The organism is Sinorhizobium sp. 8-89, assembly GCF_030124325.1.
Lineage (GTDB): Bacteria > Pseudomonadota > Alphaproteobacteria > Rhizobiales > Rhizobiaceae > Sinorhizobium.
Genome location: NZ_JASKLR010000008.1, coordinates 115,344 through 172,903 on the forward strand (window position 1 = coordinate 115,344; position 57,560 = coordinate 172,903).

Below are 57,560 nucleotides of genomic sequence, written 5' to 3' on the forward strand. Positions count from 1 at the left end.
CGGAAATTGGTCTCGCAGGCCGAGTAGCGGTCGATGACCGCCTGCGAGTCGATCTTGGACAGGAAATTCGCGAGATAGGCCCTCCGGTCCGTCTCACGGTTCCAGATCGCCGCCTCCATATAGGGGAAACCGATGAACTCCAGCATCTCGCGCATGCGGTCGTCGACGGCGATCATCAGAGCGGGCACGCCCGCCTGCATGCCGATGATGCAGCCGTGGAAGCGGCGACCGAAGCAGAGATCCCGCGAGGAAATCCAGCTTCGCCACTGGTTGGTATCGAAGAACACCAGGAGCTCGTGCTTTCTTTGCCACTTTTCGGAATGCTTGTATTCGGTTTGCCCGGTGATCCGCCCGCTTGCCCTGTCATAGACCGGGACGTCGTCGTCGCCCGGCAGGGCAAGATTGTAGGCAACCACCTCGTCCTGGATGACGTAGCTTGCGACGCTGTCGGGCTTGAGCAGCGCATGGGCATCCACGATCGTATCGGCGACGCTCCCGAGATAACCTCCGAAGGCGATCTTCTGGGCTGCGGCCAGTTCCGGATTGGCGAGAGAGGCGAGTGAGCGTTTCATCTCGCTGGGCGCAAAGAAAAGCGACGGGCAGCCCGTGGGCTTCACGAACTTCATGCCTTGTTCTCTTAAGAATTCGGCCGTGAAGTAGCCACGTGTGAGAAAGAAGCTTTCCTTCTTCTTGAGCACTTCCAGGAACTTGAGAGTGCCGGCCGGCAGTTTTTCCTTGAGCCCCTCCCTGCGCTGGATGCCGATACCCATGACCACCACAGGCATCTTCAGCTTGTCGAACACCTCCGCCTCGAGATCGGCGGAGTAGCCGGGCCGCAAGAGATTGGCCGAGGCGAACACGCAGATATCGAATTCCCGGTTGAGATGCTCGTAGATGTCGCCGGAGTCGCGGCTGTTGGCGAGATGCCAGAAGGGCACATAGGTAACGTCATGTCTGCGCAGGCTGTGGGCGGCGCCCTCGCCGATCAGGTAGTTGCCGGTGTTGGCGATTTTCCGCACCTGGTCGATCAGGTCCTTCTTGGTCCTGACCTCGTCGAAATAGGGCCTGTGACGAACCTCCGCCCCGGATACGCCGGCAACGGTTCGCTGCAGATAGGAAGGTATTCCGGTAAGCAAGATACGCATCGATACACCTGAGTTTTAGTTTCTTGCGAACAGCTAATGGCCGATGCCGATTTCGCGCAGCGCCGAACGGAAAGTGCGCTCGCGATCAGAATATCGGTCGACCAGTTCCGATGCGTTGAGCCCGGCGAGGTGATCGGCAACGAACTCGGCCCTGTTTTCGGCCTTGTCGAGATCGACGGCATCGATGGCTGGCAAGCCGGTATAGCCCAGCATTTCGCGCATCCGATCGTCCACCGCCACCATCAGGCTCGGGACCGCTGCCTGCATGGCGATGATGGAGCCGTGGAAGCGCCGACCGAAATTGAAGTCCATGGACGACGCCCAGGCGCGCCACTGGTTGGTGTCGAAGAAGGTGCGTATGTCGAATGGCGTTTTCAGCCGTTCCGTGCCCGAGTAGCTAAGTTCACCAAGCATCGTGCCGGAGGCGGAGTCGTAGACGCGACCGTCGCCATTTGCTTCCACTTTCATGTCGAAGTGGAGGAACTCGTCCTGGATTACGTACTGCGGGCGCGAATCCTCGGGTGCCAAGGTGATGGCATCGACGATCGCATCGTGATTGGCGCCGAGGTAGCCGGAGAAAATCGTCCGTGCCTTGCCGACCTTCACATGCGGCAGCTTCTTCAGCGACGCGCGCATATTGTGCGGCATGAAATAGATGGAAGGGCAGCCGGTCGGCTGGACGTAGGAAAAGCCTTGATCCTTGAGGAAGCCCGCCGTTTCAAATCCGCGCGTCAGGAAATAATGCTCACGCTCCTTCAGGACATCGAGGAGCCGCTTCGTTCCCTCCGGCAGGCTATTCTCGAGGTCACGGCGATTCTGAAGACCGATGCCGAGCATGACGATCGGCATCTTGAGCTTGCTCAGCACTTCCGCTTCGGCGTCTGCCGAGAGGCCCTTGCGCAGAAGATTGGCGCAGGTAAAGACGCAGATGTCGAAGTTATTGTTGAACTCCTCGAGACCAACGCCGTTCTTGCTGCAATTGTAGAGGTGCCAAAACGGCACCTGCTTGGCATGCGGCGCGATTGCGCGCAGCGCCCCCTCACCGATCAGGTAGTTTCCGGTATTGCTGATGTTGCGAAGCTCCTGAAGAAACTCGTCTTTCGTCTCGGGCTGTTTCTGCCGCTCCGAATAGGAAACGGACAACCCGTGCGCGCCATTGGCGAGGCGCGTGTAGTGACCAGGAATTCCCGTCACGAGGATTCGTGGACGCATGCGATAGACCCTTCTTCTTGAAATCGGCGGGAGCCTTCAGCCCACGGCCGCTACTTCGGGATTGGATGTTTCGCGCCCGCGAGAGACCGCGGCGCGCGAAAGCGACGAATTGTTGACCGAGCGGTCGCACCAATCGAGGAACTCCCCGAAGGAGGCGCCCCAAGAGCGGCGTGCCGCCGTTCTGAGGCAACCCTCCATGAGCGGCGCGAGCTTTTGGCGATTGCGGGCCACCTCCTCGATGACCTTCGCCATGTCGCGCACCACCTGCGGATCGGCTGCAGCATCGATCAGGATGCCGTCTTCTCCGTCCGTTATGAGCTCGTCGACGGCGCCCACCGCAGTGGCGATCGGGACGCAGCCGAGCTGCTGCGCTTCCGCGATCATCAAGGGCGCGCCTTCCCAGCGCGAGGGCATCACGAGGACGTCGGCCCAACCGAGTGCCTTGATCAAATCCTTGCTTGCAAAGACAGGTGGGCGCACGTCGACACCGAGTTCCTTGAGCCTGTCGGCCCACGACATGGTGGCGTCGGCGAGGATCTCCCCGCCGATTGCGCGCGCGTCGAAGGGGACGCGCGACGCACGCAGCTCCACGATTGCCGCAGCCAGCCGATCGATGCCCTTCTGCTGATCGAGCCGGCCCATATAGAGAACTCTGAGCCGATCGTCCTTGCGGTCGATCCGTCTTACCGACAGGACCTCGGCCAGGATCTTGGGGGGTACGGAAAAGCTCGCGCCGTTGGGCACGGCGAAGGTCTTCTCGAGAGGAACGCCGAAGCTGTGCAAGTATATCTTGAGCTGTTCGGAGCAGGTGAGAAACGCATCGTAGCAATGCTCGTGGGCAATCGCAGCAAAGGGCTGGCCCGCCGGCCTTTTGAAATGCGTATTGTCGACGACGTGAAGGTAGCAGGCCGTGCGTGTTCCTTCGGAGCGCAACCGCGCAATGAGCGGATGCACGGCCATTACATGGTTGTTGATGACGAGGTCGAAGCCGGAAAGCTGGCCTTTGAGCGCCGCCCAATCCACCTCGTGGCCCTCGGCTATGAAGTCCTGCCCAAGGAACGAGCCGGAGCCGCCCCAGGCGGGAATTCCCTGGTCCCAGAAGTGAATGTAATCGAAGCTTGCATCGAATTCGTCGATCAGGTCCATTCTGGACGTGCCGAGCACGAACAGGTGGGTCTCGTAGCCCGCCGCCTTCAGTTCGCGCGCGGCTGCATAGACGACCTTCTCGGCGCCCCCGAACGACGCATTCGGCACCAGCAGCGCTGCGGTTCGCTTGCCGTTCTCACTATGTCCGAGCGGCAGGACAGGCGAGCCTCCGATTTCATGGCGGAGCGCCTTGTGAAGTTCCCCATAAGGCACGAGCCGCGCCGGGCGCCAGGTCCAGCGCCTGCCGGCCGTCCGCCGCAAGGGACTGGCCGCGATTGCATTGACGCAATTTATCATCACCTGCTGAGGCGTGATGTGGGAGCGACGGGGCAGAGTTCGTGGGAAAGGGAAGCGCACCTTCAGGACCGCCGATGTGGGCCATACCTGCTGCTGGCCGATCGAGGCGAACCAGTCGAGCGCGTTGTTCTGGATCACGTCGCGCACGAGCGAGGTCGACAGGAAGATGAGATCGGCGTGCGCGACGTTCTGGGTCCCTGCCTCCAGGAAGATAGGCTCGATCTTGCGCTGCGCGGCATCGTTGCCGAGCTGGACGAAGATGACATTGACCTTCTCGCTCAGGCGCTCCAGGTGGGAAAGCACGTTCGGCAGCATGCGCGACCGCAAGAGAAGGTCGAGGGTTGCGCCGCTTCCAGCCACAAGGAATGGCGGGAAGTGCACGTTGTCCGGCTCCCCGATACTCGCCCAGAATGCCGGGATGATGTCGTCGAGACGAGGCCTCGCGGGCGCCTTGGTTGGATCCGTAAAGAACGAAATCGCTGCGTCTTCCGTTCGCGCGAAAAGGTAGCGCGGGCATTCTTCGTGCTCGAAGTCGACGAGCATCGGGCGCTGGAACAGGGCCCGATGCCGTTTTCTGAGGAAGCTGACCGAGGCGGCGCGGTCGCGGTTCGCCTCCTTGAAGCGGCTTTCGGCCCGGAGCCTATATTCGAAGGTCGTATCGTGGCACGGCGTTCCGACGAATCCGTGTTCGATACAGGAGAGCCAGAACTCCCAGTCCTCGAAACCGTTCTGCCGGTCGTCGTTGAAGCGGACGCCTGCTCTAAACACGTCGATCGAGATCATCGAGCCCGTATCGCAGATATTGTCCGTGATGCAGTGCACGAGCCGCGAGTAGCGGTTGCCGTAGTGCGCCCGCCAGCTCACCGAAAAAGTATCGATGTTGGTGTAGACCCAGCCGGAACCGCTCGAGCGAAGCTGCCGGTAGAGGGTTTCGACCGTGCCCGGCAAGACCCGGTTGTCGGCATCGAGAAAATAGACCGCGCGCGCCTCCGGCAGGTTTTCGAGCACGTAGTCGATGGCCCGGTTGCGAGCTCCGCCCGGCCCGGCATTCGCGCCGAAAAGCACATGAACGGCTGGATTGGCCGCCGCATAGAGGAGCAGCTGGTCGAATGTTTCATGCCGCGGGTCGCCATCGACCGAAACGACGATGGCGATCCTGCACTCGGAAAGTGCCGAGGCCAGGACCGACTCGATCGCCTCCAGAGCAAGCGCGGCGTGCCCGTAGAGCGGCATCGCGACCGCGACCAGATCCGGCATGTCCCTATTCGTTGACATGGGACGCTCCTGCGGACTGCTTCACCAGCCGGAAGCCAGACACTTTGAGCCAGGAGAAATCGACGGAATCCGACACCGCGCGGCTGAGGATCATAAGATCCATGGGCGCTCGCACCGGTTCGTCCAACTGAAAGTTGATGTTGATCGCCTTTTGGGCAGTCACCTCGCGCCACCCGCTGAAGAACGCCGAAGGCTTGGCCGCACCCTTGCGCGCGAGTTCCGCCACCTCGGAGCGCGCGTTCGAATTTGCCGGAGCGAGCAGGAAACTCACTGCCGCGGGCGCGCCCTGCGGATGGTCGATAACGGCGCTCGCCGAGAAAGATATCGTGCCAGGTTCCACGGCGCGGCCGATGGTGCCGGCTGAAATGCCACTCGGCAGCGGATGGCATACCACCGCGTGCTCGTGCTCTAGGAAGCGAACCGTCTGGAACTCCGGAACAATGGGCGTCACGGAAACATCGACGATCTGGCTCAACAGGTCGACCGCGAGGCGATAATCCTCAATGAAGTGGCCGTCGAGCAAGGCGGTGGGCGCGATCATGTTGGGCATGCGGGTCGGCCTGACGCCCGGCAACCCTGTAAACACCCGGAATGCCAGAGGCCGCAGGTCGAGATCGGGATGAGGCGCCTCCGACCGGGCCGTGTAGCGCTCGCTCGCGATAGGATAGCCGAGCGAAAGTCCAACCATCTCCCCGCCGGTTGTGGAGACGCGAAGCCGCAATGTCCTTGCTCCGCCTCCGCAAGCTCGCGGCAGCGCGAAGAAACTCCAGCCTGCGGCAAGCTGCGTGTATGGCACGGTCCACTCGGCCACGCCTTCGCCATTCTCTACATAGCCCAGCACGACCACCAACTCGCCGCCGTCCTTCGGAACGGAATGGAGGTGAAGCGCCACGCCGGCAACGCCATGGCTGGAGACCGGCAGGATCTGCTCGACGTAGCCGGTTGCAAGGAGCTGCCCGACCCCCTCGTCCTTTGGATCGACATAGGGGTCGTGCGCGAAGACCTCCGTAACCGGCTCCCAGTTGCGCGCCTGGAACGCATCTTCGAGGGCACGATAGTTCTCGAGCAGGCTTTCGCGCTCACGCCGGAGAATGGCAAGCTCGGATGTGATCGAAGAGGTGAACCGGGCAAGCCGCCCTATCCCGCCCTCCATCAGCGCATGAACGAGTGTCAAGCTCTCCGCCCGGTTGCTCGCATCAATCCTTTGAACGGGTATCTCGGGAACCGTTCCGAGCGCCTGGACAGCGGCAAGCCCCTCTCTCAGGTGGGACTCTCCCTCGGCCGAGAAGGCGAGCGCAATCAGCGGAAACGCATTTTGCAGGGGAGACTGGGAGCCTGTATCCGCCTGAAGAAAATGAACCAGATGTTCGATGCCGCTCCCTTCGACATTTGCCCGGTCCCGATCAGATGCCACGATCAGCCTTCGCTTCGCCGGCGATTGCCTAATACTAGAAGACATCAACTCTTGCACGCAGCGACCTCAGAATAATCGTATTATGCGGAAGATGAAATTTTCGTGACAAATGAATAACTTCACTCGTCGAACTCATCTCAGAAAACATATCGAGGTTTTCTGCAGCGCACAATAAGAATTTTACGAGATCTAGACTTTTATTATACTTCAAAAGTTGAAGCAATATTCAAGCAAACTGCGATTCCATCGAAAGCATCGTACTTTTGCCGATTGCCTTGCCGATCAATGCCAATTGACGCGCAAGGCAATCTTCCAGCCGGAACCGCTGTTCGACCGTCCTGCGTGCTGCGGCGCGCAACTCGTGGAAGCCGTCCGGCCGTGCCAGTACGTCGAGAATGGTTTCGGCGAGCGCATCCGTGTCAAAGAACGGGACCAGTAGACCATTCCGGCCCGAACGGATGATCTCCTGGACCGGGGCGGTATCCGATCCGATGACCAGAGCACCGCAAGCCATGGCCTCCACGACCGACCAGGACAGAACGAAGGGATAAGTGAGGTAAAGGTGAGCGGCTGAAATCTGAAAGAGCTGGCGCAGCACGGAATGGGGTACGACGCCGGGAAAAATCAACCTCTCGCGCGGGACGTCCAGCGATTGAAGAAGATGCTCCTTCCAGGAGCCCCCGCCGGGCGGCGGCGCACCGTAGCTCACGCCGTCGCCGCCGACGAAGACGAACAGCGCGTTCGGATGCCGCCGGACAACCTTGGCGGCTGCCTCCAACGCCTGCGGAAATCCGCGATAGGGCTCCATGTCGCGTGCGACGAATGTGACGATTGGCGGTGCGCCGGCCTTGAGCACGCGCCCGTCCGGAAGCTTCAGCGAAGCTGTCGGATCGGGGCGGAAGCGCCGTGTGTCGATCCCCTCGTGGCACACCGCGATGCGGTGCCGTACATCGGAAGGATAGAGGCTCCTCTGCCAATTGGTCGGGCTGATACCTCCATCCATCGCTTCGAGCGACAGGAGCTGCGCGGCGTTGCGAAGACGCAATCTCTTGCGGGTCTCCGAATCGGGCTGGTCCTCAGGGACAAAGCCGACATCCGCCCCTTCGGCCCGATAAAAGAATTCGCAGTACCCGAGTGCGGGCGTACGTGGCAGCACGTCCTTTACGAACATCATGCTGCCCCAGCCGATATGGCCGAGGACGATGTCGGGGACCTGGCCAAGGCGCGCCATAGCTTCGAAGGTCTCGGCGACCCGATGTCCGATTCGCACGTGATGGTCGGGAACGCCCAAATGTCGTGCGATCTGCGGATGCACGCGCGGACCGGGCTCCGCTCGATGTCGAACCACCCGAACCGAGGGGATTTTCTGATCCACCGTTTCAGTGACGAGGGTCACCTCGCTTCCCGCCTCAGCCAGATGGGAAGCCAGGGCGGCGAACTGGCCAAAACCACGACGGTGTACAAACGCTACATGCATGTTCTTGACCATTCGCCACTAGATCACGATGAATTTTAGGTCGGATCGACCTGAAATCACGAACGCGATCGATTCTAATGAGTTAGCGCGGGATGCAGGCGGAAAACCGCACACACTTTTCCTCATCCCGCGCTGGGTCATGCGTTGGAAGGCACGTCAGATGCCGTAGCGAGCGGCATTGCCCCAGACCAGTTCGAGCCGGTGCAGCGTCTGGAAGGCGGTCTCGAGGTTCCGCCGATCCTGCTCGCCATGGCTGAGGGCGCGCTCATAGGATTTTGCCGCTTCCCGCAGCGCAGTGCAGAGCTGCCTCCCCTTCTCCGATAGCCTGATGCGGGCCGACCGCTTGTCGCGCTGGGAGGCTATCCGGTCGATATAGTCCCCGTCGGCGAGCTGCTTGAGGTAGTAGGAGATGTTGGAACCGACATAATGGCCACGGTCGAGGAGCTCTCCCACCGAGAGTTCGGCCTCGCCGATGACCAGAAGAACCATCGCCTGCGCCGACCCAATGTCGTCGACGCCGAGCTTGGTCAATTCCGTGCGCAACAGCCCGGAAAATCGCCGGCTCGCCCGCTCCATGACACGCGCCAGCTCGAAATATGTGATCAGAGATCTGTCTCCGTCCTGATCGCGCCCGGGGTCCGGAGTATTCCTGGTGGTGTCACCCTCGGGCTCGACCACCACGGCATCTCCGAAGTCTGCGAACGGATAGAGAATCCTGTGATTCATTCCTCTCTCCATTAGGGAATTTACTTCATTATCCGGGAATTTACTTCAAAAATTGAAGCAAATTTCATGACGCCCCAGTCCCCGAATTGCATGTCTTGAGCAAGCGATCTTTATTGTGTCACACTGATCCCAGCAATACTGTGATTTGAGTGAATCTGAACCAGATCGCTCCTCAACCCCGCGGATGCTTATATGCAGAAAATCGCCCATGCGTGATACTGTTCGAAATAATATGATTAGCAAGGGTCAAATCGGCCCGGCATCGACGCAAAATGGAACAATCAACCCTAAGCTGCTGGTCTTGCGAGCACGACGTGTATTCGTAGTGACGCTTCTTTATGCAGCTCTGCTCAGCGCCTGCATCAACCTCCTGCAACTCACCATGCCTCTCTACATGATGCAGGTACATGACAGGGTGTTGAACAGTCAGAGCATGGATTCGCTCGTCATGTTGACCATCCTGGCCCTTGGCGCGCTCGTTGTTTTGGGGGTCCTCGACTATATCCGCGCCCTCACATTCCAAGCGATGGGCGGCGCCGTCGTGCGGTCGTTGAACCTGCCGGTCCTTACCGCCGCGGTGCAGGTATCCGCCGGCCAGGGGCTTACCCGGGCAGCACAATCGCTGCGGGACCTCACCGAGCTGCGCGGTTTCCTTACCTCGTCGGCGGTCAGCGCCCCTCTCGACGCCGCCTGGTCGCCCATCTTCCTGGGCGTTCTCTTTCTGCTGCACCCCCTCTTCGGGGTGATCGGTGCGGTTTCCGTAGCGGTGCTTGTCTGCTGCGGCCTCATAACCGATCTCCTGACGCGTCAGCTCATGAAAGAGGCAAGCCAGGCTAATATTGAGGCAGTGTCGAAAATAGGTGCGACATTACGTCACGCCGAGGCCATTGAGGCGATGGGCATGCTGCCGGCGCTCGCCAAACGGTGGCGCGCGGCGCAGCTGCACGCGCTTGGCGTGTTGGAAACCAGTGGAAGCAGAAGCCGGGCGATGGCCTCCATAACGCGCAGCCTGAGGTTTTCCATACAGGTGGCGTCGCTCGGCGCCGGTGCACTTCTGGTGATGAAGCAGGAAATCTCGCCCGGCGCGATGATGGCGACGACCATCCTTGTCGGGCGCCTTCTCATACCTTTCGATTCGGTCATCGAGAACTGGCGGCAATGGGTATTGGCAATCGCAAGCTGGCGCCGAATCGAGGCCGCCCTGAATGAAGACCTTGCAGTCCGTCAGACGATGCCGACGCCGCGCTCCGAAGGGGACCTGGTCGTCGACAAGCTGTTGTATGCTGCGCCAGGCCTGGATGTTCCGATCATCAAGGGCGTCTCCTTCTCCCTCTCGCCCGGTGAGGTGCTGGGCGTCGTCGGGCCTTCCGCCGCCGGCAAATCCACTTTAGCGCGGCTCCTCGTGGGCATCCAGAAGCCGACGACGGGCGGCGTATTCCTCGATGGCAACAACGTCTATCTCTGGGAGCGCGGTTCATTCGGGCAGATGACGGGCTACCTCCCGCAGTCGGTTTCCCTGCTCGAAGGGACGATCCGCGAAAACATCGCCCGCATGGAAGAGAGCGACCCTTACAAGGTGCTCGAGGCGGCGCGGCTTGCCGACGTGCACGACATGATCGGACGCCTGCCGCTCGGCTACGATACGCCGGTGGGTGACGGGCAATTGACGCTTTCCGGCGGGCAAAGGCAGCGCATCGCGCTTGCTCGATGCCTCTACGGTCGCCCGCGCCTGATCGTGCTCGACGAACCGAATGCCAATCTCGATGCGATCGGCGAGCGGGCTCTTATCCGCGCGATCGAACATGCGCGCAATGATGGCGCCATCATTGTTATCATCGCCCACAGGCCAGCGATCATGCAGGTCGCGGATAAACTGCTCGTACTGGAAGGCGGCCGCATTGCCCAGTTCGGCCCGCGCACGGACGTGGTCGCATCCATGATGCCCGGCGAAACACGACGCGAAGGAACCGCTTCATGACGAGCAAGCCTACATTGCCCGCGAGTGTCGATATGCAGCCCTTGGCCCCGACCGGCAATCCGGATCGCCGCCTGCCCGTGAGTGCCGCGCCGCCGCTGCACGTCAGTGCGCTTGAACTCGAGCTTGCCGAGAGCACTCATTCCCCAGTCCGACGCCTCGTTATCGCGGGTCTGGCGACGATCCTGGTCGCTTTCGGCGGGTTTTTCGGCTGGGCGTTTTCTACGGAGCTCAGCAGCGCTTCGGTTACCAGCGGTACCATCGTCGTCGATTCGAAGCGCAAGACGGTCAGCCATTTCGAGGGCGGCGTCCTGAGCCGCCTCCTCGTTCAGGAGGGCGATCACGTCGCCGCCGGGCAGACTTTGATCAAGCTCGAGGATACGCGCGCCCGTTCCGACCTGCAGGCGTTGCAAAGCCGGCGCGTCGGCCTGATCGCGAAACTGGTCCGCCTCAGGGCAGAGCAGGCAGGTGCAATGGAATTAAGCTTTCCCGGCGATCTCGCCGGCGCCGGCGATGCCGCCGCTGAGGACGCCATCGCCGCGGAAACGGCATTCTTCGAGAAGCGACGCGAGGCGAAGAACGGGCGGCTAGAGATCCAGCGCAAGACCATCGAGGAACATTCGGAGAAGGCGAAATCGCTGGGCGCGCAGCTTCAGGCGACGGACCGGCAGATCGAGTTGGTAAATGAACAGCGGGCGGCAATCGCGACCTTGGTGGATAAGGCCTTTGCGCAACGCTCGAAGCTCATCGAGATCGATGCCAAGCTCAGCGAACTCGCCGCAACGCGCGGCGAGCTTGCCGGTGACAAGGCGCAGGCGCAGAAGGCCATGGCGGGTGCCGAGCTTACGTTGATCGGTATCGAAAGCGATTTTCAGTCGGAGATCGCGGGCGAGATCACCACCGCGCGCCTTGAGCTTGCGGATGTAGAGGAGCGGATCACGGCCGCGAAGGATGTGCTTCGCCGCCTCGAGATCCGCGCGCCACAGGCAGGTGTCGTCGCCAATATCCAGTTGCGCACGTCGGGCAGCGCGGTGACGCCGGGCCAGCCGCTGCTCGACATCGTCCCCGGGGATGAGCCGTTGCTCGTGGAAATGCATGTCAGCACGCGCGACATCGACAGCATCGCGATCGGCTCGAACGCGCAGATCCGGCTGACCGCCTATAACCAGCGCACACATCTGCCGGTCGACGGCAAGATTAGCTATGTCGCCGCAGACCAGTCGGTGGATGAGAAGTCCAACGTGGCCTATTACGTGGCACGAGCGCAGATCGTGCCGGAGTCGCTCGCCGCGAATCCCGATATACGACTCTATCCAGGCATGCCCGCCGAGGTGCTGATCGTGCACAAGCCGCGCTCGGCGATCGACTACCTGGTTTCCCCAATTACAGACAGCTTCAATCGTGCGTTCAGGGAGGATTAAGGATATCGCTCTTCATGATTCAGCATAAACACAATTTACTTTAAATTTTGAAGCGATTTACGGACATCGCTATAGCAATTACTCCTAAAAATATATTGTACCAATATTGACACACGGCGCGGAGGATGACGGAAGTACGTAGAAAACAACGAAAATAGGCCAATTTATTTTTGAACACCGTGTTGCCTTCTGTTTTATTGCAGTGCACACTCCGGCTCGCAATCCTCGGCTCCGTGCCGATGACGCATGCATCAAACGACGAAGAGGAGAAGCAGATGGCCACTTTAGAAGGCGGCGCATACGACGACGCCCTGTTTGGCTCTCGCTTTGACGATTTCATCCGCGCCCGCGGCGGTGATGATTTCGTCAACGGGGGCAAGGGACACGACACTATCTTCGGGGACGAAGGTAATGACTTGCTGTTCGGCGGCGACGGAAACGACACCGTGTTCGGCGGCGACGACGCAGATATTCTCTATGGCGAAAAGGGCAATGACATCCTGCTCGGCGGATCGGGTGACGACTTGCTTTATGGCGACAAGGGCAACGACATCCTCCTTGGCGGCGAAGGCAACGACTTCATGGTCGGCGGCAAGGGCAGCGACATCCTGATCGGCGGCGCCGGAAACGACATCATCGATGGCGGCGAAGGCGACGATCTCCTGGCCGGTGGTCAGGGCAGTGACGTCTTCGTCTTCGACGGCGGCGGCGGCAACGACGTCATCCTCGACTTCACCCCCGGCGAGGACGTGCTGCAGATCTCCAAGGGCATCAACGGTCTCGATATCGCCTCGCCCGAGGACCTGGCTTCTCGCATTACCCAGGTCGGCGGCAATGTCGTCATCGATCTCGGTCATGGCGATACCCTGACGCTGGTGAACGCGGACGCCGACGATATCCAGGCCAACCCCGAGAACTACTTCACGGTCCACTAACAGGTTGAGACGCGGGATGCCGGCCGGAAGGCCGCGCTCACTTTTCTCATCCCGCTCCTGGTTCGAATCGGTGCGCCCCGCCCTCCTCCCGTGGGGCGTACCCTTCCCTTCAGCGGTCAAGAGGAGTGGCGTGTGACGTTCGACGACGGTACGAGGGGCGCCAGCCGTATTTTCCAGAATGCCGAGGCCTTTCGCATCAGCTCCGATGTGGCCGTCCTGATCCGGGATATTCCGGGCACGCCGCCCGGAGCGGTCAAATCCACGCTCGCCATGCCTGAGCAACCGGTCCCGCTTGTCAGCACAACGCTCCCGCTTGCCGATGGCGGGCAGCGCGTCCTTTGGGCCATGCGGCCGGGCAAGGAGCCTCAGCGCGCGCAGATCTCCGTTGAAAGCAGCGCTTCCCAAACGTTTGTCCTGCGACCGATCGCTGAACTCCCATGCCTCGATGTGGACGCCCTGTTTGCCGATCTTTCGCCGGAGGGGTGCATCAAATTCCTGAACAATCTGCTGACGGCATGGCGAAGCGCGTTCCGCCTTTCCAGGGACCAGCTCTTCATCGCCGTCGTCGAGGACGCGCTTCATGCGCTGAAGGCGCGCCCGCGGCCCGCCAATGTCGTCTGTGCGGTCACCGAGGGGCGGTATCTGGTCGAGACAGCGATCAGTCGCGATTTCGGCGACATCAGCGCCGTCTATGCTCTCGGCGCGAATGCCATTCTGCCGCTGCCTTCGCAAGTGGTTGTCGGCGGCCATCCAGAGCAGGGCGTGCGGCCCTGCTATCTCATCATCGAATCTCCCCGGGCTCCCCGGCCGTCCTTCTTCGTGTTCCTGGGAAAGAAGGGTGTCGCCGTCCGCGAACTGTCCGCCCGCACGCCGCGTTACGCCAATCTTCAGAAGTGGTGGGCCGAACATGGCGGCGCGCCGGTACTGCGCGAGTTTGTCGTACGGTGGCTCTCGGGAATGCCGGAGGGTGGCGCGGCGACAGCGATAGACCTGCAGCTTCGGCGACCGCTGCCGGCGCGGCAGATCGGCAAGTCCGCAATGCACCCCGCCGCGGAGGTCGATCTGGCGCTGGCGCTTTCCGGCGGCCTGCTTTCCGGCGGCTGGTTCCATGATCCCGCATCCGCCCTCGCCGGCATCGACTACCTGAAAGAGGACGGCACCGCAGTGCCTCTCGACGGAAATTGGCATGCGTTTCCCGCCTGGGCCCGAGGCGCGGATGAAGGCGCCAGAACCGACGTGACCGGCTTCGCCGCCTGGCTGCCGCTGAACGAGCCATTGGGCGCCCTCCTCCAGCCGCGTTTCCAGATGCGACTCGCTTCGGGCGCGGTGAAATCACTCGTGCCGAAGCCCCAGCCTTTTGAACCTGCCGCTCAACGCAACCGCATCCTTCGCGCAGTCCCGCCACAGCACGCGGTCGATGAGGCCTTCCGGACGATCCTCGCCCCGGCCCTCCAGGACGTGGAGCAGAGACTGGGCAGGACCATAAAGGTCGACTACGTCAAGGACTATGGCCTGCCGCAGAAAGCACCTATGGTCTCGATCGTGGTGCCGCTTTACCGGGTCCTCGATTTCCTGCGCTTCCAGCTCTCCGGCATGGCGACAGACCCGTGGGTCGCGAGCAATACGGAGATCATCTATGTCCTGGATTCACCAGAAATCCAGGACGAGACGGAGCATCTGCTCGGCGGTCTGCATCTCCTGCACGGGCTGCCGATGAAGCTCGTGGTGATGAGCCGCAACGGCGGCTATGCGCGCGCCTGCAACGCCGGTGCGCGCTTCGCACGCGGCTCGGTCCTCGTCATGCTCAACTCCGACGTCGTACCGTCGGCGCCCGGCTGGCTGCAGACGCTCGCGCCGCCGCTGCTCGAACAGGAGGCGCTCGGCGCCATCGGACCGAAGCTTATCTTCGAGGATGGTTCGCTCCAGCATGCCGGGCTCTACTTCGCCCGCGATCGGCGCGGCGTGTGGCTCAATCACCATTTCCACAAGGGCATGCCCGGAGACTATGCGCCGGCCCAGGTCCCCCGCGCCGTTCCGGGTGTCACAGGCGCATGCCTGGTCACCCTGAGGGACACCTATGAGCGTGTCGGCGGTTACACGGAGGACTACGTCATCGGCGATTACGAGGACAGCGATCTTTGTCTGAAGATCCGCAGGTGCGGCCTTGAGATAGCTTATGAGCCGTCGGCGTGCCTCTACCATTTCGAGCGCCGGTCGATTCGCCGGAGCCAGGACTACATGCGCGGCGTTGCCAGCCAGTACAACGCCTGGCTGCACACGGAGCGCTGGGATGCGGACATTGACGAGCTGATGGCGGACTATCTCGGCGGCGCCGGTGAAGCGGTTGCGCCGTTCAGCGTTGAAGCCACAGCAAGGAGCGCCGCATGAACGAGACCTTCCGTCGCGACGAGAGCGCGCCGGTGACGGCGTTGTCCGCCCACGAGGAACATATCCAGTGGTTGCAGGAGAGTTGCCTGAAGAACCGTTTCCTGCCGCAACCGGCCCCGGACAGCGTTTTCGTCGGCGATGGCGACTTCAAAGCCGTCGGCACCGAGTTTCTCGGCCACTTCATCCGAATGGGAGGGCTGCAGCCGGAAAGCCGCGTGCTCGACATCGGTTGCGGCATCGGTCGAATGGCAGTTCCCCTCACCCAATATCTCGATTTCGAGAAGGGGCGTTACAACGGGATTGACCCCGTCGAGGGCGGCATCGCCTGGTGTCGCCGCTTCATCACGTCGATCTATCCGAACTTCGCCTTCCAGCGGGTCGACATCGCGCATGAACTCTACAATCCGCAGGGCAAGATCAGCGGCAAGGCGCTGAAGCTCCCCTATGCCGATCGCCACTTCGACTTCGCCATCATGACGTCGATCGTCACGCACCTGCCGCCGGACGAGGTGCTCGTCTACCTAAGCGAGATCGGCAGGCTCCTGAAACCGGGCGGGCGCCTCTTCATGACCGCCTTCGTGGTCGACCCTGTTGCCGCAGCGAACGAGACGGGCAGACGCGATCCGCGTCTTGCTTTCCAGCGCGATGGCGATGGGCCCTGCTGGTTCGTCCCCGATCTGCCGCGCCTTGCGGCGGTCGGTTTCGATGACGGCTTTCTCGATGGCGCTCTCGCCCGCGCCGGCCTCTTCACCGCCTTGAAATCTTTGGGCTCCTGGCGAGGACAGGCGGCGAACCATTACCAGGACGTGTTCGTAGCCGAGCGCACGGGAGGCGGACGATGAGCAAGCGCATTCTCGTTGCCGCTCACAACCATCCCGCCCTCCACCCAGGAGGCACTGAGATCTTCGCGCACGATCTATTCCGTGCCTATCAACGCGCGGGCTGCGAGGTGCTCTTTCTCGGTGCCACGAACCAGCTCCACCGTCAGGCCCGGCCGGGCACGAGCTTTCAGGGAATTGGTCCCGCGGGAGACGAGGTGCTGCTATGGTCCGGTCACTTCGATCGCTTCTTCATGAGCCAGATCGACCTCTACGGTGTCGTTCCGGACCTGACCGAACTCCTGAACGACTTCCGGCCGGACGTAGTGCACATCCATCATCTGCTTCTGCTCGGGGCCGAATTTCCGCACATTGTCCGTCGGACACTCCCGCATTGCCGGATTGTCATGACGCTGCACGACTACTACCCCATCTGTCACCATGATGGGCTCATGGTGCGAAACGGGGCGAAGGAACTCTGCCACGGCGCAAGCGCCGACCGCTGCCATGCCTGCTTCAAGGATATACCGCTCGATCGGTTCGCGCTGCGCGAGCGTCATCTGAAGGCGCTCTTGAGCACAGTGGACCGATTCGTGGCGCCGAGCCATTTCCTCAAGCAGCGCTTCGTCGAGTGGGGGCTCGCCGAAGATCTGATCAGCGTCATCCCGAACGGTCTGCCACGGCGAAACACGCGGGCGGAAGCGAAGCGGATTTTGAATGATCGGCCGGTTTTCGGCTATTTCGGTAATCTCAATCCCTGGAAAGGCATCACCGTTCTGCTCGAGGCGGCACGACAACTCATTGCCGAGGAACTCCCGTTCGAGCTGCGCGTCCATGGCGGAGCTCCGTTCCAGAGCGAAAGCTTCGTCGACGAGATCACGCGCTTGTTCAGCGAGACAGCACCCGTCGTACAGCAACGCGGCCCCTACCGGCGGGAGGATGTCGCCGATCTCGTCGCCGCCGTCGACTGCACGATCGTCCCTTCCATCTGGTGGGAAAACGCCCCGCTGGTCATCCACGAGGCGCAGGCCCTTGGGCGGCCGGTCATCGCCAGCAATATCGGCGGCATGGCCGAGATGATCGAGGATGGATTGAACGGCCTGACGGTGGCACCCGGAGATCCTCGTGGGCTCGCTTCTGCCATGCGCCGCATCGCGGATGACCCCGATTTGCGGCGCCGCCTCTCCGCAAATGCCCGCGTGCCCGACGACATCGACACGACCGCACGGCGCTATCTCGACCTGCTCGACGCGATCGCGCCTAAGCGGACCGAAGCGGCTTAGGGAGAAAACGATGGCTGTTGTTGCCGAGAAATCAAGCGCCGCACCGGAACAGGACAACGCGAAGCCTATGACGGGCCGGGTGGATGCAATCGATCAGGGCCGGGTCTACGGCTGGGCGTTCGACCCGGGAGCGCCGGACAAGCGGCTCACCATTCGCCTCCTTCTCGACGGCACCGTGATCGCGGAGGCGATCGCCGACCGCAACCGTCCCGATCTCAAACGCAACGGCATCGGTGACGGCAATCACGCCTTCGAGATCGCGCTGCCGGAGACGGTCGCTTCACGTGGCGCCGATCTTGTCGTGATGGCCTTGGACGGTCGCGGTGTCGAGCAGAAGCTGCGCGTTCCGCGGCCCGACGAGCAGGCGGCCGAGGCGCTCATCGCCGCGCCGCTGACGAAGGTTCTCGACAAGCTCGACATCCTGATGGCGGCGCAGCGGCAATTGCAGGTTTCCCAGCGCTCTCTCCTGCGCACGCAGATCGACGAGGGCGGCGAGGGCGAGGCGGTTGGGCTTACCAGCATCAGCGATGCCGTCGCAAATCTGAGGACGGAAGTTACGCAGCGGTTGAGCGACCTCGACGTCCACCTGATGCGGCTCGATGGTGTAGTGGCGACGATGGAAAGGAACCTGAGTGCCTTGCAGAAGCGTTCGAACGGAGACCTGAAGCCTCTGCTGCTGCTGCTCTTCGTTCTCATGGGCTTCGCCGCGGGCGCTGCCCTTACGCTGTTAACGAGGGCCTGAGGGGCATGCGCATGGTCGGAACGGAGCAAAGCCTCAAGCTGACATCGCCGCCTGGCGGCAGGATCATGCGGGCCGGAAGAGTGGTCGCCTGCCCCATTGACGAGTCTTGTCTGCTGATCGTCGGCGCCGGCGGATCCATGGCCGGCCAGCTCACGGCGGAACTCAATGACGATCCCGCCGACAGGTTGACCGCCTCCGTCATTGGCTGGCCCTTGGCGACACCCGCGGCATCGGCCTCGCACGGCTTCGCGGCGCTGCTATCCCTGGACGGCACCGAACGTCCGCTCACGACCGTTCGCTTCGGACGGGAGGGGACTGGCAGGCGTTACATTTTCGCGCCTCGTGCAGTCTCGGTCAGCGACGTCGCCGCGATCGTGGCAGAGGCTGCCGGTCCCCAACTGTCCGATATATTGGATTCGTTGCTGGACCTCATGATGAAGGGGTCTCTCGGTCGCCGCAGGCTCTCAGCCATGATCACGCTGCTGAAGGCCGCACACAGGGGCGATGGATTCATCGAGCTCCTCGGCGAGAGCGAGGACGGAGCGATTTTCCTTAAGGGTTGGGGCCGGGACATCGTGGCCGGCGTCTGCCGGGCGGTTGTAAGTGGCGAAAAGCCTATGGCTGCCGATTGCGGGATCGCGACTTTTCCGCGCCAGGACGTTCCGGATGGGGCCGGCGGCTTTGTCGGCCTGCTGCCCGCAAACGAGACGCTCAGGGCGCGTGACATCGAGGGGCTGGTTTATCGCGGGCGCGGAGCCTGGCGATATGCGGCAGTTCACGAGCGCAGGCTCATCGCTGGGCCCGCGGAAACGCCTGGTCATATACGCTCCGTGTTGCTCCAGACCCATAGCTCGCCCCAGGTGCTGCTACGCCTGCGCGCGGCTGCCAACAGTTTCGACGGCAGAGAGACGATCTCGACCCTCCCCCTTCCCGTGCGGCTGGGAATAGACACTCTCTTTCAGGAGAACGGCGGCGGCTTCCTGATCACCGGGTGGCTTCTCGACGCGGACGGCCATGTTCAGAGCGTCAAGCTGCGCCGTGGGCGCGCCGAAGCGCGGCTCGATGATTGCTGGACCCGGCTCGATCGCTCTGATGTGACGGATGCATTCACAGACGAGCCCATGTTCAAAAGTGCGCTCGAGGGCGACAGCCACTCTCACGGCTTCATTGTCTATGCCAACAGCTTGGGCGGCGAGGCCGCAGCGCCGCTCCATCTGGAACTGACGCTCAAGGATTCGCGCCGCGCATTCATGCCGCTGACACCTGCGAGAGTCCCGGCCCGTGTGGCCGCCCTGCGCCAGATCCGGTCCATCGACCCCGCGGACTGGGCACTCTCGGATATCATCGACCGCCAGATCGTGCCATTTCTCAGTGCATCGGAAAGCCCCTCGCCGACCGTTGGCGCAATCGTCGATGCCGGAGGATTTAATGAGGCGGTCGGCCCGCCGATCGTCATCGCCACCGGCGAGGCTGAGGGCGGAGACCTCGCGCCCTTCCTCGGTCTCCTTGCGCTCGACCCCGAAACGCAGCGCGCGCCGATCGCGCTCGTCGTGCCAGCCGAACGCTTCAGACGACAGGCCGCCCGCATCAGGCAAGTCGCGCAATTCTATCGCCTGCCGCTCAGGCTGATATCAGCCGAGGAAGCAGGCGATATCTACGACCTCCTGGAAGTGGGCGTGCGGGCGCTCGCAAGCGATACAGTGGTCCTGCTTGCCGGCTCGTTGCTGCCGCACAGGACGGGCTGGTACGGCAAGCTCGCCGCCGCCCATGAAGCGTTGAAGGGGAGCATCATCTCGCCTACCCTTGCCTATGAGGACCACTCGGTTCGCTGGGCCGGAAGCTGGTCGGACGGCCATTCCGACGCGCCGCTCTTCGGCCGTTACGCTGGCTATCCGCTGAGCGCGGTGACCGGGCTGAAGACGACCCGTGTTGCAGCGGCTTCTCTTGAGTGCTGCATCGCCCCTCGCGACGCTCTTCTGCGCGCCGGCGGCTTTTCCGCCGGTTATCTCGGCTCCCAGCAGAAGGGGATGGATCTGGGACTGAGGCTCAGCCGCGCCGGAATCGAGTCCTACTGGCTGCCATCGGTACAGATGCTGGGCTCCGGCGAGGCGTCCGGCCTCGGCGAAGCCGCAATAGCCGCTCTTATCGAACGGATAGATCAAGCAATATTCCATGCCCGTTGGGCTCCCGCCCTGGTGGGCGAAGAACTTCCCGCCGAGAAGGTTTCCGCATGAGCGAGCAACTCCGGGTCCTTGTCGTCTCGCATGGTCATCCGGCGATGTCGCTGGGTGGCGCGGAGATCGCGTCGCACAGCCTCCACAAGGGGCTGAATGCCTTGCCGGGCATCGAATCGATCTATCTGGCCAGGGTCGGTCATCCCGTTCCGCGCCACGGTGCTTCGGCGCTCATGAGCCTTCGTCTGGCCGTGGACGAAGTTCTCTTCCACGCCGACGACTACGACCACTTCTTCCTGTCCAACGGCGATACGGAGACCATCCGCCGCGACCTGTTGCGCTTCGTCGGTGACCTCAGGCCCCACGTGGTTCACTTCCATCATGTGATCGGCATGGGGCTGGAGGCCTTTTATGCCCTCCGCGAGGCGCTGCCGCGCTCGGTCATCGTGGTCACCTTCCACGAATACTTGTCGATCTGCCACAACCACGGGCAGATGGTGAAACGGCCGTCGGGCCAACTCTGCAACAAGGCTTCCCCTATCAGTTGCCATGGGTGCTTTCCCGAAATCCCAGTCTCACGTTTCCTGAAGCGGGAACAGTTCGTGCGCGGGATGCTCGGCCTTGCCGATGCCTTCGTCTCTCCCAGCATGTTCCTCGCGACGCGATATGTCGAATGGGGAATCGAGGCGGAGAAGCTCTCCGTGATCGAGAACGGCATAGTGATGAAGGAAACCGCAGCCGCGCGCGATCTGCCCGCCAGCGGCGCACGGCGCAATCGCTTCGCCTATTTCGGGCAGATGACGCCCTTCAAGGGCGTCGACGTTCTGATCGACGCGGTGTCACGTGTGCCCGAGGACATCTGGGGCGAGGATTCCTGCCTGATGATCTTCGGCGGCAACCTCGAACGGCAGCCGGCAGATTTCCAGGATCGCGTGAAGAAGCTAATCGACGAGGCCGGCCGTCGCGTGCGCTTCTATGGTGCCTATCAAAACGGGGACATGCCGCGGCTGATCCGCTCGGCCGACTGGGTGATGCTGCCGTCCATCTGGTGGGAAAACTCGCCGGTAGTTATCCAGGAAGCCTTGCACCACCGCAGGCCGATCATCTGTTCCGATATTGGCGGCATGGCCGAGAAGATAGAGGATGGGACGGACGGTCTGCATTTCCGCGTCGGCAGCGCCCAGGATCTCGCCGATCGGATCACCGAAGTCCTGAGTGAACCGCAGGCTTGGGATCGGCTGCGCGCAACCATGCGGCGGCCCACCAGCCACATCGACTCCGCTCGCGAACATGCTTCGCTCTACCGCCGACTGCTTTCGGAAAAGGAGAGCCAAGCAAGTGCCGGGCTTTCCGATGCCATCCTGGACGTCCAACGCCGCACCAATAGCCACCACAATGTCGATACGGCGTCGCTCACAAGCTGATCGACACCGACAATCCCGTTCGCAAGATCGCATGAATCGGAGAACAAACCACATGCAAAAGATCCGCAAAGCCATAATACCCGCCGCCGGTCTCGGCACACGGATGCTTCCGGCGACAAAGAGCATCCCGAAGGAATTGCTGACGATCGTCGACAGACCCGTGCTGGACTACATCGTCGAAGAGGCGTTCGCGTCGGGTATCGAGCACGTGATCATCGTCACCGGCCGAATGAAGGGTGCAATCGAGGATCATTTCGACCATGCGTTCGAACTCGACGTCTGCCTGCGCAATGCCGGCAAGCATCCGCTGGCGGACAGGATTGCGCAAAACACCCCTGGTGCCGGCACCATTTCCTTCGTGCGCCAACAGCAGGCGCGAGGCCTCGGCCATGCCGTATGGACCGCCCGGCACATCGTCGGCGACGAGCCTTTTGCCGTACTTCTTCCCGACATGCTGATGATTTCCGAGGAGCCCTGCCTCAAGTCCATGGTGGCACTCTACGAACGCCATGGCGGAAACGTTATCGCCGTGGAGCAATGCGCGCCCGAAGACGCGCATAAATTCGGCATCGTCTCGCTGGAACCCGCGGCCGGCGGCCGCCTCGTGACTGGCCTGGTCGAAAAGCCGGCTCCGGGAACCGCCCCCAGCAACCTCTTCATCTCCGGGCGCTACATCCTCCAACCGGAGACCTTCGAGCTTCTTGAGCGCCAGGCGCCCGGGGCGGGCGGCGAAATCCAACTGACGGATGCCATGATCGCACTCATGGGAAACCAGGAAATTCGGCCCTTCGAGTTTGGCGGCCGCACCTTCGACTGCGGCACACCGGCGGGCTTCGTGAACGCAAACCTGCACATGGCCATGGCTCGAGCCGACCTGAAGCCGCAGATCGACATCGAAACAGGGAGCCTATCGGCAACACAGCGCGCAGTGGCGTGAATGGCGTCGCGAGCGGTCCGCCGGACAGGCAGGACCGCTCGAACAGGGGCGGGGCCATGACCTCGCGAAGCGCAAACAACTGATGTCGGCGTCCGTCCGTTTCCGGAGTTTCTCCATGCTCATTTATTCCGACGAGAACCTGGAAGTGATCCATCACCCGGGATCGTCGCCTTACCTTCTCGTCACCTTCAATGAGATGGAGATGCAGGCGAACGGCAGCCGCTTCTGGGGGCAGCGTTTCTGCCAGAAAGCAGACATCGCGGCGCTGGGGTTCATCAGCCGACGGCCGAACTGGTTTCCTGCGGCGAGCGTGGTCAAGGCCGCCGCGGCGGCAGCGCCGATCCTTCACGCGGCGCCGGAGCGAATTCTCTACGGCCACTCGCAGGGCGGCTACGCCGCGCTGCGTTACCGCCGCCGCTTCGAGGCGACCGTCGCCATCGCCTTTTGCCCGCAAGTCTCCATAGATCCGAAAGCCGTGCCGTTCGACAGCCGCTTCACCCGCCACTTTGCGCCCGACCTGCATACAAACATGGGAATCGCGCCAGATCATGCGGCGGGTCGCGGCTATCTCTTCTTCGATCCTTTCCACGCCATAGATCGCCGGCACGCGGAACGGATCGCCGCGCTGCAGGCGGAAACGCGCCTTGTGCCGGTCCATATGACTGGGCATGGTACCGTCCGGGCCTTCACCGGAACGGCACGTGCACTTTCGCTCCTCGATGCCTGCCGAGCCGACAACCGCACGGCCCTGAGAGCACTGGCTCGCTCTGTCCGGGTCACTGCTCCCATGCGCCCGTATCAGATCGCCGTAACGGCGATCGCCCGCCATCCCGCCTGGGCCGACCGGTTCCACGCTCGCTTCGGCGAAGCCTTCTCGCCCGTCGAGCGCGTCAACTTCCTTTACCACCGCGCCAATCGTCACATCCGCGATGGCGAGCTCGCGACGGCGCGCGACATGCTCGCCGATGCCGTGGCGCTCCAGCCGGCCAATTCCGGGTTCGTCCGCCGCCTGGAGGAACTGGATGGCCGTATGGCCCGAGCTGTCTAAGTCCACCAAAGATTTGCCACCAGTCATCCCTCCCTTTGGCGCGACCGGCGAGAGTCTCGCAAGAGTTGCAAAAGTGGCCGTCCTGGAAAACGATAACGAATCAGTCGCTTTCGCAACGGGGAGACACATGAAGCGTTTCTTTCTTTGCCTGCTGGCGCTCGGTGCGCTTGCTGCCGTTTCTCTCGTTGTTTTGCCTACTCTCGTTTCGAGCGATTGGATGCGCGCCGAACTTGGGCGCCAACTCTCGGCTGCGACGAGCAGTTCAATAGCGCTAAATGGCCCGGTCAAACTTTCCGTCTTGCCCCATCTCGCGGTGGTAGCGGAAGATGTCGCGCTCTCCGCCGGAGCGGAGGGTATCACGGCCGAAATTGGAGAACTCGCGGGCTCTGTGACGCTGTCGTCCCTCTGGTCGGATCGCTTGCACATCAAAGAGATCAAGATCATTCAGCCAGTCATCATGCTTCATGAAAAGGCGGACGATACATCGACCACACGGGACACAGGCGAGAATCAGGCCAAGCCAGGCGATCCGCTTTCAGCCCTGGTCGCCTTCCTGGAGCGAAGCGCCATTGACTCGATCTCGATCGTCGGCGGCACATTGAACCAGGAAGACCGCGCCGGTTCGAAGCAGACCATCACCGATGTCGACCTTTCGCTCGCCGTTCCCGACATCGACGGCGAGCTTTCCCTTTCGGCCAGCGCCAAGATCGAGGAGCGACGCTATCAGGTCACGCTCGCCATCTCTTCTCTGCGCCCCCTGCTTGAACGCCAGCCCGCCGATCTGAGCCTCTCTTTCGAAGCTGATCCGGCGCCCGCCCCCGGCCTCTCCGAGTTCGAGGCAACGGGGCAAGCGGCCCTGAATGCCAACGGCAGTTACCAGATCCGTGGAGGCAAATTCAGCGTCGGCGAACAGGTGCTCGGGCTGGACGCGCTCTTCATACCCGGCGACCGTCCTCGGTTTCTCGCCGACCTCGTTGCCGATCGGCTGGACTTGAGCGCGTTCGTCGAGGCGACGTCTGCTTCGTCGCAGCAGTCGAAAGCACAGTCGGGGAAGCCCGCGGCAGCGGGCTTGCAGCTCCTGGCTGGTTTCGACGCCGATGTCAGCGTGAGTGTAAGCGATCTGGCCGTTGGCGACGTGTCGGCGTCGGACGTCGCCTTCGCGGCAACGCTGAAAGACGGACAGCTTACGGCGCAACTTGAGCATCTCGGCATCGATGCCGGCAGCGTCGCGGCGAATGTCACCGCAGACGTCCGCGCTGATGAGCCGACTTTCCAGGGCCGTGTATCCAGCAAGGGGCTCGATATCGGCAAACTGGCAAGCTTGGCCGGGCAATCGGCTGCCCTGTCTGGGGCGGTGACGATCGATACCGGCTTTGCCTTTCGCGGCCTCACCGGCGACGCCCTGAAAGAAACAATCAACATGACCGGTAGCATCGGCCTGCGCAACGCGACCTTTGTCGTGCCCGGCGTCGCTGATCAGTCGATGCGCGAGGTGACTGCCAAGAAACTTGCCGTCAGCATCGAGAACCTCACAAAGCCGGTGCGCGTGTCGGGCAATCTGGCGTGGCGCGGCAAACCTGTCGATGTTGATCTGCGAGTGCCGGTACGCGATCTGCTTCTAGGCGGAAAGCTCGGCACGGCGGACATACCCTTCAAGCTTGATCTGCGCATGCCGGACGCGGCTATCGCCCTTGATGGTGAGGCGGCGTTTCCGAGTGACTATGCCGGAAAGGTGAATTTTTCGACGGCCAACCTCCGCGCATTCCTCGCCTGGCTTGGACAGAGCGGCGCGGGCAGTATCGACCAGCTTGCGTTCAGCGGCGATGTCAGCGCCGGCGCAACAGGCGTTTCCTTCGAAGACGCCATACTGTCTGTCAACGGTGTCGAGGGGACCGGAAACGGCTCCGTCCAATTCACGACACCACTCAAGATATCGAGCGCTCTCGACTTCGCTGAGTTGGATTTCGCACGCCTTGCCGGCACGCGCTCCCCCGCGGCTGAACCGAAAGAGAACGAAGGAACACCCGCCCCGGACGTTCCGCTGGATCTCTCGTCGCTTCGGTCGATCGATGCATCGATCAAGGTAAACGCAAAAAAACTCGGATACGGCCGCGTCTTTGCCGGACCGGTGGCAACCAGCCTGGTCATCGCCGATGGAGTGGCAAATCTCAAACTTTCCGAAAGCCCATTCTATGGCGGCCATGTTGCTGCGAATCTGAAGGCCGATGGCTCGGGGGGCGAACCTGCCATTGCCTTGCAGGCCTCGATCCTGGGAGCTTCGGCTGCGCCGCTTCTGACCGACATGGCGAACTTCAGACATCTCGAGGGCGCGTTACAGGCCCAGATCGACGTTACGGGGGCCGGCGGCACGACCGGGACGCTGACGCAATCGCTTCAGGGCACGGCGAATGCCCGCTTTTCCGACGGAGCCATTCGCGGTATCGACGTCGCCGACGCCTACAACAATCTCGTCGGATTGATGTCGTCGGGCTTCAAGCAGGACGAAAGCAAGGCGACCAGGTTCACCGAACTTGGCGCTTCGTTTGCCATTGAGAGCGGCGTTGCGAGAACCGAGGATATCAAGCTTGTCGGCCCGCTCGTCCGCATGACCGGCAGCGGCGAGGCGAACATTCCGGCTGGGCGTTTGAAGTTTCGCCTCGATCCGCGGATGGTTGCGTCTCTGGAAGGACAGGGGGCAGGCATCTCAACCGACGGCATCGGGGTTCCGGTCATCGTCGAAGGGCCTTTTGCCAAGCCGCGCATATACCCCGATCTGTCCGGGCTGTTAAAGAATCCCGGCGCTGCCTTGGCGACGCTGAAGAAGTTCGGACTGCCGACCGACAAGCTGCGGATCGACGATCTGCTCTCAGGGGCAGGAACGGGTGGATCGGTCCGCGACATCGTCGGCGGCGCCATAGACAAGACGTTGAAAGGAGAAGGGAACCAGCTTTCCATCGAGGAGATCATCGGCGGCCGTATCCCGGAAAGCGGCGAGGCACCGCCCACCCCGCAAGTCGCCGAGGAGCCCGGCACACCAACCGTTGCGGCTGAGCAACCGGCGCCTGTTGTGGAACGGCCTGATCAAGAAACCGGTGCCTTCGAAAAACTGTTCAACCAGCTTCTCCAATAGTGAACGGTCGGATCGATGACGGGGACATGCGAGGTGGACGCCGTAGCACTTTGAATTGCTGTTTTTGTCTCTGAATGGGCTACGATTTCAGGAAACGTGCAAGTAGCAATGACCGCGCCGCGAGCCTTGTCAGACGCACGGCGCTGTACCGAGAACCTCCTTACACGATCAGGAGGGTCGATCCCCTTGTCGCGCGGCTTTCGGCTGCCCCTTGTCGACCCCGCGCGTTACCGCAAGAACCGCGGCTTCCGCAGCCTCGGCCCGAGCCTGAATCTCGCGACCAGCCGAGGTCAGGACGTAACCGGTGTTCAGCCGTTCGAAGAGGACGGCTCCCCACGCATTTTCGAACGCCTGGACCCGGCGGCCAATCGTGGCCTGACTGGCCCCGAGTTCGCGGGTCGCCGCCGAGAGGCTCCCGGTGCGGGCGACAGCCAGGAAAACGCAGGTCGTTCCAGTCCATAAGGGCTCTCTAGTCTTCTGCTGGTTGTTGAGGCTGCTTGGACGATCCAGGATACTCTCAGCCTGGAGAGGATCAGAAAACGCGATCGTCTGACGCGGAGGTGGCGGACTGCTTTTTCGCCAGTGGGCGAGCGCTTTCATTTTCGTCCGCCGCCAAGAGCTTCTTCAGGGCCTCGGCGAGAACCTGGACCTCGCTCTCCGTCAGCTTGGAGCCGACATATCGTTCAATGGCAGCCGCGTAGACGGGCCAGATGCGCTTTTGCAGGGATCGTCCATCGTCGGTGATCTCGATAAGTTGGCGTCGCTTGTCGCCGGGATAGGGCGTGCGACGCAGCAGGCCCTCGGCTTCCATGCGGTCGAGAAGCCGGGAGAGATTGTATTGCTCGAAGAGCATCTCCTGTTCGAGTTCGCGCGGTGTAAGACGCCCATCCGGCCGACGCTTCAACTCCAGCAGAACATCGTACCAGGACAAGGGCGGGAAACCTGCCTGTTTCAGTTCTCCCTCTATTCCTGCCATCACGGCTCGTTGCGCACGCACGAGCCGTGCCCAGGCAGTGACGACGATCTCTGACGGTCCACGCATTTGGTCTCTTTCACAAAATCAATGCAATTGCATAGTTGACATTCCGATGCAGATGCATCTATCTGGCATTATATGCAAATGCATGGAGATTTCAATGACCCAAGCGCCTCTATCTGCTGCTATGCCGCTCTTCTGCTTCGCCTGTCCCTCGGCGTGATGTATCTTGCCCACAGCGTCGTGCTGAAGTGGCTGACTTTCACGCTCACCGGGACGGCGCAGTATTTCCAGTCGATCGGGCTGTCGCCCACCCTCGCCTACCTGACATTCTTTGCTGAAGCGATCGGCGGCGTGCTGCTGATCCTGGGTATCCAGTCCCGCTGGGTAGCCCTCGCCCTTCTGCCCATTCTTGTTGGGGCCTTGAGCGTCCATTCCGGCAACGGCTGGGTCTTCACCGCCACCGGCGGTGGCTGGGAGTATCCGCTTTACCTGATCATTCTATCCATGGCCCAAGCTCTTCTCGGCGACGGCGCCCACGCCATCAGCCCGTCCCGTTCCCTTCACCTCAAGGGTCCGCTCGTTCAAGGTGGAATAGTCCCACCTTCGGGAGGGTTGCGATGAAATTTTCATGCTCCTGCACCGCTGTGCGTCTTTCAGCTTGATGGTTGGCGGCCAGTCTGAAGGACCTGCACGTTTTCGACGCGCAGGGCAGACGAGTGACACTTGATCGGTGAAGCGCGCCGTTGCGAGTCAGCACTCCTCGATCGGGATGCCGGCAACGCTGGCTTGCCACCACTGCTGCATGCATATCCCCGTCAGGATTGTCCTAAATGCCGGTCAACGAGGACTGGACGACTTGCGGTCGGGGATGCCGGCAAACGTTCGGGTGCTCAGTCGCGAAGCAGGAGCGGAGGGCGTCACTCCCTCTGTTCGGTTCGAAGACAGGTGGGGCTGCGTGGGTCCGGAGCCGGCATCAACAACAGCAAGCGAGTTCGTATTCTTCCCTGCCGCTGGGTTCGGTTTGAGATCCGCAATACCCTCGACGACCTTGAGCAGATCATAGCCGTGGGTCCATCGGCCAAAGCCGCTCGCAACATTGATGTGTCCCGCATGTCCCAGGTCGACCAGGCTGCTGCCCCATTTTTCGCAGAGCGACTTTAGGCGAGCGAAGGGCATGTAAGGGTCGTTGAGACTACCCACCACAAGGCTTCGAAACGGTAGCGGGCGATTTGGCGTGGCGCCGAAGTCGACTGCGCCGGGATGCAGCCGCTCCGTTTCGTCAAGATCACACGGCGCGACCAGAAGGGCACTCCTGACGCGTCTGGCAACGGGCCGGCCGGCCAAGGCTGCTACGAGAACGGAGCCAAGGCTGTGCGCCACCAGATCGACCGTTTCGTATCTCAAGATCTCCGCTTCGAGCGCCCCGTGCCAGCGGGCAAGCGTGGGGTGGTTCCAATCCTGCTGTTCGACGATTGCCGCGGCCGGATAGTCGGCCAACCAATAGCGTTGCCAATGTCCCTCGCCCGAGCCAAACAGCCCAGGAACGATCAATGTCTTTGCCATGCTTTCCGCCTCTTAGCGCTCGCAAAGGTTCGGCCGTCAGTTCGGCGACTACAGTTTGCGATTGTGCCCGGCGAGGAATGCCGTGATAAGGAAAGATGGTTTAATGTCTATGATATTTATAGAATACCTTCTTGTCTGAAGCTGAACGCCGTCCGCTTCGGGTCGATCAATGCCGAAGCACAGCGCGTCCAACGCACGTCGACGGATTTCATGGATGCGGATATGCCGAGTTGCCACGCAATTCCGACGGAAAACCGCTACACACCTTTCCTGGAATAGCGCTAGCGATGAGCCCGATGCAGCGTTAACCATCCGTCCTCGCCGAGGCGGGCTTCGACGTCCGTGTAATGTGCAAGCGTGACATGTGGCGCGTCGACTGCCGCAACATGGGCGCCGGTGATGACCGCGACCTCGGCCCCCGCGGACGTGCCTGCAAGAATGCCGGCCGGCGCATCTTCGAAGACGAGGCAGTCCTCGGCGCGGACGCCGAGCTTTCCGGCGGCAAGAAGGTAGCCTTGCGGATCGGGTTTTCCGGCAGAGACGTCTTCGCCGGTTATCATTAGCCGCGGCGTCGGGATACCTGCGGCGGCAAGGCGGCGAACTGCAAGTTCAAGCGGTGCCGACGTGACGATCGCCCACTTCTCAGGCGGCAGTGAGTTCAGAAAAGCAACGGCGCCGGGAATTTCGATGATGCCGTCGACGTCTGCAATTTCCGCCGCGGCCAGCTCGCGCGCTTCGAGTTCCGCATCAACGGCGAGGCCAAGTCTGCGGATCGTATCGACCGCGCGGACGCCGTGCACGGATTTCATCAGAATCTCGCGATCAACCCCGTTGCGAACTGCCCAGGCTCCCCAGACCCGTTCGACGACGGCCATCGAGTTGAGCAATGTTCCGTCCATATCGAACAACAGGGCGGCAAATCTTTTCGTGAAAAGCGATGAATTCAAATGATCCAAGCCAGTCCCCTCAGGTGATGGATGCGAGCGACAGGCGCACAACTATCGCCTTGCGCGCGGCAGCACAATCCGCGTTCACGCGGATATTACCGGAGCGAGCGTCTAGCCGTCCGCGCTCTCGGTGACGAGAAAGCCGATCGGGCCTCCCGGCTTGTCGTCATCGAAAACGGCGCAGGAAAGTACACCGCCGAAGACGGCTCCGGAGTCGACATTGGTCCTGTTGCCGACGGTCCTCGGGTTGCTTCGGCTCGGCGTGTGACCGTGGCACAGATGCTTGCCCCAGTAGTTGCCGGAATGGTTCGACGGCGTCCTGATCCAAAGCAGGATGTCGTCGCCCTGCTGGTCCAACGGGATGTTCTCGTCGACCCCGGCATGCGCGAAAATGCGATAGCGATCGACTATGATCGATGGTCTCTCCGCCATCCAGACGAGATGGCTCAGGGGTATTGCGCCGCCATAGGAGGCCATTGTCTCGTCGCCGCCGTTCATGAGCCAGGCGCTCATCTCGGCATAGCCTCTCCGCGCAGCCAGCAGCATCTCTTCGTGGTTGCCCTTGAGAGTTAGCCATTCCCAGCCGGCTTTTGTCGGGCCTGCCATTATCCGCTCGACCACACCACGGCTCTCGGGCCCACGGTCGATCAGGTCGCCGAGGAAAATGATCCTGCCTCCCGGCACGGAGGACTCAATGCTTGCAAGCAAGGCTTCGAGCTGCGCCAAACATCCGTGAATGTCACCGACTGCAAAGGTGAGACGTCGGGCATTCATGCATCGGATCTCCTGCACTCGTCCAAGGCGGCGTTCTCCGCTGGATGAGCATCGACCGTCGCTGGAAATGGGGGCTGCCAATCTGGAGGCGCCGGCTGTGGGGCACAAGCTCTACCGCATATTTTTCCAGAAGAGAATCCGCTTGTGAAAAATTACACGGGAACTCAAAACGTTACGGCAGCCTTTTCACGTCGCGTGGAGCCTTCAACTGTGCGAAGAGCCCTTCGGGATCGCGGAACTGACGATGGACACCGGGTCGCTTGCAGGGAAGGTATCTTCGAGCCCCTCCTCCAGCTGCTCTTCCATGGCGTGCTGATCGTGAGCCTGGCGGGCGTTGGCGAGAGCGCCTTCCGGGACGGATGGCGATCGCTTCGTCCCGGCGATCGCGAGAAGTGCTTCGTCCGCCTCGATCGCGGCGGCAAGAACCTGTTTTGCCCGCGCCACGACGTTCAACCGGTTGAGGGTGCCCTCGGCGTTCTGCGGGCAGGAAACCGACACGATCTCTCCGGTCGCGCCCACGAATTCGACCGTGAAACCCGTCTTGCCGCCGCGCTCCGCATAGACCTGAATCCCGACGAACTGCATCGATCGATCCTTTCACGCTTCTGCCATCAAGGTCACGATGAAACTTGATGGCGCGCTCAGCGGCCATTTACGAGAAACCTTCGGATGGCATTCTCGTTCGCCGAGTCTAGCAGATTTGCGCCCCTGCAAACAGCTTGGCGCGGGAACGGGATTGGGCGCCCTCTCTTGGCGCGTCAGAGCGGGCCCGACGCCGTATAAACAACCGGTTGGCTGTCCACGGCGTGGAGTCCGGTTGCAGGCTTTTGTGCATCGGGGCGTGTGCAGGCTGCGAACGCGTCGAGGGCGCGATTGTAGGTGTTGGTTTGCACATCCATCATTCCGAGCACCGTATGGAACAGATTGTCATGCGATCTCGGCTGGTCTTTCTCTTTGGCGAGGCAGTCGGTGTCGACCCCCATCGCCGTCTGGTATGACTTGGAGAACCAGGCGATGAAGGGTACACGGGTTTGTTCTTTCGGCGCGATGGCATAGGGCGCGCCATGCAGGTAGATGCCGTTCTCGCCGAGCGACTCTCCGTGATCCGACATGTAAATCATCGCGCCAGCGAGGCGGTCCTGGTGCTTTTCCAGGAGTTTGGCGACGCTTCCGAGGACATGGTCGGTGTAGAGAATGGTGTTGTCATAGGCATTGACGATCTCGGCAGTCGTGCAGCGCATCAGTTCCGCCGTGCGACAATCGGGCGTGAAACGGCGGAACGCCTCGGGATAACGCCGATAGTAGGACGGCCCATGACTGCCGAGTTGGTGCAGGACGATGACGCTGTTTCCGGTTGTAGCGCCAAGCTTGCGATCCAGTTCCCTGAGAAAGATTTCGTCGAGGCATTCTCCCTTGCTGCACAGCGGACTACCCTTCTGTTTGGTCATGCTGGCGAAGCTGATGAGATCGGCGACGCCTTTGCTGCCCGTGTTGTTGTCCCACCAGCTCACGGACACGCCGGCGTGGGTGAGGACGTTTACGAGGTTCTCGGTCGAACGCGCCTTCCAGTCGCTGTACTCGTCGCGCGGGTAGACCGAAAACATGCAAGGCAGCGAGACTGCGGTCGCCGTGCCGCAACTCGTCGTATTGGAATAGTTGACGACACCGAGCGCCTTCAGTTCCGGATTGGTCTCGCGATCGTAGCCGTCGAGCGAAAAATTCATCGCTCGCGCCGTCTCACCCGCAACGACGACAACGACCACCGGCTTCCCGGCTTGTGCAATACGGCCACCCTGCCTAGCGTCGGTTCCGAGCGGTTGGACGACGAGATTGCGCTCCCGGTAGGTCGACAGGCCATAGCGCGCCGCCGCGACGAGCGGCCCGGTGGGATTGAACCGCTTCATCAGATCCGTGTGCTCGCGCAGCACATAGGCAAATGTTGCGAAGTTGGAATAGATCAGGCCACCAGCGGCGAAAAGCGCGACCGTAAAGAAAAGAAGATTGACGACAAACTTCGGCAAAAAGCGACGATGACAGACCTTCACCCACGCCACGAGGAGCGAAGGAACGAGAGCATAGATCACCAGGTGCTGCGCAAGGCTGCCCGTCAGGAGATGACTGGCCTCCGCCGGTGTCGTAACCACGGCATTGCCGATCATGTCCCTGTCAATGATGATACCGAATGCGTCGCCAAAATAGGAAGCGCAAGCCGATACCAGGATGAAGAGAATCAGCGCCGGCTTCATCAGATATTTGATCGACATCGGGATCAGTATGGCAAACAGCGTCAGGTAGAGCGCGGCACCGAAGAGTAGCAGGCTCGCTTTTGAGCTATCGAAATAGCTTGCTGCGTGGTTCCAGAAGGAATTGTTGGTGGCCAGAAGCAAATAGGCGGCAACAGTGGCGCTCAGGGCCACGCTACCGATCTCGGGTCGGCGAATTTGTGAAAAGGTCAAAACGCGCATCTCCAGAAGGCGAGCCACGGCTCATGACGGATGGAGGCGCCACCCATCAGCCGTCTTTGCCGGCGTGCGGCCGGACCGCCGCCACGTCGGCACCTTCCGGCACTACTGCAGGCAAGCTGTCGAAGTCCTGTCGGGATGTGGTTGGGCTCTACAGCGAAATGACGTCGGCATCTTTTGAAGAACCTGACAGCTGTTTGACAGCTAAGACGGTTTGTTTTGCCAAGGCAGCCGCCACCCGGCTGGCGCTTTTGCCGCCCTCGTTGACCGTTGGCACCTTGAGGAAAACCTCATATGGTCCATCGCGGCCGTCCGTCGGAAGGCTTGACCTCAGGAATTCCATGCGCCTCCTTCTCGTAGAAGACAGCCCTCGCCTGATCGAACTCGTAGGAGAGACGATGCGTGACGCGGGCTGGCGGCTTGATGCGGTCTCGACCCTTCAAGACGCCGAGGCGGCAATCGCCGCGCGGGAGCATGATCTCGTACTTCTTGACCTCGGCCTGCCGGACGGTGACGGCCTCGATCTGATCAAGCGGATCCGGCAGGAGCATCCGGGACTGCCTGTGCTGATCATCACGGCCCGCGGGTCGGTCGATGAACGCATCATAGGGCTTGATGCCGGCGCCGACGACTATCTCGTCAAACCCTTCCATCATCGCGAATTGCTGTCGCGGTGCCGGGCGATGCTGAGGCGCAATCCGCACGCTATACAGCCGGTGCTGGAGGCCGGCGCCTTGCGCTACGATCCGGCGACCGCCGACCTTACCTGCGCCGGCGCCACCGTTTCGTTGCCGCCGCGCGAGCGTTCCCTGATCGAGATCCTGATGCGCGAGGTCGGCCGCGTCGTTCCGAAGCGCCGGCTCGAGACGGCGCTCTCGGAATATGGACAGGAGATCAGCTCGAACGCGCTGGAGCTTGCCGTCTCCCGAGTGCGTAAACGGCTGCTGCCGCTCGAAAGCGGAGTTCAGATCGAGACCGTGCGCGGCATAGGGTACCTCCTCAGGACGGCCTCATGAAAAGAGCAAATCCGTCGCTGATCGGCATCGTCGCGCGACGCATCGTCGCCTTTTCATTGCTCGCGATGGCGCTGCAAATCGGCGTAGTCTTCGCCGACTACTGGTTCGACGATGACAAGCTCAGCGTGCTCCTGCTGCAGCAGGAGACAGAGACGCTATCAAGGGCGATCGTGAACCGGGACGGCGTCCTCACCTACGAGCCGGATCATGAACTGCGCGAGCGTTATCTGGAACGTCACAGCCGGGATGGCGCGATCTACCTCCGGGTGCGTACCGCCTCCGGCTCGGTGCTCTTCTCCAATTGCACGACGGAATGCGCCGCACATTTTTTGCCGCTCAGCATCAACGCGCCGAACTTCTGGAAACGGCTGATCGCGCCGGGCAAACCGTTCAGTATCGCCGGCGGCCAGACCTTCTCGCGCGATGGCGTGCCGGTTCTCGTCGAGCTCGCAATCCTCAAGGACCCGAACGGCTTCATGTACAGCGCCCTGCTTCATGAAATGTTTGATTCGATGATCGTGCCGATGACGCTGATGTTCTGTCTCGTCATCGGCGCAACCATCTGGTCGATACGCAGCGCTCTCCGCCCGGTGGCGGTGGCCGTCAGGGCAGCCGATGCAATCGATCCGCGCGACAGCAGCGCGCGCCTGCCGGCAACCCGCATGCCCCAGGAAATCGAACGTCTCGTCAGCGCCGTCAACCGGCTGCTGGCCCGCGTTGGCGACCTGATACAGTCGCAGAAGGTCTTTTCATCCTCGATCGCCCACGAGATACGGACGCCCGTATCGATCGCAAAGATGGAACTGAGCCGCATCGCCGATCCGCGCGCGCGCAATGCCGAGCGCGACCTTGACGCGCTCACGCACATCCTCGAGCAACTGACGTCGCTCGCGCGCGCCGATGCTGTCGATCCCTCGGCCTACCAGCGGGCAAGCCTCTCGGCGATCGGGGCCGAGGTTACGGAGACAACGGCGCCGTTCGTGTTCGACCAGGACAAGTCGATCGAGTTCGTCGACCATGGCACGGCGCCCGTCACCGTCATCCCGGCGCTCGTTGAGAACATGTTGCGCAACCTGATCGAGAATGCCGTCAAGCATAATCCGCCCGGCACCCGCATCGCGGTGACCTGTGGACCCGGCCCGCAGGTCTCGGTGGAAGACAACGGCAAGGGGCTGGTCGACTTGCCGGAACACAACGATGACCTCGGCTACGTCAAACGCTCGGGCCAGCTCGGCCTCGGCTTGAAGATCGTTCACCGGATAAGCGCGTTGCACAAGGCGCGAATCTCGATCGACACCGCGCCCGATCGGGGAACAAAGATCACGATCGATTTCTCAGCTGCAGCTTGACTCCGCGCCCGTGAATGGCTCAACCGCCGAACATTTCGTAGGCACGATGCATATTTTTTGATCCAGCCCTTTTTTATGGATGCGAATTTCGTGCTCAATCAGCGATCACATGCTATGCGCCTGCGCAATTCTTCCTTTCGCAGCGAGCATGCATGTCCAGGGCCACGGTCTTCTTCCGGCGTTTCGTTCCATCCCTCGTACCGGTCGGCCAATGGGAGCGGCTGCGCTCGTCCTGCGGCGCCCTGCTCGGAATATTGCTGACCGGATTTATCAGTTCGCTCGCTATTGGCGCCGATGCGAGCCTGCCGCTTCTTATTGCCCCAATGGGAGCCTCGGCGGTTCTGCTCTTTGCCGCACCGTCGAGCCCCCTTGCGCAGCCCTGGTCGATCCTCGGCGGCAATGTCGTTTCATCGACAGTCGGCGTAACCTGCGCGCTGTTGATTCCCGATCCAGTTGCCGCCGCCGCGGTTGCGGTTGCGGTCGCCATCGGCGCGATGCTGATGCTCGGTTGCCTTCACCCTCCAAGCGGCGCTGTCGCGCTGACCGCCGTTCTCGGCGGGCCGGCGATTCATCAGGCCGGATACGGCTTCGTGCTCTCTCCGGTCGCGATCAACTCGCTGCTCATCCTTGCCGTCGCGCTCGTCTTCAACAACCTGACCGGCCGCCGCTATCCGCATCTCGCGCCTGCCGCGAACCCGCACAACACGCAGGATCCTTTGCCCAGTCATCGCCTCGGCGTCGTGCCGGAAGACCTGCAGGCCGTGCTGGCGCAATATGGCGAGGTCGTCGACATCAGCCCCGAGGAACTCGATACCTTTGTTCACCAGGCGCAGATCCGCGCCTTCGAGCGTCGCTCCGGCGAAATCACCTGCGGGGAGATCATGTCGCGTGACGTCGCGACCGTTGCGCCGCAAGCCTCTCTCCGCCAAGCGTGGAAAATGCTGCTTGAACACCGTATCAAGGCGCTGCCGGTCGTAACCGAAAAGGACGGGCTTGTCGGCATCATCACCCAAACAGACTTCATGAAGCACTCAACGCTGACGTCCGACGGCCGGCTGCAGATCGGCCTGCGCCAGCGAATCGGCAATATCATCGGTCTACCGACCACAGCGCCGCGAGTGGTATCCGACATCATGACGCGACGTGTCCAGTCGGCTTTGCCGGAAACGATGATCGCAAAGCTCGTCCCGCCGATGGCCGACATGGGGCTGCACCACATGCCGGTGGTCGACGCGGACAACCGCGTCGTCGGCATCGTAACGCAGTCCGACCTTATCGCCGCCTTGTTCCAGCGGCGGCTCGACAGCGGCGAGGATTCCCGGAGCGTCGCCTGAGCCCGCGGGGGCGCCTGACTCCTTAAAAGCTAGCGACTTTAGCCTTCCGTTTTCGCCTTGATCAGAGCCAGCCGCTCTGCACGCGGGCAGGTCTCTTCACGTCCACTTGCTTCGCCCCTGGAATTCATTCGATTGACTTAATCAGTTGAATGAGGTAATTTAAGCGCATGATGACGGACAACAACCCCACTCCACAGCTCCGAGCCGACCGCGGCGACGCCACACGGGAGAAGCTCCTCAGCGCCTCCATCGACGTCTTCGGGCGCTATGGCTTCGATGGCGCAACGACCCGCAAACTCGCCGACACGGCGGGCGTCAACCTGCAGGCCATTCCCTACTACTTCGGCGGCAAGGAAGGCCTCTATATCGCCGCCGCAGAGCACCTTGCTTCGATCATTGGCGGGCATGTCGCGGATTTGCGAAGCGCCATTCTCACGCGCTTCGAACAACTCGATGCCGATGGAAAGGAGATGGCCCCTGCCGAGGCGCGCGCCCTTCTGACCCAGATGGTCCAGAGAATGATCGTGCTCTTCGTCAGCGAGCAATCGGAAAGCTGGGCGCGATTCATCATCCGCGAGCAGATGGAGCCCACCGAGGCTTTTGCGCGCATCTACCGCAGCATCATGCGGCCGATGATCGAGATGGCGCGACGGCTTATCAGCACCATTCTCAGCGACGATCCCGCCTCCGAGCGCATCCGCCTGAGGACGCTGTCCTTCATCGGAAGCATCCTTGTCTTTCGGATGGCCCATGCCGCCGTCTATGCCCAGCTCGAATGGAAAACCGCCGGGCCGAACGAGCTCGAAATCCTGCGCCATCACGCGGCCGAACTCGTTGCCGTGCTCAGCGCTGAGAAGGACCACAAGTCATGAAGAAAATCGCTGTTCCCGCCCTCCTGCTGGCCGTTGCTGCGGCCGGGGGCTGGTGGCTCGACCTGCCGGCGCGGTTCGGCTGGGCTGAGGACAATCGCCAGACAGTGCTTTACGGCAATGTCGATATCCGGCAGGTGTCGCTCGGTTTTCGCGTCAGCGGCCGCATCGCGGAGCTTCGTGTCGACGAAGGCGATGCCGTGAAGGCCGGCGACGTGATTGCAAAGCTCGACGCCGAACCATTCGAGCAGGCGACCGACGCAGCCAAGGCGGAGGTCGAGGCCTTGAGCGCCACGCTCGCCAAGCTCAAGGCAGGTGCGCGGGCGACCGAAATCGCGCAGGCGCGCGCCGTCCACGAAGAGCGCCTCGCCGAGCTGGAAAATGCCAATCTCGCCTATGAGCGCGCACGGCGACTGCGCCCGAACGGCGCGATCTCCCAGGCGGAACTTGATCAGGCGAACGCCACGCGCGCCGCCGCTACCGCACGTGCGACCTCGGCGCGCCAGGCTCTGGCGCTGCTCGAGGAGGGTAGCCGCGCGGAAGATATTGCCACGGCGCAAGCGCAGGTGAATGCCGCAACGGCGAAGCTCGCAAGTGCCCGCACATCACTCAAGGATGCCGAGCTCGTCGCGCCAAACGCCGGCGTCGTTCTGTCGCGCGTCCGCGAGACTGGCGCCATCGTCTCCCCAGCCGATAATGTCTATGTGCTCTCGCTGACCGAACCGGTCTGGGTTCGCGCCTATGTCGCTGAGCCCGATCTTGGCCGCGTTCATCCGGGGATGAAGGTCAAAGTCACCTCAGACACTGCCCCCAACCGGGCCTATGAGGCGACCGTCGGCTTCATCTCGCCCGTCGCGGAATTCACGCCGAAATCGGTGGAAACGCCTGAACTAAGAACGGACCTCGTCTACCGGCTGCGGCTCGTGGTCACCAATCCCGGCAAGGACCTGCGCCAGGGCATGCCGGTCACCATTCATCTCCCGACAGCAGAGGAGACCACATCGTGACCCCCGCCCCTGATGTCGCCCCCTTCGTCAGGTTGACAGGTGTCACCAAGCGGTTCGGTGCCCCGGCGCCTGCCCTCGACGCCGTCGACGGTACGATCGCTGGCGGGCGGATCACCGGCCTCGTTGGTCCAGACGGCGCCGGCAAGACGACGCTGATCCGTCTGATGACCGGGCTCATGCTGCCCGATGCGGGCACGGTCGAAGTGCTCGGCTACGACACGCGTACGGATCCGGCGAGCATCCAGGCGGCAATCGGCTACATGCCGCAACGCTTCGGCCTCTACGAAGACCTCTCGGTTCAGGAAAATCTCGATCTCTATGCCGACCTGCGCGGCCTTCCCACGGACGAGCGCACCGCGACGTTCGGCGAGCTGCTCGAATTTACCGATCTCAAGCGCTTCACGACGCGTCTTGCAGGGAAGCTCTCCGGCGGCATGAAGCAGAAGCTCGGTCTTGCTTGCGCGCTCCTGCGCAAGCCGCGCCTGCTGCTGCTCGACGAGCCAGGCGTAGGGGTCGATCCGATTTCGCGGCGCGATCTCTGGAAGATGGTCGAAGACCTCACGGCCGAGGGCATCGGTGTCGTCTGGTCAACGGCTTATCTGGAAGAGGCAGAGGCCTGTGACCATGTCTTCCTGTTCAATCAGGGTCGCTTGCTTTTCACCGGCCGGCCACAGGACATGACGGAGCGCGTCGAAGATCGCGTGTTTCGGGTAAGCGGCATCGAAGGTCGCCGCCGCGAGAAGCTCGCGCGTCTTCTCGATGACGAAGGCGTGGTCGACGGTGTCATTCAGGGCGAGGCGATCCGCCTCGTGATGAAGGCGGGCCTCGAGCCTCCGTCGCTCGCCGGTAACGGCGCCGCAACGGCCTGGCGTGCCGACGTAACGCCGCCGCGCTTCGAGGATGCCTTTGTCGACATGCTCGGCGGTGGCCCCGGCGGCCGCTCGCGGCTTGCGGAAACGCAGAGGACCTTTGCCGCGAACGAGGGCAAGGCGGTGATCGAGGCGCGCGGCCTGACGAAGCGCTTCGGCGACTTCACCGCCGCCGATAACATCACCTTCGATATCCCGCGAGGCCAGATTTTCGGCTTGCTGGGTCCGAACGGCGCGGGCAAGTCGACCACGTTCAAGATGCTTTGCGGCCTGTTGAAGCCAACTGCCGGTGAAGGTCGGGTTGCCGGCTTCGATCTCAGGCGGGATGCGGCGGCTGCGCGCAACCGGCTCGGCTACATGGCGCAGAAATTCTCTCTCTATGGTGATCTCAGCGTCACCCAGAATCTGAACTTCTTTGCGGGCGTCTACGGGCTTTCCGGCGCGAAAAGCCGCGAGCGCATCGAGCTGATGACTGAGATCTTCGATTTCCGGCCGATCCATGACATGTCGGCCAAGGATCTGCCGCTCGGACTCAAGCAGCGGCTCGCGCTTGCCTGCGCCGTGCTGCACGAGCCTGAAGTGCTCTTTCTCGACGAACCGACTTCAGGTGTCGACCCGATCACCCGGCGGGAGTTCTGGACCCACATCAACGGCCTCGTGGAAAAGGGCGTGACCGTTCTTGTCACCACCCACTTCATGGACGAGGCGGAATATTGCGACCGCATCTCGCTGATTTATCGCGGCAGATCGATTGCGCTCGGCTCGCCGGATGAGATGAAGAAGCGGGTCGCCAACAGGGACCTTCCGGATCCGACGATGGAAGATGCGTTTATCGCGCTTGTCCAAGGCTCGGAGGCGAAGGAAGCGGCATGAACAGGATCCGCAAGAGCGACGGCGGTGAACAGCGCGCCGGCAGGGCGCGGCGCTTCGCCGCCCTCGTGCGCAAGGAAAGCTACCAGATCGTGCGCGACCCGAGCAGCATTCTGATCGCCTTCGTGCTGCCGCTGATCCTGCTCTTCCTCTTCGGCTATGGCGTTTCGCTCGATACAACGCGCACGCGTGTTGGACTGGTGGTCGAGGAGGTAACACCGCTGACACGCGATCTCGCCGCAAGCTTTCAAGCGTCACGCTATTTCGCCGTCGTAAACGGCAACGACCGTCGCGAATTCGAGGACGATCTCGTGCTCGGCCGCGTGCGCGGCATTCTGGTGATACCGGCGCGCTTTGCGGCCGATCATGCCGCGGGGCGCCACCCGGCAGTCCAAGTGATCGTCGACGGTTCGGATCCGAACACGGCGAATTTCGTGCAGAACTATGCGCAGGGCACGGTCGCCAACTGGGAGCGCCAGCGTTTCACCGAGGGCGTCGGGCGCTCTCCGGCGATTGCTGCCGAACAACGCTTCTGGTTCAACCCCGAACTCACGAGCCGCAATTTCCTCGTTCCCGGATCGATCGCGATTGTCATGACGCTGGTCGGCACGTTGCTGACTTCGCTCGTGGTCGCGCGGGAATGGGAGCGCGGGACGATGGAGGCGATGATGGCGACACCCGTCTCCGCCGCCGAGCTCCTTGCCGGCAAGCTCTTGCCCTATTTCATTCTCGGGCTCACGTCGATGACGCTCTGCGTCCTGCTTGCGGTCTTCCTCTTCGGTGTGCCTTTCCGCGGCTCGGTCGCGGCGCTTTACGCGCTCTCTGCCACGTTCCTAATGCCAGCTCTCGGACAGGGATTGCTGATCTCGGCTGCCACCAAGAACCAGTTCCTCGCCTCGCAGCTCGCGCTGATAACGGCCTTCCTGCCGGCTTTCCTGCTTTCCGGTTTCCTCTTCGAAATCAATTCCATGCCGACTGTCATCCAGTGGATCACCTTCATCGTGCCGGCACGCTATCTGATCCCAAGCCTGCAAACGGTATTTCTGTCCGGCGATATCTGGCCGATGTTCGCGCGCGCGATCGCGGTCATGCTTCTGATCGGCAGCGTCTTCTTCGCGCTTGCCGCACGCAGCACCAGAAAGAGGATCGGCTAAAATGTGGTGGACACGACTGAAGGCGCTGATCATCAAGGAGCTTCTGGCGGTGCTTCGCGACCCAAAGGGCCGCGCCATCCTGATCGGTCCGCCCATCATCCAGCTGCTCGTCTTTTCCTATGCGGCAACGCTGGAGGTGAAGAACGTCGACCTAATGGTGCTCGATCGCGATACGGGCTATTGGAGCCAGGAACTGGTCCAACGGATCGGCGGGTCGCCGACCTTCCGAACCATCACCCGGGCAAGCAGCCCGGCGGAAGTCCGGCTCGCCATCGATACGCAGCGTGTGCTTGCCGCACTGGAAATCGGGCCGACCTTCTCCCGCGACATCGAAGCGGGACGGCCGGCGGAAGTTCAAGTGATCCTCGACGGGCGGCGTTCCAACGCCTCGCAGATCGTTTCCGGTTATCTGAGCCAGATCGTCGGCACGCTCGCCGCGGAAACCCCCGCGGGAAAACGTGCAGCGTCCGACGTGATCCGGGTCGAGGCGCGCAACTGGTTCAATCCCAACCTCACCTACCAATGGTTCATGGTGCCGAACCTCGTGGCGAGCATTGCGCTTCTGATCGGGCTGATCGTCACCGCGCTGTCAGTCGCCCGCGAGCGTGAGCTCGGGACGTTCGATCAGCTCATCGTCTCGCCGCTGCGCACCCACGAAATCCTCATCGGCAAGCTGATACCGCCGATGATGATCGGGCTCTTCCACATCACGATCTATGTTCTCGCAGCCGTGTTCATCTTCGGCGTGCCGTTGCGCGGCTCGCTCTTCCTGCTTTACGGCAGCGCGATCTTCTATCTCGCCTCCGTCGTCGGCCTCGGCCTGTTCATATCGGCGCTATCAATGACACAGCAGCAGGCGATCCTCGGAGCCTTCCTGTTCATGGTTCCCGCCATGCTCCTGTCAGGTTTCGCGACACCGATCGAGAACATGCCCTCCTGGCTGCAGCCGATCACGCTCGTCAATCCGCTGCGTTATTTTCTGGTGATCGTGAAAGGCGTGTTCCTGAAGGACATTCCGCTTGCCGAGGTCGTGCATCAGACCCTGCCGCTCTGCCTGATCGCTATAGTCACGCTTTCGTCCGCCGCTTGGCTCTTCCGCCGCAGGCTGGAGTGAAACAGGTCGGCGGCCACCGGTGGCCGCCGAACACGTTAGCCTCTTACGAACCGTTCAACCGCAGCAATCTCGTTCTGTCGGATGTCATGGCCGCCGGGATGCCACTCTACAGTGACAGCCGCCTTCTGAGCCGTGAAGTAGTCGGCAAGCGACTGCGTCAGCGGCGCCGGGCAAATCGGATCGCGCTCACCGGCAGTGATCAGTATGCCTCGACCATTCAGCTTCGGATTGGCTTTCGGCTTGAACGGGATCAGCGGGTGCATCAGCACGGCCTTGTCAAAGACGCCTTCTTCGATCAGGACATTCGCAATAATATTGGCGCCGTTGGAATAGCCGAGGCCGATTACTTCCGAGGCTTCGTGCTCGGCTGCAAGCGTCTTTGCGAAATTTGCCAGCTTCGTGGTGGCGCGCGCCAGATCGGCCATATCGTAGACGCCCTCGCCGGCGCGCCTGAAAAAGCGGGCCGAGCCGTATTCCGAAACGTCGCCGCGCGGCGAGACGATCGTCGCCTTGGGCAAAAGTTGCGAGCCGAAGGTGAAGAACTGGTTTTCGTCTCCTCCGGTCCCGTGAAGAACGAAGAGGATCGGACTGCCGGGTTTGCCGGCTTTCAATTTATGCGCATAGCCGTGATCGATCATTGAACTCTCCTTGGCACGCAGCCCGCACATGCAGGCGGTGCCGCCACTATTCGTAACATCAAGCCTCCTCCCCCGCCTGAAACGGAGGAGGAAATCTCGGCCGCAGAGATACTGGAGGTCTATGCTTCCAGCTTCTGCAGGTGGCTTTCCAGGATCGGGCGCAGGTGCTTGTGCTGCTGCGGCAGCTTCAGCGCCTCGCCGAGATGGGCAATCTCCTCGTCACGGCCAAAGCCGGGCTCGTTGGTGGCGATCTCGAACAGAACCCCACCCGGTGTCCGGAAATAGATCGCCCAGAAATAGTCACGATCGATGACCGGAGTGACGTGATAGCCGGTGTCCATCAGGGCCTTGCGCACCTCCAGCTGCTTTTCGCGATTGTCGACCGCAAAGGCGACATGGTGGACGGAGCCGGCGCCCTGTGCCGCGCGATTGACGTTCGGCAGCGTTTCGAGATCGACGAGGCTCGCGCCGTTGCCGCCGGGCACGATCAGCCGGGTGACGCCATCCTTGCGGTCGATTTCCTCGTAGCCCATGAATTTGAGCAGTTCGGCGGTGGCGCCTTCGTCGCGCAGCCGCATGGCAACCGAATGGAAGCCCCGGATCGCGTGGTCCTCTGAAATGCCGCCCTCAGTCCAAGGTGTGCGCGGATCGTCCTTTGCCTCGACCAGAGCGAAGCCGTCGCCATCGGGGCCGGCAAAGTTCAGGCGCTTCTCACCGAATGTTTCCTCATCCTTGAGGCCGGTGACGCCAAGCGTGCTCAGGCGATCCCGCCAGAAGCCGAGCGAACCGACGGGAACGGAGAAGACGGTCGTCCCGACCTCTCCGGTGCCGGCGCGACCACGCGGCATCTGCGGAAACGGGAAATAGGTCATCACGGTGCCGGGCGTCCCGGTCTCGTCGCCATAGTAGAGGTGGTAGACGTCCGGCGAATCGAAGTTCACTGTCTTTTTCACGCGACGCAAGCCGAGCGTGCTCGTGAAAAACTGGTTGTTGGTGCGGGCGTCGTCCGCCATCGACGTGACGTGATGCAGGCCCTTGATCTGGTCGAGCATTGTCATATTCCTTTCTGCCCGTCTCCAATCGGGCTCGTTGATGACGCATAGATGCGCTCTTCCCCTCCTTTGCGAAAGGCTGAGGCGGACAAACGCATTGTCAACGCTGCGTTGACATACTCAGCTGCTCGTTGAGAAAAATCGACAGCGATGAGTGACTTGCCACCGGTTGAGCGGATGCCTACCATCGACTAAATCGGTCATCCGAGAAGAACGCATGGAGGAGGAGCCAGGCATTCTGTGAAATACCGTTTTGTGCTTGTGCTCTGCCTTATGCCATTCATCGCTCTGCTTATCGCCTGGCAGGGCAATGCCATCGCTACGAGACGCTACATGCAGGAGGCCTCAGCGCAGGCGACGACGACGCTGAGGCTTGCTGTCTCCGCGTTGAGCGGCCACCTCAATCGCTACCAGGCGCTTCCCGCGCTGATCGCGGATCACGATGACGTCAAGGAACTGGCCACGCGGCCACAGGACCGGCGGCTTCGCGAAAGCGTCAACAGCTATCTGAAGGAAATCAACAAGCTCCTCAGGTCCTCCGATATCTATGTCATCACCCCCGATGGCGACACGATCGCTGCAAGCAATTACGACGGTCCCGCAAGCTTCGTCGGGCAGAACTTCAGCTATCGCCCCTATTTCCAGGACGCCCTGAAGGGAGTCCAGTCCCGCTTCTATGCGCTCGGCACGACGTCGCTCAAACGCGGCTATTATTTCGGCTCGCCGATCCGTATCGGCAGAGAAATCCGCGGCGTCATTGTCTTCAAGGTCGATATCGAGACCATCGAGGCCTCCTGGCAGGGAGGCGAGTACAAGCTGTTCGTTTCCGACCCCGAAGGCATCATTTTCATGAGCGGCAGTCCGGAATGGCTTTACGCCGGCATCCTGCCGCTCACGCCCGAGCGGCTCGCGCGCACCGAAGCCTCGCGCCGCTATGCCAACGCCGTTCTGCGTCCGCTGCCGGTGTCGCGCAGCAGGCTTTTCGATCACCAACTGATGCGGATTGCGACGGGTGATGCGAGCCGGGAATACCTCGTTCTTTCGCAATATATGCCGGAAGCCGATTGGACCGTGAACGTGTTGATCGATACGGCGTCGGTCAAGACGCGGGCCATGACCGCCGTCGCCGCCGCGATGCTGCTTTGCGGGCTGGCCGGTCTCGCAGTCGCCGTGCTCTTGCAACGCCGCGCGCGCCTCAGGGAGCGCTTGCTGATGCAGGCGCAAGCCCAGAGCGAGCTTGAGCGCCGCGTCGAAGAGCGCACCGCAGATCTCGCACGCGTCAATACCCAGATCGAGGAGGAGATCGCCGAGCGAAGGCTTACGGAACAACAATTGCGCCAGACCCAGGCAGATCTCATCCAGGCGGGCAAGCTCGCCGGCCTCGGCCAGATGTCGGCGGCGCTCTCGCACGAGTTCAACCAGCCACTTGCAGCCGCCAAGACCTATGCCGACAGTGCTGCGCTCTTGATAGAAAGGGGGCGGACGACCGAAGCGAGCGACAATATCAGGCGCATTTCCGGCCTCATCGACCGAATGGCGTCCATCAGCAGGCATCTGCGCAATTTTGCCCGCAAGCCTAATGAGAAGCTTGGCCCCGTGCCTCTCGACGAGGTCATGCGCGACACGATGGAAATTGTGGCGGCTCGGATCAAAGCAGCAAACGCCAAGGTGAACATCGACCTCGGCGACGCACCTCTTGTCGTCCGGGCGGGTTCGGTCCGGCTACAACAGGTGCTCGTCAACGTTATCTCCAACGCCGCCGACGCAGTCGAGGGCCTCGATGATCGTGTGATTTCGGTTAACGCCTGGCGCGAGGGCGACAAGGTCGTGATCACGATCCGTGACCGTGGTCCCGGCGTGGCATCCGCCATTGCCGAACGCATCTTCGACCCGTTCTTCAGCACCAAGGGCGTCGGCAAGGGCCTCGGCCTCGGCCTTTCCATCTCCTACAATATCGTCAAGGATTTCGGCGGCAACCTGACCGTTTCCAATCACGTCGAGGGAGGCGCCGTGTTTCGCATCGAGCTTGCGGCGAGCAGCCGGACCAAGCGGGAGGCCGCCGAATGACCGAAAGCCGGGTCCTGCTCGTCGACGACGAAGACGAGCTTCGCCATTCGAGCGCCCAAGCACTCGAGCTTGCGGGTTTTCGCGTCGATACGTTCGCCAGCGCCGAACACGCGCTCGAATTCATCGGTTTCAGCTTTTCCGGTGTCGTCATCAGCGACATTCGCATGCCGGGCATGGACGGAATGACCTTTCTGCAGCGTATTCGGGAAATCGACGCCGAAGTGCCGGTGATCCTCGTGACCGGTCACGGCGACGTCCAGCTCGCCGTGCGAGCGATGCGCGAAGGCGCCTATGATTTCGTGGAAAAACCCTTCACGGCGCAAATGCTCGCCGGCACCATCCGCCGCGCGCTCGAGTGGCGCGGGCTCGTGCTTGAAAACCGCCGCCTGAGAGCGGTTGCGGGAAAGCGCGACGATATCGAGCAACGGCTGCCGGGGCGAAGCCAGGCGATGGTCGACCTGCGTTACAAGGTCCGCGCCATCGGCGCGTCCGACGCCGATACGCTGATCATCGGCGAAACGGGTGTGGGCAAAGAGGTCGTGGCGCGCGCACTCCACGATCTCAGCAGCCGCGCCAACAGCCCCTTCATCGCCATCAACTGTGCCGCCCTTCCGGAGACGCTGATCGAGAGCGAGCTATTTGGGCACGAGCCTGGCGCGTTTCCTGGCGCGTTGCGACCGCGCTACGGCAAGTTCGAGCACGGGCGCGGCGGCACCATCCTGCTCGACGAGATCGGCTCCATGCCCTTCGACCTCCAGGCAAAGTTCCTACGTGTGCTGCAGGAACGGGTCATAACCCGGCTCGGCTCCAATGAAGTCGTGCCGCTCGACGTGCGCTTCATCGCCACCAGCAAGGTCGATCTGGAGCGGGAGGTTGCTGCCGGTCGGTTCCGCGCCGATCTTCTCTATCGGCTGAACGTCGCGACTCTGCGCGTGCCGCCGCTTGCCCATCGCCGTTCCGACATTCCGCTGCTTTTCATGCAGCTGGTGCGCGAATCCGCTGCGCGCTACGGCCGCGACGACGTCGAGATCTCCCCTGCTCTGGCGTCGGAAATCGCGGAACGCGACTGGCCCGGCAACGTTCGCGAACTTCGAAACGCAGCCGAACGGTTCGTGCTCGGGCTCGAAGCCGAACAGGACGATGCGACTTCCGCCCGACCGAACGGCACGCGTCTCGCCGACAAGGTTGCCGCCTTCGAAAAGAGCCTTATCGCCAGTGCGCTTGCGGCCCATGGCGGGGCACTGAAGCCCGTCTACGAGTCTCTCGGGATCTCGCGCAAGACGCTCTATGAGAAGATGCAGAAATTCGGGCTCGACAAGAGGCTTCTGGCGGCAGAGGCACGACGCGACGACGATATGTGATGCGCTCAGACGTTGGAACGGGATGCGGGCGCCGGGCCGCTCCGCATCTCTTCGCCGCGTTCAAGTGAATCCACGATCTCGACAGGTGTCTTCATGATGATTTCGCGATGCGGGAACGGGATTGAAATGCCGGCGGCCTTGAACGCGTCCCACAATGCCATGAGGACCTCGCCGCGGACGTTCGTCAGCCCGTTGCTCGGATCGGAAATCCAGAATCTCAGTTTGAAATCGAGCGACGATGAACCGAATGCGGTCATCCAACAGACCGGTTGAGCGTAGGTACTGGCAACCCGCGGAATGGCTTTCGCTGCCTCGACCGCGATGCGCGCAACCTCGTGCGGATCGCTGTCGTACGAGGTCCCAAAACTGACGTCGATGCGGACATACTCGCTGGAAAAGGACCAGTTCACGACCTGCTGGGAAATGAAGTCTTCGTTTGGGATGAGGTACTCCTTTCCATCTCTCGTGATGACGGAGACGAAGCGGGAGCGTAGGTCGCGGATCGCGCCGAAGGTTTCTCCAAGCGTAATCGTGTCGCCCGGCTTGATCGACTTGTCGAGAAGGATGATGATTCCGGATATGAAATTGGAGACCACTTTCTGAAGGCCGAAACCGATTCCGACGCCGACGGCACCCGAAAAGACCGTGAGTGCCGTCAGGTCAATGCCTGTTGCAGATAGGGCGACAGCGCCGGCCAATCCGATCAAGCTGATCTTGATGAGCTTGCTGATGAGGACCTTGAGCGATGGCGTGAGATCCGCGGACTTCTGTAACCAGTGGGACGACATGTTGCCGATCAGGACGGCCAGCCAGATCAGCGCGGCAGAAAGGACGATGGCCTTCAAGACCAGCAACATCGAAAGACGGGCAGCGCCGAGGTTGACGGCAATGTTATCAAGGGCCGTCAGGATCATGCCATCCAGTCCAAGCGCGTAAAGTGCAAAGTAGAGCCAACCGGCGACCGCAACGACCCGTGCCAGCATTTGGTTTCTGATTATGCGTGTGAGCACCGCGATCACAAACCACGCCGCCACAAGCGTAAGGGCTGTGGCCACCAGCCACCGGTACGAAGGCCATCCAAATCGCAACAGAACGACATCGGCGATCCACAGCCACGCAATCAAGAAAAGCCATCGCAGCCGCCGCATGAAGGCGATGATGACGCGAAGCAGATCCGGATTTCCCTTGATGGTGCGCGCGCGGGTTTCCAACGCCGGCTCAATGCGTTTTGCCAGGAAACCGCAAAAGAGGTAACCGGTTGCAATCACGACGGCCTGATAGACCGTCCACTCGTTCAGAACGACAGTCTGCAGCCAAGATCCGGCAGCGTTGACCGCCTCTACGAAATCCATAGCCTTTCTCGTCGAAATTTCCGCAGGGGCAACCCCGCGGCATCGAGTTCTCTTGGAACCGAATGCTCGGACATTATGGAAAACTCGGACGAGGCAAGGATGGTTCCTGACCTGGGCAAGCGATAGGAACCGGAGGACCGTCGGCCTTTGGGCGAAATTTCCGGATCGGCTCTTGGCTGCCTTCACGGCGGTCTGTTTTGCCGTCACCTGATGATAATGGCTTCGCGACCACCCGTCGAAGTGGCGTGATAGAGGCAAAGACGCGACTGTCGCGTCTCTGCAGTTCAAGCTGCGGGTTTCAGACGTTGAAGGCGGCCCCGATCAGCGTTTTGGTATAGGGCTCCTTCGGCGCCTCGAAGATCGCGTCCGTTTCCCCCTCCTCGACGATGCGGCCGTTCTTCATCACGATCACATAGTCCGACATCGCCTTCACGACGGAAAGATCGTGACTGATGAAGATGTAGGAGAGCCCATACGAACGCTGCAGGTCACGCAGAAGCTCGATGACCTGCCCCTGCACCGAGCGATCGAGCGCCGAGGTCGGTTCGTCGAGGATCACGACCTTCGGCTTCAGGATCATGGCGCGGGCGATCGCGATGCGCTGGCGCTGCCCGCCCGAGAACTCGTGCGGATAGCGATTGCGCGACGCCGGATCGAGGCCGACCTCCTTCAAGGCCGCGATCGCGCGGCGATCCCGCTCGGCCCGGTTGAGCCCGGGTTCGTGCACGTAGAGACCTTCGGTGATGATCTCACCGACCGTCCGGCGCGGTGACAGCGAGCCGTAGGGGTCCTGAAAGACGAGCTGGAGCTCGCGGCGCAGGGGCCGCATCGCGCTGCGGTCGAAGCCGGAAATATCGGTCATGCCGAAGCGATAGTGTCCCTTGCTCGGCAAGAGTCTCAGCAGCGCCCTGCCCAAGGTCGATTTGCCCGAACCGGATTCGCCGACGATGCCGATCGTCTGGCCCTGCCTCAGGCGCAGATTGACGCCATCAACGGCGCGAAACACCCCAGTCGAGCCTCGGAACAGCCCGCCGCCGATCGCATAGTCGACCGCGACGTCCCGGCCTTCCAGAATAATGGGCGCGGTTTCCGGCGGCGATGCCTTGCGTCCGCTGGGCTCGGCTGCAAGCAGCATCTTCGTATAGTCGGCCTTCGGTCGTTCGAAGATGTCAGCCGTCGTGCCGTGCTCGACGACCTCGCCGCGACGCATAACGGCAACACGCTCGGCAAAATGCTTCACGATGCCGAGGTCGTGCGTGATCAGCACGATTGCCATGCCGAAACGCTTCTGCAGCTGCTTCAGGAGATCGAGGATCTGTGCCTGGATGGTGACGTCCAGCGCGGTCGTCGGCTCGTCGGCGATCAGGATATCCGGCTCGTTGGCGAGCGCCATGGCGATCATCACGCGCTGGCGCTGGCCGCCTGAGAGTTCGTGCGGATAGCTGTCGATGCGCCGAGCGGGCTCAGGGATGCCGACGAGCTCAAGCAGTTCCATGACGCGCTTGCGCGCCTGCTTGAATGTTCCACCGCGGTGATGGACGATCGGCTCGGCGATCTGCCGCCCGATCGTGTAGAGGGGATCGAGCGATGTCATCGGCTCCTGGAAGATCATCGTGATCTTCGAGCCGCGCACGTCGTTCAGCGCCTTTGGCGCAAGACCGACAAGCTCGCGGCCGCGATAGCGGGCCGAGCCGGTCACGGTGCCGTTCGTCGCCAATAGTCCCATGATGCCCATCATGGTCTGGCTCTTGCCGGAACCGGACTCGCCGACGACCGCCAGCGTCTCGCCGGCACGGACATCGAGATCGATGCCTTTGACGGCCTCTACAGTGCCGTCCGGTGTCGAAAAATCCACCTTAAGACCGCGGACGGTGAGAATGGATTCCTTCATGTCTGGCATGTCAGCGGTCCTTCGGGTCGAGCGCATCGCGCAGGCCGTCGCCGACGAAATTCAGCGAAAACAGCGTGACGACGAAGAAGATGGCCGGGAAGATGAGCAGCCACGGCGCCGACTGGATATTGTTTGCCCCTTCGGAGATGAGCGCGCCCCAGCTCGTCAGCGGTGCCTGCACGCCGAGGCCGAGGAAGGAGAGAAAGCTCTCGAGCAGGATGACCTTCGGCACGACGACGGTGACGAAGACGATCACCGGGCCGATGGTGTTCGGGATGATGTGACGGCGGATGATCTGCCAGTCGGTAAGACCGAGCGCCTGGGCCGCCCCCACGAACTCGCGCCGCTTGAGCGCCAGCGTCTGCCCCCGCACGATACGCGCCATATCCAGCCATTCGACGGCGCCGATCACCAGGAAGATCAGGATGAAACTGCGGCCGAAGAAGACGACGAGCACGACGACGAGGAAGACGAAGGGCAGCGAATAGAGGATCTCGACCAGACGCATCATGACATTGTCGACACGCCCGCCGATATAGCCTGAGGTCGCCCCGTAGACCACACCGATGCCGAGCGAGACGAGGCTCGCGAGGAGACCGACGGCGATCGATATCTGTCCGCCGAGCATCACGCGAACGAGCAGGTCGCGGCCATTCGAGTCGGTGCCGAAGGGGAAATATTCGCGATCCACCTGGCCCTCGACCTTAAGGGTGCGGCCATCATCTTCGGTGGCGACGACCTTCGTACCTTCAAACTCGTTGGCCCTGTCGAAGTACCGCGTCGCGCGCGGGTCGATCGGCTGATCCGAGGTGACGGTGGCGGTGAAGCCCTCGCCTTCGACCGCGAATTCCTTGAGTGTCACGCGAGCGCGGGTGGCGACACCCTCCATGACGTCCTGAAGTGTCGAGGCGTCCGGCCGCGGCTCCAGGCTCGGGCCGATCGAGACATAGGACGGAAAGACCTGGTCGTAAGTGTGCGGCGAGAACAGCGGTCCGACGAACGAAAACAGCGCAATCAGCGCCAGCATGACACAACCCGCCATGGCGGCACGATTGCGGCGGAATCGGAGCGCAGCAAGCTGGAAGAGGCTACGCCCCTTGGTTTCCGGCGTGGACGCCGGCGCTTGGACGATATCAGTCATGGCGAACCCTCGGATCGAGCAGGCCGTAAAGAATATCGACCAATAGATTGAAAACGATCACGAAAATGGCGACGAGGATCACGGTGCCCATGACCAGCGTATAGTCGCGATTGATTGCGCCAAGAACGAAATAGCGGCCGACGCCGGGAATGGTGAAAATCGTTTCGACGACTGCCGAGCCGGTTAGAAGGGCGGCCGCACAGGGCGCGAGGTAGGAGACGACCGGCAACATCGCGCCGCGCATCGCGTGCGTCACCACGACCGCGCGGGACGGCAGGCCATAGGCCTTGGCGGTACGGATGTGGTCGGTGTGGAGCGCCTCAATCATCGATCCGCGGGTAAGCCGGGCGAAGACGGCGAGCTGCGGCAGCGCCAGGGCAATCATCGGCAGGATCAGGAAGCGGAACGATCCGTCCCCCCAGCCGCCCGCCGGCAGCCACGACAGGACGATTGCGAAAACGAGTGTCAGGACCGGGCCGACAACGAAGTTCGGAACGGTGACGCCAATCGTCGAGACCGCCATGATCCCGAAGTCGAGGATGCTGTTCTGCCTGAGGGCTGCAATGGTGCCGGCGATCACACCACCGATGACGGCCAGAAGCAGTGCGTAGAAGCCGAGCTCCATCGAATAGGGCAGGCCCTTGCCGATCAGCTGCGCGACATTGTTGTCATGGTAGATGTAACTCGGACCGAAGTCGCCCGTCACCGCATTGCTGAGATAGATAACGTATTGGCGCCAGAGCGGCTCATCGAGGTGGTAGGTCCTCATCAGGTTCTCCATAGTGGAGGGAGGGAGAGGACGCTCGAGATTGAAGGGGCCGCCGGGGGCAAACCGCATCAAGAAGAAGGATATGGTGACGACGATGAACAGCGTCGGCACCGCACTCGCCAGTCGGCGAAGGATGAAGGGGATCATGGATGTGCTCCGAAGGCGACGCGCGGCAGCTGGCCGCGCGTCGCCTCAGTTCGTTATTCGGCGACGCTCAGGAACTTGCTCAAGTGCGCATTCGGCCCATTATCCTGCCAGCCCTTGACGCGGCTCGAGACGAGCCACAGGTCTGCCTGGGTCAGGAACGGCGCGATCGGCTGTTCCTTCATCAGCAGGGTCTCTGCTTCATGGAGGATCTTCGAGCGTGCCGCCGGATCCTGTTCTTCATAGGACTTCTTCATCAACGCGTCGAATTCGGCGTTTTCGAAGTGTCCATAGTTGAAGGTCTTGTTGGTGCTGAGGCTCAGCGCCAGGAAGTTTTCAGCATCCGCATAGTCGGCAACCCAGCCGGCACGGGCGACGTTGAACTTGCCGCCTTCCTGCAGGTAGGCGTAGTGCGACGACACGTCGAGGTTCACCAGCGAGACCTTGGCGCCGAAGGTGTTCTTCCACATGTCGGCAACAGCCGTTGCAACACGTTCATGGTTCGGGTTGGTGTTGTAGCGGATTTCGATGTTCAGCGGCTTGCCGCCCTCACCGTAGCCGGCCTCCTTCATCAACTCGATTGCCTTGTCCTCGCGGTCGAGCTGCGACATGTCGGCAAAATCCGCCTTGGCGGGTTCGCCGTAGCTCTCGATACCCGGCGGCACCATCGAGTAGGACGGAAGCTGCGAACCGCTGTAGATCTCCTTGGCGAGGAAGTCGCGGTCGACCGCCATGGACAGCGCCCGGCGAACGCGAACGTCGCTATAGGGTTCCTGCCGCGTGTCGAAAGCATAGTAGTAGGTCGCCAGCGTCGGCGAGACATGGACCTGGTCACCGTAGGACGTGCGCAGCCGCTCGATCTGGTCGGCCGAGAAGTTGTAGGCGAGGTCCATTTCCTTTGCTTCGAAGCGACGCACCGAGGCGGCCTGGTCGTCGATCGGATAGAAGATCACCTTGTCGAGCTTGACGTTGGCGGCATCCCAGTAATTGGCGTTCTTCTCGACCGTCAGGCTGTCGTTCGGCACATGGGCGGTCAGCTGGAACGCACCGTTCGAAACCATCACGCCCGGTTTGACGAAATCGGCGCCGTTCTTCTCGACGCTTGCCTTGCTGACCGGAAGCGCGGTCTGGTGCGCGAGCAGCTCCAGGAAGAAGGGCGTCGGGCGCTCCAGAGTGATTTCGAACGTCTTTTCGTCGACGGCCTTCACGCCGAGCTGGTCGACCGGCACTTCGCCCTTGTTGACCTTTTCGGCATTCTTGATCGGGAAGAGAATGTTGGCGTATTCGGCGGCAGTCTTCGGATCCTCCACACGGCGGAACGAGAAGGCGAAGTCTTCGGCCGTTACCGGCGAACCGTCCGACCACTTGGCATCGGCGCGCAGCTTGAAGGTGTAGACGGTGCCGTCATCCGAAAGCTCCCAGGTTTCGGCGGCACCCGGAATGATCTTGCCGGCAGCGTCGTAGATCGTCAGGCCTTCATAGAGATCCTTGAGGATGAACTCTTCGATGTTGATTGACGTGTGGGCCTGGTCGAGCGTCTGCGGCTCGCCGGCGTTACCGCGATGAAGCACCGCTTCCGCGAGTGCAGGGCTTGCGCCGATCAGCAGCGAGCCAAGCAACGCTGCGGCGCTGAGTTTAAGTTTCAGTGAGGTCATTGTTTTTTTCTCCTTCCCCTCGTTTTGGGTTGTGATCGCAGGAGAGAAGGGCAAATTCTCAACAAAGGCAAGGCGCTTTGTGCGGAAAATTGCATCCTCCTCTATAGAACGTCATTTTCATAGACGCATAAGTTGTATTTCGTTTGCGGTGGTTTTCGTCGCTTTTGCGACTTCGATCAGGCTGAACAGCGATCGCCGGAATGGCAGACTGTAACGTTTTAGATCGGATTCAAACATCGACACTTCTCCTCTTGGAAACGTCCTGAAAAGGGCGTCATGCAAAGTTCGTGAATTGATGCGGCACTTTACGTAATATGCGAAAAAATTTGCGGCACCTGTCGCAATCTTTTTGCAACATCATGCTTCCGCGCCGATGGCGCCACTGCGTCAGCGATGTGCGATTTGGACGCCGGCGCCTATCGCCGGCCACCGATATCTGCTCCTGTTCCCCGCTCCGTGCGCCACCGTGTCAGCACCACCAGAAAGCGAAAGCCGCGATTTCTTACCGTGCAATTTCTCATCCACAGCAAAATCCGCTGACGCACGTCCATCAAGTGCCCGGCCGTGCCGCTGCCCCCGTTGCCAAAAGACCCGCATGAATTATTGTGCCCCTGGCTTGGTGCGGCAACGTCCGTTCCAGGTCCGTCGGAGGGTGCTCAAAGCCGTCTTCGATGACCTCGCGGGCGGGCGCTGTTCTCAGCCGTGCCGCCTATCCATGGCGCCCGGAGTGGAGGCGTCCAGCATCAGGGAGATCTCGAATGGCATTGATCACATTGCGGCAACTGCTCGACCATGCAGCGGAGAACAATTATGCGCTGCCAGCCTTCAATGTGAACAATCTAGAATATATTCAGGCCGTCATGCGAGCCGCCGACGCAACGGACTCTCCGGTGATCCTGCAGGCGAGCCGCGGCGCGCGTGCCTATGCCGGCGACGCCTTCCTGCGCCATCTGATCCTCGGAGCAGCCGAGGAGTATCCGCACATCCCGGTCTGTCTGCATCTCGACCACGGTGACCAGCCGTCCACCTGCATTTCCGCCATCACCAACGGCTTCACCTCCGTGATGATGGACGGTTCGCTCGAAAAGGACGGCAAGACTGTTGCGAGCTACGAATATAACGTCGCGGTAACCGCAGAAGTCGTGAAGATCGCCCATGCGGCGGGCGTTTCCGTCGAGGGCGAGCTCGGCTGCCTCGGCAACCTCGAAACGGGTGCCGGCGACAAGGAAGACGGCCACGGGTTCGAAGGCAAGCTTTCCCGCGAGGAACTGCTGACGGATCCGGAACAAGCCTTCGATTTCGTCTCGAAAACCGGCGTTGATGCTCTTGCCGTCGCGATCGGCACAAGCCACGGCGCCTACAAGTTCACGCGCGAGCCCGACGGCGAGATCCTTTCGATCGACACCATCGCAAAGATCAACAGGCGGCTGCCGAACACCCATCTCGTCATGCACGGATCGTCATCGGTCCCGGCCGATCTGCAGGAGCTTTTCAATGCCTATGGCGGCAAGATGAAGAAGACCTGGGGCGTGCCGGTTGCAGAAATCCAGAAGGCAATTCCGCTCGGAGTCCGCAAGGTCAACATCGACACCGATCTCCGCCTCGCCTTCACCGGCGAAATCCGCAAGCATCATCTGGAGCATCCGGACAATTTCGACCCGCGCAATTACCTGAAACCCGCGATCGCACGCATGACCGAGGTCTGCAAGGAGCGCTTCGAGGCATTCCGTGCCGCCGGCCAGGCCTCGAAGATCAGGGTGCTGCGCCTGCCGGAAATGGCCAAGCACTACGTCAAGGCCGCCTGATCAAGACGGCGGGCGGCGATCGAGGCGCTGCGCGTAGCATCCAGGCGAGCACTTACAAACAACAAAGGTAAAGTTGCGACGCGGTGTGCCTGAAAAGCACGCTGAGTTGCTTTTTTGCGGAGTTCAGCCTTGGCGCCCCACGCGCGTCTCGTGTTCGTAGAGCTGATCCATGCTTAGCGATGCGACGTCGGCCAATGGCGTCTGGCTTTTCACACGGCCGCTGCCGAGCACCACCACGTCGTCGCAGAACGAAATCGTGCTGCGATGATGGCTGATCACGATGGTCGTGCGCCGGCCGGCCCTTAACCTCAACGTCTCGACGATCGCGGCCTCCGACAGACCGTCGACAGCGTTGGTGGCTTCGTCGAGGATCAGAATTTGCGGGTCGCGCACCAGGGCCCGGGCGAGTGC

The 57,560-nt window shown here is 61.7% G+C and carries 44 protein-coding genes and 2 pseudogenes (1 of these 46 only partly in view); 24 read left to right on the plus strand and 22 right to left on the minus strand.

All coding sequences use genetic code 11. From position 1 onward, the window contains the following. The 6 genes from QN219_RS17325 to QN219_RS17350 form a co-directional block, all read right to left on the minus strand. Nucleotides 1–1,145: the 5' portion of a polysaccharide pyruvyl transferase family protein gene (locus QN219_RS17325; RefSeq protein WP_284000991.1), read on the minus strand. 28 nt of this gene lie to the left of the window's left edge; only the first 1,145 of its 1,173 coding nucleotides appear in the window; its start codon is at nucleotides 1,143–1,145; its stop codon lies beyond the left edge, outside the window. Nucleotides 1,146–1,178: 33 nt separating this feature from the next. Next, nucleotides 1,179–2,357 (minus strand): polysaccharide pyruvyl transferase family protein, encoded by a 1,179-nt coding sequence (locus QN219_RS17330; protein ID WP_284000992.1) that lies wholly within the window; start codon nucleotides 2,355–2,357, stop codon nucleotides 1,179–1,181. 36 nt (nucleotides 2,358–2,393) lie between these two features. Continuing rightward, nucleotides 2,394–5,075 (minus strand): glycosyltransferase, encoded by a 2,682-nt coding sequence (locus QN219_RS17335; protein WP_284000993.1) that lies wholly within the window; start codon nucleotides 5,073–5,075, stop codon nucleotides 2,394–2,396. Beyond that, on the minus strand, nucleotides 5,062–6,534 hold the full coding sequence (locus QN219_RS17340; RefSeq protein ID WP_284000994.1) for a DUF6212 domain-containing protein: 1,473 nt from the start codon (nucleotides 6,532–6,534) through the stop codon (nucleotides 5,062–5,064). The genes QN219_RS17335 and QN219_RS17340 overlap by 14 nt, the downstream gene beginning before the upstream one ends. 181 nt (nucleotides 6,535–6,715) lie before the next feature. Continuing rightward, nucleotides 6,716–7,966 (minus strand): glycosyltransferase family 4 protein, encoded by a 1,251-nt coding sequence (locus QN219_RS17345; protein ID WP_284000995.1) that lies wholly within the window; start codon nucleotides 7,964–7,966, stop codon nucleotides 6,716–6,718. A gap of 156 nt (nucleotides 7,967–8,122) precedes the next feature. Further along, on the minus strand, nucleotides 8,123–8,692 hold the full coding sequence (locus tag QN219_RS17350; protein ID WP_284000996.1) for a MarR family transcriptional regulator: 570 nt from the start codon (nucleotides 8,690–8,692) through the stop codon (nucleotides 8,123–8,125). A 208-nt stretch (nucleotides 8,693–8,900) separates the two neighbouring features. Here QN219_RS17350 and QN219_RS17355 point away from each other — a divergent pair, with 208 nt between their 5' ends. The 12 genes from QN219_RS17355 to QN219_RS17410 all read left to right on the plus strand — a co-directional run bounded on the left by QN219_RS17355 (nucleotide 8,901) and on the right by QN219_RS17410 (nucleotide 26,967). Next, nucleotides 8,901–10,670, plus strand: a complete 1,770-nt coding sequence (locus QN219_RS17355; RefSeq protein ID WP_284000997.1) for a type I secretion system permease/ATPase — start codon at nucleotides 8,901–8,903, stop codon at nucleotides 10,668–10,670. After that, nucleotides 10,667–12,088, plus strand: a complete 1,422-nt coding sequence (locus QN219_RS17360) for an HlyD family type I secretion periplasmic adaptor subunit (RefSeq protein WP_284000998.1) — start codon at nucleotides 10,667–10,669, stop codon at nucleotides 12,086–12,088. Before QN219_RS17355 ends, QN219_RS17360 begins: the two co-directional genes overlap by 4 nt. 275 nt (nucleotides 12,089–12,363) lie before the next feature. Continuing rightward, nucleotides 12,364–13,023, plus strand: a complete 660-nt coding sequence (locus tag QN219_RS17365) for a calcium-binding protein (protein ID WP_284000999.1) — start codon at nucleotides 12,364–12,366, stop codon at nucleotides 13,021–13,023. 132 nt (nucleotides 13,024–13,155) lie between these two features. Then, on the plus strand, nucleotides 13,156–15,411 hold the full coding sequence (locus QN219_RS17370) for a glycosyltransferase (protein WP_284001000.1): 2,256 nt from the start codon (nucleotides 13,156–13,158) through the stop codon (nucleotides 15,409–15,411). Next, nucleotides 15,408–16,253, plus strand: a complete 846-nt coding sequence (locus tag QN219_RS17375; RefSeq protein WP_284001001.1) for a class I SAM-dependent methyltransferase — start codon at nucleotides 15,408–15,410, stop codon at nucleotides 16,251–16,253. The genes QN219_RS17370 and QN219_RS17375 overlap by 4 nt, the downstream gene beginning before the upstream one ends. Continuing rightward, complete coding sequence (locus tag QN219_RS17380; protein ID WP_284001002.1) at nucleotides 16,250–17,512, plus strand: glycosyltransferase family 4 protein; 1,263 nt, start codon at nucleotides 16,250–16,252, stop codon at nucleotides 17,510–17,512. Before QN219_RS17375 ends, QN219_RS17380 begins: the two co-directional genes overlap by 4 nt. A 10-nt stretch (nucleotides 17,513–17,522) precedes the next feature. Further along, nucleotides 17,523–18,254, plus strand: coding sequence for a hypothetical protein (locus QN219_RS17385; RefSeq protein ID WP_284001003.1), 732 nt, complete (start codon nucleotides 17,523–17,525; stop codon nucleotides 18,252–18,254). Nucleotides 18,255–18,265: 11 nt separating this feature from the next. Next, nucleotides 18,266–20,488, plus strand: coding sequence for a hypothetical protein (locus tag QN219_RS17390; protein ID WP_284001004.1), 2,223 nt, complete (start codon nucleotides 18,266–18,268; stop codon nucleotides 20,486–20,488). Further along, nucleotides 20,485–21,852 (plus strand): glycosyltransferase family 4 protein, encoded by a 1,368-nt coding sequence (locus QN219_RS17395; protein ID WP_284001005.1) that lies wholly within the window; start codon nucleotides 20,485–20,487, stop codon nucleotides 21,850–21,852. The genes QN219_RS17390 and QN219_RS17395 overlap by 4 nt, the downstream gene beginning before the upstream one ends. A gap of 52 nt (nucleotides 21,853–21,904) precedes the next feature. Beyond that, the gene (locus QN219_RS17400) at nucleotides 21,905–22,789 is read left to right on the plus strand and encodes a UTP--glucose-1-phosphate uridylyltransferase (protein ID WP_284001006.1); all 885 of its coding nucleotides are present in this window, start codon (nucleotides 21,905–21,907) and stop codon (nucleotides 22,787–22,789) included. Between the two features lie 115 nt (nucleotides 22,790–22,904). Beyond that, the gene (locus QN219_RS17405) at nucleotides 22,905–23,837 is read left to right on the plus strand and encodes a hypothetical protein (protein WP_284001007.1); all 933 of its coding nucleotides are present in this window, start codon (nucleotides 22,905–22,907) and stop codon (nucleotides 23,835–23,837) included. 127 nt (nucleotides 23,838–23,964) lie between these two features. Continuing rightward, nucleotides 23,965–26,967 (plus strand): AsmA family protein, encoded by a 3,003-nt coding sequence (locus tag QN219_RS17410; protein ID WP_284001008.1) that lies wholly within the window; start codon nucleotides 23,965–23,967, stop codon nucleotides 26,965–26,967. Nucleotides 26,968–27,135: 168 nt separating this feature from the next. Here QN219_RS17410 and QN219_RS34180 read toward each other — a convergent pair whose 3' ends face one another. Next, nucleotides 27,136–27,567, minus strand: a complete 432-nt coding sequence (locus tag QN219_RS34180) for a LysR family transcriptional regulator (protein WP_405052162.1) — start codon at nucleotides 27,565–27,567, stop codon at nucleotides 27,136–27,138. Beyond that, nucleotides 27,500–28,009, minus strand: a complete 510-nt coding sequence (locus QN219_RS17415; RefSeq protein WP_284001009.1) for a helix-turn-helix domain-containing protein — start codon at nucleotides 28,007–28,009, stop codon at nucleotides 27,500–27,502. The genes QN219_RS34180 and QN219_RS17415 overlap by 68 nt, the downstream gene beginning before the upstream one ends. Nucleotides 28,010–28,087: 78 nt before the next feature. On the opposite strand from QN219_RS17415, the gene QN219_RS17420 reads away from it, so the two are divergent. Next, on the plus strand, nucleotides 28,088–28,567 hold the full coding sequence (locus QN219_RS17420; RefSeq protein ID WP_284001010.1) for a DoxX family protein: 480 nt from the start codon (nucleotides 28,088–28,090) through the stop codon (nucleotides 28,565–28,567). Nucleotides 28,568–28,984: 417 nt separating this feature from the next. Here the strand turns inward: QN219_RS17420 and QN219_RS17425 are convergent. From QN219_RS17425 to QN219_RS17450, 6 genes and pseudogenes are all read right to left on the minus strand, one after another. Continuing rightward, nucleotides 28,985–29,509 (minus strand): annotated as a pseudogene (locus tag QN219_RS17425) (alpha/beta hydrolase); the annotation flags it as partial. A 281-nt stretch (nucleotides 29,510–29,790) separates the two neighbouring features. After that, entirely contained in the window at nucleotides 29,791–30,465 is a 675-nt protein-coding gene (locus tag QN219_RS17430; RefSeq protein WP_284001011.1) for an HAD family hydrolase, read from the minus strand. Between the two features lie 102 nt (nucleotides 30,466–30,567). Next, complete coding sequence (locus tag QN219_RS17435) at nucleotides 30,568–31,230, minus strand: metallophosphoesterase family protein (RefSeq protein WP_284001012.1); 663 nt, start codon at nucleotides 31,228–31,230, stop codon at nucleotides 30,568–30,570. A 204-nt stretch (nucleotides 31,231–31,434) separates the two neighbouring features. Continuing rightward, on the minus strand, nucleotides 31,435–31,815 hold the full coding sequence (locus tag QN219_RS17440) for a hypothetical protein (RefSeq protein WP_284001013.1): 381 nt from the start codon (nucleotides 31,813–31,815) through the stop codon (nucleotides 31,435–31,437). Nucleotides 31,816–31,988: 173 nt separating this feature from the next. After that, the gene (locus QN219_RS17445; protein WP_405052165.1) at nucleotides 31,989–33,695 is read right to left on the minus strand and encodes a phosphoethanolamine transferase; all 1,707 of its coding nucleotides are present in this window, start codon (nucleotides 33,693–33,695) and stop codon (nucleotides 31,989–31,991) included. Between the two features lie 148 nt (nucleotides 33,696–33,843). Further along, a complete protein-coding gene (locus QN219_RS17450) occupies nucleotides 33,844–34,035 on the minus strand; it encodes a hypothetical protein (RefSeq protein WP_284001015.1) in 192 nt (63 codons plus the stop codon). Here QN219_RS17450 and QN219_RS17455 point away from each other — a divergent pair. The 8 genes from QN219_RS17455 (at nucleotide 34,034) to QN219_RS17490 (ending at nucleotide 43,274) form a co-directional block, all read left to right on the plus strand. Beyond that, the gene (locus QN219_RS17455) at nucleotides 34,034–34,708 is read left to right on the plus strand and encodes a response regulator transcription factor (RefSeq protein WP_284001017.1); all 675 of its coding nucleotides are present in this window, start codon (nucleotides 34,034–34,036) and stop codon (nucleotides 34,706–34,708) included. The genes QN219_RS17450 and QN219_RS17455 overlap by 2 nt on opposite strands. After that, nucleotides 34,705–36,057 (plus strand): HAMP domain-containing sensor histidine kinase, encoded by a 1,353-nt coding sequence (locus QN219_RS17460; protein ID WP_284001018.1) that lies wholly within the window; start codon nucleotides 34,705–34,707, stop codon nucleotides 36,055–36,057. Before QN219_RS17455 ends, QN219_RS17460 begins: the two co-directional genes overlap by 4 nt. Before the next feature lie 152 nt (nucleotides 36,058–36,209). Beyond that, entirely contained in the window at nucleotides 36,210–37,391 is a 1,182-nt protein-coding gene (locus QN219_RS17465; protein WP_284001019.1) for an HPP family protein, read from the plus strand. A 167-nt stretch (nucleotides 37,392–37,558) separates the two neighbouring features. After that, nucleotides 37,559–38,263 carry a CerR family C-terminal domain-containing protein gene (locus QN219_RS17470; protein WP_284001020.1) on the plus strand — a complete coding sequence of 235 codons (705 nt, stop codon included), beginning with the start codon at nucleotides 37,559–37,561 and terminating at the stop codon, nucleotides 38,261–38,263. Further along, nucleotides 38,260–39,267 (plus strand): secretion protein HlyD, encoded by a 1,008-nt coding sequence (gene hlyD / locus QN219_RS17475; protein WP_284001021.1) that lies wholly within the window; start codon nucleotides 38,260–38,262, stop codon nucleotides 39,265–39,267. Before QN219_RS17470 ends, hlyD begins: the two co-directional genes overlap by 4 nt. Continuing rightward, entirely contained in the window at nucleotides 39,264–41,009 is a 1,746-nt protein-coding gene (locus QN219_RS17480) for an ATP-binding cassette domain-containing protein (protein ID WP_284001022.1), read from the plus strand. Before hlyD ends, QN219_RS17480 begins: the two co-directional genes overlap by 4 nt. Beyond that, nucleotides 41,006–42,160: an ABC transporter permease gene (locus QN219_RS17485; protein ID WP_284001023.1), complete on the plus strand. Its 1,155-nt coding sequence runs from the start codon at nucleotides 41,006–41,008 to the stop codon at nucleotides 42,158–42,160. Before QN219_RS17480 ends, QN219_RS17485 begins: the two co-directional genes overlap by 4 nt. Nucleotide 42,161: 1 nt before the next feature. After that, nucleotides 42,162–43,274 carry an ABC transporter permease gene (locus QN219_RS17490; RefSeq protein WP_284001024.1) on the plus strand — a complete coding sequence of 371 codons (1,113 nt, stop codon included), beginning with the start codon at nucleotides 42,162–42,164 and terminating at the stop codon, nucleotides 43,272–43,274. A gap of 35 nt (nucleotides 43,275–43,309) precedes the next feature. Here QN219_RS17490 and QN219_RS17495 read toward each other — a convergent pair whose 3' ends face one another. Together QN219_RS17495 and QN219_RS17500 are read right to left on the minus strand one after the other, a co-directional pair. Next, nucleotides 43,310–43,912, minus strand: coding sequence for an alpha/beta hydrolase (locus QN219_RS17495; RefSeq protein WP_284001025.1), 603 nt, complete (start codon nucleotides 43,910–43,912; stop codon nucleotides 43,310–43,312). Nucleotides 43,913–44,031: 119 nt separating this feature from the next. Beyond that, nucleotides 44,032–44,964, minus strand: a complete 933-nt coding sequence (locus QN219_RS17500; RefSeq protein WP_284001026.1) for a VOC family protein — start codon at nucleotides 44,962–44,964, stop codon at nucleotides 44,032–44,034. A gap of 240 nt (nucleotides 44,965–45,204) precedes the next feature. Here QN219_RS17500 and QN219_RS17505 point away from each other — a divergent pair, with 240 nt between their 5' ends. Both QN219_RS17505 and QN219_RS17510 read left to right on the plus strand, forming a co-directional pair. Next, nucleotides 45,205–47,031 (plus strand): sensor histidine kinase, encoded by a 1,827-nt coding sequence (locus tag QN219_RS17505; RefSeq protein ID WP_284001027.1) that lies wholly within the window; start codon nucleotides 45,205–45,207, stop codon nucleotides 47,029–47,031. Next, nucleotides 47,028–48,392, plus strand: a complete 1,365-nt coding sequence (locus tag QN219_RS17510) for a sigma-54 dependent transcriptional regulator (protein ID WP_284001028.1) — start codon at nucleotides 47,028–47,030, stop codon at nucleotides 48,390–48,392. Before QN219_RS17505 ends, QN219_RS17510 begins: the two co-directional genes overlap by 4 nt. Before the next feature lie 5 nt (nucleotides 48,393–48,397). On the opposite strand, the gene QN219_RS17515 is transcribed toward QN219_RS17510, so the two are convergent. The 5 genes from QN219_RS17515 to QN219_RS17535 form a co-directional block, all read right to left on the minus strand. Continuing rightward, nucleotides 48,398–49,744 (minus strand): mechanosensitive ion channel family protein, encoded by a 1,347-nt coding sequence (locus tag QN219_RS17515; protein WP_284001029.1) that lies wholly within the window; start codon nucleotides 49,742–49,744, stop codon nucleotides 48,398–48,400. 298 nt (nucleotides 49,745–50,042) lie between these two features. Further along, entirely contained in the window at nucleotides 50,043–51,644 is a 1,602-nt protein-coding gene (locus tag QN219_RS17520) for an ABC transporter ATP-binding protein (RefSeq protein ID WP_284001030.1), read from the minus strand. 1 nt (nucleotide 51,645) lies between these two features. Further along, the gene (locus QN219_RS17525; protein ID WP_284001031.1) at nucleotides 51,646–52,776 is read right to left on the minus strand and encodes an ABC transporter permease subunit; all 1,131 of its coding nucleotides are present in this window, start codon (nucleotides 52,774–52,776) and stop codon (nucleotides 51,646–51,648) included. Beyond that, nucleotides 52,769–53,692, minus strand: a complete 924-nt coding sequence (oppB, locus tag QN219_RS17530) for an oligopeptide ABC transporter permease OppB (RefSeq protein ID WP_284001032.1) — start codon at nucleotides 53,690–53,692, stop codon at nucleotides 52,769–52,771. Before oppB ends, QN219_RS17525 begins: the two co-directional genes overlap by 8 nt. Nucleotides 53,693–53,745: 53 nt before the next feature. Continuing rightward, on the minus strand, nucleotides 53,746–55,344 hold the full coding sequence (locus QN219_RS17535; protein ID WP_284001033.1) for a peptide ABC transporter substrate-binding protein: 1,599 nt from the start codon (nucleotides 55,342–55,344) through the stop codon (nucleotides 53,746–53,748). Nucleotides 55,345–56,102: 758 nt separating this feature from the next. Between QN219_RS17535 and fba the strand changes: the two genes are divergently transcribed. Beyond that, the gene (gene fba, locus QN219_RS17540) at nucleotides 56,103–57,149 is read left to right on the plus strand and encodes a class II fructose-bisphosphate aldolase (RefSeq protein WP_284001034.1); all 1,047 of its coding nucleotides are present in this window, start codon (nucleotides 56,103–56,105) and stop codon (nucleotides 57,147–57,149) included. Between the two features lie 123 nt (nucleotides 57,150–57,272). On the opposite strand, the pseudogene QN219_RS17545 reads toward fba, so the two are convergent. Then, nucleotides 57,273–57,560 (minus strand): annotated as a pseudogene (locus tag QN219_RS17545) (ABC transporter ATP-binding protein); the annotation flags it as partial.

Excerpts from the sequence above, each read along its gene's own strand:
- QN219_RS17365 (WP_284000999.1), top strand. The coding sequence starts at position 12,364 with ATGGCCACTTTAGAAGGCGGCGCATACGACGACGCCCTGTTTGGCTCT.
- oppB (WP_284001032.1), bottom strand. The coding sequence starts at position 53,692 with ATGATCCCCTTCATCCTTCGCCGACTGGCGAGTGCGGTGCCGACGCTG.
- QN219_RS17335 (WP_284000993.1), bottom strand. The coding sequence starts at position 5,075 with ATGTCAACGAATAGGGACATGCCGGATCTGGTCGCGGTCGCGATGCCG.
- QN219_RS17435 (WP_284001012.1), bottom strand. The coding sequence starts at position 31,230 with ATGAATGCCCGACGTCTCACCTTTGCAGTCGGTGACATTCACGGATGT.
- QN219_RS17400 (WP_284001006.1), top strand. The coding sequence starts at position 21,905 with ATGCAAAAGATCCGCAAAGCCATAATACCCGCCGCCGGTCTCGGCACA.
- fba (WP_284001034.1), top strand. The coding sequence starts at position 56,103 with ATGGCATTGATCACATTGCGGCAACTGCTCGACCATGCAGCGGAGAAC.
- QN219_RS17445 (WP_405052165.1), bottom strand. The coding sequence starts at position 33,695 with ATGCGCGTTTTGACCTTTTCACAAATTCGCCGACCCGAGATCGGTAGC.
- QN219_RS34180 (WP_405052162.1), bottom strand. The coding sequence starts at position 27,567 with ATGAAAGCGCTCGCCCACTGGCGAAAAAGCAGTCCGCCACCTCCGCGT.
- QN219_RS17490 (WP_284001024.1), top strand. The coding sequence starts at position 42,162 with ATGTGGTGGACACGACTGAAGGCGCTGATCATCAAGGAGCTTCTGGCG.
- QN219_RS17495 (WP_284001025.1), bottom strand. The coding sequence starts at position 43,912 with ATGATCGATCACGGCTATGCGCATAAATTGAAAGCCGGCAAACCCGGC.
- QN219_RS17395 (WP_284001005.1), top strand. The coding sequence starts at position 20,485 with ATGAGCGAGCAACTCCGGGTCCTTGTCGTCTCGCATGGTCATCCGGCG.
- QN219_RS17515 (WP_284001029.1), bottom strand. The coding sequence starts at position 49,744 with ATGGATTTCGTAGAGGCGGTCAACGCTGCCGGATCTTGGCTGCAGACT.
- QN219_RS17465 (WP_284001019.1), top strand. The coding sequence starts at position 36,210 with ATGTCCAGGGCCACGGTCTTCTTCCGGCGTTTCGTTCCATCCCTCGTA.
- QN219_RS17460 (WP_284001018.1), top strand. The coding sequence starts at position 34,705 with ATGAAAAGAGCAAATCCGTCGCTGATCGGCATCGTCGCGCGACGCATC.
- QN219_RS17330 (WP_284000992.1), bottom strand. The coding sequence starts at position 2,357 with ATGCGTCCACGAATCCTCGTGACGGGAATTCCTGGTCACTACACGCGC.
- QN219_RS17500 (WP_284001026.1), bottom strand. The coding sequence starts at position 44,964 with ATGCTCGACCAGATCAAGGGCCTGCATCACGTCACGTCGATGGCGGAC.
- QN219_RS17525 (WP_284001031.1), bottom strand. The coding sequence starts at position 52,776 with ATGACTGATATCGTCCAAGCGCCGGCGTCCACGCCGGAAACCAAGGGG.
- QN219_RS17455 (WP_284001017.1), top strand. The coding sequence starts at position 34,034 with ATGCGCCTCCTTCTCGTAGAAGACAGCCCTCGCCTGATCGAACTCGTA.
- QN219_RS17375 (WP_284001001.1), top strand. The coding sequence starts at position 15,408 with ATGAACGAGACCTTCCGTCGCGACGAGAGCGCGCCGGTGACGGCGTTG.
- QN219_RS17410 (WP_284001008.1), top strand. The coding sequence starts at position 23,965 with ATGAAGCGTTTCTTTCTTTGCCTGCTGGCGCTCGGTGCGCTTGCTGCC.
- QN219_RS17415 (WP_284001009.1), bottom strand. The coding sequence starts at position 28,009 with ATGCGTGGACCGTCAGAGATCGTCGTCACTGCCTGGGCACGGCTCGTG.
- QN219_RS17520 (WP_284001030.1), bottom strand. The coding sequence starts at position 51,644 with ATGCCAGACATGAAGGAATCCATTCTCACCGTCCGCGGTCTTAAGGTG.
- QN219_RS17440 (WP_284001013.1), bottom strand. The coding sequence starts at position 31,815 with ATGCAGTTCGTCGGGATTCAGGTCTATGCGGAGCGCGGCGGCAAGACG.
- QN219_RS17385 (WP_284001003.1), top strand. The coding sequence starts at position 17,523 with ATGGCTGTTGTTGCCGAGAAATCAAGCGCCGCACCGGAACAGGACAAC.
- QN219_RS17390 (WP_284001004.1), top strand. The coding sequence starts at position 18,266 with ATGGTCGGAACGGAGCAAAGCCTCAAGCTGACATCGCCGCCTGGCGGC.
- hlyD (WP_284001021.1), top strand. The coding sequence starts at position 38,260 with ATGAAGAAAATCGCTGTTCCCGCCCTCCTGCTGGCCGTTGCTGCGGCC.
- QN219_RS17535 (WP_284001033.1), bottom strand. The coding sequence starts at position 55,344 with ATGACCTCACTGAAACTTAAACTCAGCGCCGCAGCGTTGCTTGGCTCG.
- QN219_RS17355 (WP_284000997.1), top strand. The coding sequence starts at position 8,901 with ATGCGTGATACTGTTCGAAATAATATGATTAGCAAGGGTCAAATCGGC.
- QN219_RS17380 (WP_284001002.1), top strand. The coding sequence starts at position 16,250 with ATGAGCAAGCGCATTCTCGTTGCCGCTCACAACCATCCCGCCCTCCAC.
- QN219_RS17485 (WP_284001023.1), top strand. The coding sequence starts at position 41,006 with ATGAACAGGATCCGCAAGAGCGACGGCGGTGAACAGCGCGCCGGCAGG.
- QN219_RS17470 (WP_284001020.1), top strand. The coding sequence starts at position 37,559 with ATGATGACGGACAACAACCCCACTCCACAGCTCCGAGCCGACCGCGGC.
- QN219_RS17345 (WP_284000995.1), bottom strand. The coding sequence starts at position 7,966 with ATGCATGTAGCGTTTGTACACCGTCGTGGTTTTGGCCAGTTCGCCGCC.
- QN219_RS17340 (WP_284000994.1), bottom strand. The coding sequence starts at position 6,534 with ATGTCTTCTAGTATTAGGCAATCGCCGGCGAAGCGAAGGCTGATCGTG.
- QN219_RS17360 (WP_284000998.1), top strand. The coding sequence starts at position 10,667 with ATGACGAGCAAGCCTACATTGCCCGCGAGTGTCGATATGCAGCCCTTG.
- QN219_RS17350 (WP_284000996.1), bottom strand. The coding sequence starts at position 8,692 with ATGAATCACAGGATTCTCTATCCGTTCGCAGACTTCGGAGATGCCGTG.
- QN219_RS17405 (WP_284001007.1), top strand. The coding sequence starts at position 22,905 with ATGCTCATTTATTCCGACGAGAACCTGGAAGTGATCCATCACCCGGGA.
- QN219_RS17450 (WP_284001015.1), bottom strand. The coding sequence starts at position 34,035 with ATGGAATTCCTGAGGTCAAGCCTTCCGACGGACGGCCGCGATGGACCA.
- QN219_RS17420 (WP_284001010.1), top strand. The coding sequence starts at position 28,088 with ATGCATGGAGATTTCAATGACCCAAGCGCCTCTATCTGCTGCTATGCC.
- QN219_RS17510 (WP_284001028.1), top strand. The coding sequence starts at position 47,028 with ATGACCGAAAGCCGGGTCCTGCTCGTCGACGACGAAGACGAGCTTCGC.